The organism is Novosphingobium chloroacetimidivorans, from assembly GCF_014204535.1.
Lineage (GTDB): Bacteria > Pseudomonadota > Alphaproteobacteria > Sphingomonadales > Sphingomonadaceae > Novosphingobium > Novosphingobium chloroacetimidivorans.
Window position 1 is genome coordinate 108,857 of sequence record NZ_JACHLR010000005.1, and the last position, 57,671, is coordinate 166,527.

Here is a 57,671-nt window from a genome sequence, read left to right on the forward strand (position 1 = left end):
CTTCATGTCTCGTCTCCCGAGAAGTGGTGGGCGGCGCGAAGGCCGCCCACTCAGATTATCCGGCTTAGAACGTGCCCTTGACCAGGGCAGCCGGGCGCTTCACCGCCATGGCCAAGCGCTCTTCCGCGCGCATGGTGAAGAGGTTCTTTTCGAAGTCGTCGGCGTTCTCCGACGAGATCAACACCTCGACGGTCATGCGGTCGTACAGCGTCGCAGCTCGCTTGAAGTCGCCGGTCAGCCAGGAGCCGGCTGCCATTGAGACTGTGGCAGCGACCGGTCGACCCCAAAGGATAGGCCCAGCCATCTGGAGCGGGTTGGCGAAGATGTAGCCGTTGGCCGCGTCCTTCGTCAGCTCGATGTTGTACCAGTCGATCGGGTTCAAAACGAACGCGGTCGGCGAGTACAGCGCGAGAGTGGCCTGCAGGACACCAGCGCGCAGCTTGTCGATCGAGGTGGTAGGCGTGGTGGCGCCGGTCGGCAGTGCGTAAGGGGTCGCCTGCGGCATCATGCCCAGCAGGTTCTCGCCGGTACCGTCGCCGAGCAGGATCTGCGCGTCCTCGGCCAAAGCGAGGCCATAGCGCATCTCCGAGTCGATCTCACCCTGCAGCTGAGGTGCATCGTCCATCGCCTGCCGGGTGAGCTTCGCCAGGTGCGCAAGCGTGCGGACCGGCGTCGACACGCGCGACCAGCCATAATTGCTGTACGGCTTGGTGTTGCCCTCAGCCACCGGCGCAGCCGCGTTGGTGCGCACCGTCTGCTTGGCGAAGTCGATGCTCGCCGAGGTGGTCGGAACAACCGTGACGAGATCGCGCAGGATTACGTCAGGGCGCTTGGGCATGTCGGTGATGCCGGGATCTCGCTGACTGACGATCAGGCCGCCAGCCGAACCGCTGGCGCTGGTGATCGCCTTCAACTCGATCCGCATTGAGCCCTGCGCGCCGCGGTCGATATAGCCCTTCAGCTGCTCGCTTTCCGCCAGCTGGGCACCATAGGACTTCACCTCAAGGGCGCCGTCATCGCTGCCTCGGCGGGCAAGCTTCTGCTCCAGCTCATCGACACGAGCCTTGGCTTCGTTCATGCCGGTGATTGCCTGGTCGGCGAGTTCCTTGGCGGACTTGGTCAGATCCTCGCCCTTGGCCATCCGGCCCTGCAGATCGGTGGCGATGCCCTTCACTTCGTCGATCTTGGCGTCGAACAGCGCCTTTGCCTCGGCGGCCAGCTCGGGCGCCGTCTTGGTCTCAGTCGTCATGATGTAGTTCCCTGTCTGGGGTGAGATCAGGCGCGGAGTTGCGCCCCAAGTGCCGCCCAAAAGTCGGCTTCGGGTTCATTGCCGGGCTCACCCCGGAGCAATGGCGCCAAGCCCTTCGTCGCGATGAAGGTGCGCTGGCTTTTCGAGAACCCTGCCTCACGCAGGAAGTCCTCAAATTCGGGTAGATCGGGCAGCTCGCCGTCGATCAGCTTGGCTTTCAGGTCTGTGATGCGCGCCAGCTCGTTCGAACCCTCAGGAACGAGTGAGACCTCCGCCAGACCCACGGTCTGAAGCCGGCGCTTGATGTTGCCGGTGCCGCGCACATGCTTGCGCGGCTTGAAGCCGATGGAGAGGCCCGAGAGCGCGCCATCTTCCATCAATGCGTAGTGGAAGCGCCCGCGGTCGGTTTCCATGCCGGAGAGCTTGCCCTCGACATAAAGGCCCTTGCTGTCCTCGCGCATCGCCTTCCACTTGCCGATCGGCAAGTCAGAGCCGGTGAAGGGATTTGCGACTGAGCCGTGCATCATCTTCATGGCGGGGAGGCTGCCCCTGGCGGCCCACTCCCGCAGGGAGTCCTGAAAGGCTCCTGCCTCGATCACGTCACCATGGCTGTCGACGTTACCGAAGATCGCGCCGTACCCAGCGAACTCGCCAGTTTTTGCATCGAGCCCCTCCGGCGCGAACTTGCACTCAAGCCGTTCCATTAGTTTCCTCCTGCCCGGCCTGAGTGATCGGGACGTTCTGCATCTGCATGCGCGGCACATCGCCACCGGCCACTGGCGGCAGGTTCTCCAGGGTGCGAACCTCGTTGATGGTCATTGCGCCCATCTGTGTCATGGACGTGTAGAAGGCCGCGCGCCCGGCGCTGTCGCCGCGCAGCAAGCCTTCGAGGTTGAACTCGATCGTGATGCCGTCGACGCGATCCGCGCTTGTCAGCAGCTGCTTGGATAGCGCCTGCTCGATCCGCTTGACCCGGCGGCGCAGGGTGAACTTGTTGAAGCCGAGCGTCTGCTGCTCAAGGCCCGTACCCCAGCTGGTGCTATTTTCAGTGTGGCCGATCATGTGCGGGGGGACGCCGAACACGCGGCAGATCTCTTCCACCGAAAAGCGCCGGCTCTCCAGCATCTGCGCATCTTCCGGCGAAAGCGTCAGCTGCGTCCACGTCAGCCCGTTGTCGAGCAGCATCGGCCGGCCGGCGTTGATGGCACCGACGAACTTGTCGATGAGCAGCTGCTCAGCTTCCTGCCGCTGCTCCTTTTTCATAGCCTGCGGCGCCGACAGGATACCGGATGGCCTAGCCCCATTGGCGAACATTCCATTTGCGGCCTGCTCGGCATTCAGCGCGCCGGTGAAGATCTGGCGGCAAACCGACAAGGTGGAGGCGCCGCCCAGAGGATTGCCGCCAAAGCCGCGGATATGCAGGATGCGCTCTTGCGTCACACGGCGCTGCTTCCCGTCTTCGTTCCAGCTGTATTCAATGTCGCCGTTGGTAAGGCGGCGCGTGCACATGGCATCAGGGCGGATAGGCGTCAGTGAGTAAATCGAACCGTCGCTACGCTTCTCGATCTCAGCGTAGGAGTTGCCGTGCAATTCGATGCCAGCGCAATTGAACTCCCAGAAGTCGACCGCCGTTTGATCATAGTTCGGGCTATCGTGCAGCACGTAGTAGAGCGGATGGTCGCGCGCTACCAAACGCACCCCTGCACTGTCAGTGCGGTAAACCATCAGCGGCAGCGAGGCGATCGTGCCGGCCAGCAGGTTCACGCACGCCCAGGTGGCGGCTAGGCCTACGGCATTGCCGATGCCGCGATCGGTAAAGTCCGCCAGCGTGACCCGATTGGTGCTGAAGTCATCGCGGTTGTTGAACGCGATGTCCGTGAAGCCGGAGACCGGAATGATCTCCTTCGCCTCGTAACGGGTGATCTGCTTGCGCTGCTCCGCAGCCGCTGCCTCCCGCGACAGCTTATAAGCGCTCATCCGCGAAGGGCCTCAAGCCAGTCTTCCGTGGTTACATTGTCGTTGCTCGCCATCATTGGGGCGGTCGCGTTGATCATGCCGTCTACCCCGTCTATCTTGTTCGGACTGTTCGCGGTTTCCTTCTTAGGAAGGATGCTGCCGTCCGTACGGCGATCGACTACCGCGTTGCCGATCATCCATTTCATGACGGGGTTGCCGTCGTGGCGAAGCCGGGAAGGCCCGGCCTTGACCCGAGCCTCGATCGCCTTGGCCGGGTCGGTCACGTTCTTGGCGTTCTTGGCGAGCTGCACCGCGAAGCCGGTACCGTCGTCGAGATCCTCGTTCAGGCGCGAGGCCATCGCGAGGCCGCTGTTCCACTGGTCGAAGGTGGCCTTTCGAACAGCCAGCGCCTCCTTCAGATCTCGGATCTGCTGCTCGATGACACGGTGATCGATGAAATCGCCAGGGGTCGCGATCAGCGCCCCCTCTGCGACCCATTGCTTGTACAGCGCGGTGACCTGTTTCAGCGAGTTGTCTTGGCTGGCGAGCCGCGCTTCCGGCACATAGAACCAAGTCTTGACCAGCAGTTGCCCGCTCGGAGTCTCAGCCGCGAGCACAATTGCCGAGAGATCGTCCACGTTCGAAAGGTCGGCGCCGATGTAGCAGTCGAGCCCGACGAAGTCGTCGAGGGTCAGCGTGTCGTCGGAGCAGAGCAGCCACTGCGTGACGTTCAGCCAGGCCGAAGCCGCGCCCAGCCAGATATTCAGGTGCTTGGTCTTGAACTCGCCCTCGGCGGCCGGGCTGGCCTTCGCCTCAATCGCTCGCTTGGCGACTTCGTCGCGCAGCGGCCGGGAGGCCTCCATCAGCGGGTTAGCCTTGATCCACTTGCTGGCGTCGTATGGGTCATCACCGACCTTACGGTCGTCCCCGTAGTCCTCGGCGCGGTCGAGCGTGAAGATGATCGCGAAGATATGCTCGGCGGTGACGGTGCCCTCCAGCACCTTGGTCGCCATTGTACGCTGTTCGTAGCAGACGCCGTGCAAATTGAAGCCAGCGGTCGTGATGATCCACATCAGCGGGTTGCGGCGAGCGCCAAAAGCCGAGTTCATGACGTCGAAAAGGCCGCGATCGGAGTGCGCGTGCAGCTCGTCCATCGTCACCAGGTGCGGGTTATGCCCGTCCTGCCTCTTCGCCTTCGCGTGCATCGGCTGCATATAGCCGCCGTTGTCGCCGCAGGTGATCGACTTGGCCCACGGAATGAGCCCGAAAGCCTCCTGTAGAGCCGGCATTTTCTCCACCATGCGCTTGGCCGGGTGGAAAACCTTCTTGGCCTGGTCGAACGTCGTCGCCGCGGTCAGCACCTGAGGCCCGGGCTCGTCCTCACATGCGAGGCAGTAGAGCGAGATCAGCGCCGTCTTGGTCGACTTCGCGTTCTTGCGCGCCACCTCCTCGTAGACCGAGGTAAAGCGCCGGCCGCCGGTGTCATGACGACGCCAGCCGAACACCATGGCCAGCACGAACACCTGGAAGGGCTCGAGCGTGATCGTCGGCGTGTCCCAGACGCCTTCGACGTGCGGCAGCTTCTCGGCGAAGTCGCAAACGTCGTTCGCGTGCCACGGATCGAAGTAGTAGCCCCAGCTTTTGTCCTTGGCGCGCTTCAGATCATCGAGGTGACGCTGCGCAGCGAGGCGGACCCACTTGCAATGACGGTTCTGCTTGCGATCGGCTGCGGCAGTCTTGGCGTACTGCAGCGCGATCGAGGCGTAATCCTTAGCGTGCCCCGTGTCCGTTGCGCTTGAACGGGTTGCCGGACTTCGCGGCATCGGCGGCACCTCCGCTTCCTACGCGGCTCTTCGGGCCGGCGATGCGCAGCAACTCTTCGTACTGGCGCAGGACTGTCAGATATGCGGCTGGCGGCGGCTCTTCGTCGGCCTTGAAGGCTTTGCGCACCAGCGCCTCGAGTGAGCAGTACCGCGCCAGCAGCGCGCTATCGACCTCGCTCACGCCTGCGGCCATCACCCGGCCTAGTACCTCCTGCCACACGTCGATCGCGTCAGCTGTGAGGTAGTCCGGGCGCATCGGCGGATCACCAGGAACGATGATCTCGGTCTTGCCGGCATCGCGGAACGGCCGGAGCGTGCCAGCCGCCGCCTTTTCAGTCGGCGTCTTTGGCTTGCGGCCACGCTCCATGACGATCTCCGAAATCTATATCGGCCCAGAAGTTTATATCGGGCGCGTGAAAAAAGAGGCTGGCGGCGGTCCCGGGGCGCGGGGTGCTGTCACTTTCGACCCGCCTCCCCCTGTTCAGCTTTACCCACCGATTTGATGAATGATCAGCGCTGGCTGTTCCGGCGCGCCGCTCGCGCCGACTCCTCGGCAGTCTTGGCCACATGGCAGGGGTGGCAGATGCCCTGATAGTTCTCGCGGTCGTCAGTGCCGCCTTCAGCCTTGGGCTTGATGTGATCAGCGATCGTTGCCTGCGTCACTCGGCCCTGCTTGGCGCATGGCCTGCACAGCGGTTCCTCGCGCAGCACCTGTTCCCGCGTCAGCTCGTGCGCTCTGCCATAGCCACGTGCTTGCCTGCTCTTGCGTGTGGTGGCCCAAGCCTTGGCTCGTGGCCGCTGCTTAAGCGGGGGTGGTCGGCTGGGCATCTAACCGAGCACGACGACGTTCAGCGAAGCGGATGGCCAGCGGTACGGAACTCCTGCCCTCGTAGAGCCACAGAGCCAGCCATCCGGCACGGCCAAGCGGAGTGGCATGGATGTAGTTCCAATGCCAATCAATGAAGGACTTGCCCACCGTCAGCACGGACCACGTGAGCCAGGCATCGAGCGCGAGGTACACCAGCAGTGCGAGCAGCTTGAGGCCGATGTCGCGCATGCTCGTCTCCTATGCTTAGAGGCTCACTGCCCCATTCCGGCACAGCGGACATGGAAGAGTCCAGTGGCTAGAGGCGGCCCGGAACTTTGTAGCAGCAGAGCCTGTTCTGTCCGGACGCGACCCGAAGGCTCACGTTGAGGCTTCGAACCTTTCATGCGGCGGCTCTGCTTGTGCAGGTGCCGCCGTATTCTTTGCGGTCTACCAATTGAGCTACGCCGACGTAGTAGTTCTGTACGGCAGCGTACCGGCGCACTTCACTTATGTGATAGTACTCCGGCTTGATCTGCATTAAGGTCCCTGGTGCGACCCGAAGGACTCGTGAGAGTTCTTACAACTCAGCGGCGGCGACCCTCAGTACCCCGAGACGCCGCCGTTTCTTTGCCTATCGCAGCGCGCTTAACATTTTGCAACCGCATTATCACGAATTGCGCAAAGCGTAATACTCGCTGCTGTCTGCAGCAACATCGACAAAAGTGCGGCACCGCGCGACGAACAACCATTCGCCGGCGGTGCCGGCCGTGTATAGCTGCGGTGCGACCCGAGGGACTCTTGCTGAGTCCTGACAACTAAGCGGCGACCTCCTGATACCCCAGGGGTCGCCGTTTCTTTAACTCGATATCGCGATCACATTGATCGGCAATGACAATGCGCTGAGGCGGTAGGCTCGAACTGCCAGGCGATTAGCTGATCGTTTAATCTGCGGCGCACTGTAAGTCTTTACAGTGCAGTTTGGCCGAGCAATGCGGGGGAGGGGGCCACGCCGCCCAACACCCCTCGACGCGACGCATCTGAGGGGGTGGTGGCGAGGGTTGCTACGCCCAGCTAGGGGCCGGCTATGCCTCTCGTCATGGTCATCATGTGACCGGAGCCTTTTCAGGCTGCGCATCATCTACATGAACTGGGCAGACATCGCAAGTCTCAACAGTAAGCTGCCCCAGCATGCCGCCGAGATCGATCACAAGGGTGCCCTTCTTCTTACTCTCGAGGACCTTGGCAGTGAGCCCCTGGAAGGCTGGACCTTCGACACGAACGGTCTGCCCCAGGATGTAGGAACGTGCTGCATTCAGGCGGCCCTTGACGCGCTTGCGTCCTTTCTTCTTCCTCAGTTTCTCAAGTCGCGCTTGCTCTTCAGCAGCAACAAAGTCGACCCACTCGGCGGCCTTGTCCATCTCGTACTGGCGCAGCGGGTCAAGGCTCGCGTCGGTGACCTTTCCGTAAGTGCCGCGTTGCATCAGCAGCGAGAAGGGCGGGTGCTCCTGAACCGGCGCCTGCACGATTGCAGCCAAGCGGGGCGCATCCCCCAAGCGGGCGAAGGCAACGCCCGACACCAGCGCTACTGGCTCGTCACGGTACTTGCGCGATCGAGGCCGTGCTCGACGCATCATCCCGGTCGGCGCCCAGACGTCGAAACCGGCGGCTCGAAGCGAGCGGGTGACCGCCAGTGTACGGCCGCCGGACATTTGCAGGATGCACCAAATCTCTGCGCTACTCATCACTTGCCCCCAGTTTTTGGAACTGCCCACCCTCGGGGCTCTGATACGATCCGACTGTTCGGCCCGCAGCAGATCGTCTCGACCTGCACGGCGCCAAGACCGGCACAGTAAGCGCACGTGATCTTGGCAACTGAGCGCGTGGCATCGGGCCTGAAGTGGTGACCATTGAAGGTCCAGCCATCACCGAGGCAATTGCTGCATTCCAGCCAAACCTTAGCATCGAGCTTCATGTCGAAGCGGACCCGCTCATTCGATGGTCGCCGAGATGGATCACCGGCCACGGTCAATTCCTCGTCTGGCTCACGCCAAGGACTTCCTTCAGGCGTTCGGTCGATGTGACGCATGCTCCGTCGAAAGCGATCAATGCGAACTCCGCAGGTGTCAGCTGCGAAAGGCACAAGGCGCTCGCGGCTTGGAACAGCAACAGCAAGGCATCGATTGGGTCACCGGTAGCCGCCAAGGCACGTTCGGCAATCGCACCAGCGAGATCGCCGGCTTCGTCCTCCGTCATTTCAGCTTCCTTTTGCCATGGCACTTCTCGGCCAGAAGTTCGGCTTGGCGCCGATCGGCCCAACCGTTCAGCCATTCGGGGTTGATCAGGATGAGCCCGTGCGTGAGCCACGCCTCGCGCGCGGCGCGTCGGGCCTTCGCCGGATCGGGCTCTTGCATCAGGGTCGCAAAGCGTCCGAGCGACCCCCTCATGACACGGCTCCGCTCAATCGGCAGCGCCTTCTACAGCAGCCCCAATCGACCAAGCTGAGTTCTGCGGGTGTTGCGGGTATAGGCGGGTGTTGTTTCAGCCGCTCTTTAGAATTTAGCAGTGCGAAATCGCCCGCGTCGGTTGAAACTATACCCGCAAACACCCGCAACACCCGCAGATCAGAATTGCCGATCATGCTGCCGTTTCCAGTCGTTCGAGCCGCCAAAGCTTTGATTTAGCGTGAAGATCATTGTCGTTGACGAGCTTGAGGCCTTGGATCACGCGCCCCTTGTGCCTCCCGAGGAAGCGGCCAAGATTGCCCGCGTCGATCGTGCCGCCTCGATCGGCCGCAGCATCTCTCAGGGCTTGGTTCAGATCGGGCCGGTTGTATCCGCCATGTGGGTTCGTAGTCTCGGCCGTCCGCTTCAATTCAGCCGCCGACATCCAGTTAGAGCCCGTGGCTTCGTACCAAGAGGTGAACAGTGTCCTGAGTAGCGAAGTAACCGGATCATCTGCCCTTGCCGCTTCCATCGTCGCGACTGGATCTTCGCGCCCGAGCCAGACAAGGGCCGACCGGACGACACGCGACCAGTCCTCAAATGATGCAAGCGGCCGACACTGATCCGGATAGCCGGCCACCGCATAAGCTCGGCACACTGTCAGCGCGGCGGCAATGTATTTGCCGCGGTCTGAGAGCACCATGTCGACTGGTTTCGCCTCAAACTTGCGCAGTTCGGGTCGCTCCATGCCCGGGTCTAACGTGCACAGGACCACGCGCCTCGTCATGTCGCCGACCATTTGGATGTTGTTGCCAGTGGCGAAGACCGTGGCCCTGTTCTCGATATTGACCAGCTTGGAAAAGCCGAGAATTCGAGGCGAGACGACGGGCCGCTCGATCATCTGGCAAAGGAGATCACCGCCGAGCTGCCCGTTTACGTTGTCGATCGGAATGATGGCTTGACCGCTTAGAAGCGCAGCACCGAGCCGCTTCTCTGTCTCCTCGTCCTTCTGAGCAGCTGCGATCACCGGCGCTGGCTGGCCAGTGCCGATGCAGCATGAGATGTCGACGATGTAACTCTTACCGGAGCCCGCCACCGGTGCAGTCGTGGCCTGCAAGGGCACTGCCTTCAGCGCGGCGCGGACTACGGGTGTGATCAGCATCGAGAGGGCTACCGATCGGCTCGGCGCGTCGGCGAAAGGAAACTCGTCTAGCAGGGTGTCGAGGATCAGCAGGCTTTCGAGAGCTTGAGTTTTTGTAGGCCGATCGGGGATAGGCGGGAGCGTCGGAGGGTCTAGAAGCAGGAGCCTGGTGGCTTCATCGTACCCGGCTTCGCACAGGATTGAGCCGTCCTGTCGCATGGTCGGGGTGGTAATTACCCCGGCAATCACCCGCAGCTGCCACTCACCCTCTCGCCCAAGGATCATCTTGGCGACAGCGGGCGGGGGGTCGGTCGGGACTAAACCCTTTTGCCTAGCGTTGTACTTCACCCAATGGGCAACGCGGCACAGGTAGTCCGTGAGATTGTCGGCCCCGACGGAGCAAAGCCTAGCGACCTTGGTGCGGCTGGAGTGGAATGCGTCCACTTCGTCAATGACCGGGCGCACAATGCCGCCCCCACCCGACCTCACGTAAAGCGGAGCGTCTGCCTCGACCAAGGCATCTTCGGCCTCGGTGGCGATCAGGTGGAGCGCGTCTGGCTTGACTTCGATGATGCGGGTGCGCTCATCAGTTGGGCGATGGTCGAACCGTTCGGCGATGCGCGTAACTGTTGCAGCTTCTGTCATCTGCCCTTGCCGTTCAGCTGGTCATTCCAGTCTTTGAAGGATGGTGCGGGGAACACGCTGTCGACACCGAGGCCGTGCGCTCGGTAGGCAGACATCGCGCGTAGAACGGCCTTGTGGCCGGCCTCTCCATTATCGCCGGCGAGCGTCACCGCCGTCACCTCAGGTGGCAACGCGATCTGGTGCAGCATCGCCGTCCCGCACGACACCCACACGCTACGGTCGGGCATCTCTTGCGCCAGCGTCAGGCCATCCTCCGGTCCTTCGCAGAGCGTGATGCGATCACAGGCAGGGCCAAGGCGAAGGGCCGATCCAGGTAGCACTCCCCAAGTCAATTTTGCTGGGACAGCCTGACCCTCTCGGATGCGCCGATACTTCTCGCGGCCACCATGCTGGAGGTACACACATTGAACGGCTGTGATGGCGCCGGCCGCGTCCTGCAGCGCACACACCATCGCAGGATAGTCGCGCCCTGCTTCCCCGCTTTCGGGATCGTACCACCGCGGCGTCATCGCGAAGCGGATCGTGTCTGGAAGCGGCATGGTTATACCGCGCGAGCGGGCGTAGACCTCTGCCGGCGTTCGACCCGGTGGGCCGGCTCCGTTCCAGATGGCCCGGGCGAGCGCGATGCGACCAGCACGACGTTGCTCATCCTCGGCCTTGCGCCTAGCCCGCTCTTCAGGTGAAACCCGGGGAAGCTCAGCACCAAGCAGCCATTCCACGGCCTCGCGCCAGCGAATGCCTTTGATGTTCATCAGGAAGTGGATGGCGTCGCCGCCAGCCTTGCAGCCCCAGCAGTGATAGGTGCCCTTGTCGTCGTTTACCTCGAAGCTTGGCGTGCGCTCGTTGTGGAACGGGCACAGTCCGACTTTCTCAGATCGGCTTGCGCCGCGGGGTTCCAGCTTCGTGTACGGGCCGATTACGTCAGACAGATCGTAGCGGTCGCGCGCTTCGCGCGCCAACTCGCCACGCTCGGTCTGAGTCATCTCCGACAGCGGCTTGTCGGGGATCTCCATCAGGTGACTGCCTCCTCGCTGGCGGCAGGCTGTGGCAAGGGGGCCAGATCCTTGGTGGCGTGAGGCGGTGGCAGCTTCTGTCGTGGCATGTTGCGCACGTGATTGGCGGCGCGGTGGAGCATTCGGACTGCTCGCCCAGCTTTGACGCCTGCCATTCGCGCGTCTTCCGGCCGCCAATCTTCGCTCTCGGCAACCACAAGGATCACCTTGGCCGCTTGCTCTCGCGCCGCCTTGAAGCCTTCGGCGAACCATCTTTCACGTTGGCTCTGCACCCATCGATCTAGTCGCGCGCTGCGGTTGCTCATGCCCGGGCGAGCCTCGTGTCTTCGTAGGCCAGCAGAAGCACTTCACGGAGACGTTGCGCGCGGGTGTCTCCACCCTTGATCGCGGCGAGGAAGCTCGACCACCCCGCCATGTCGAACGCCTGCAACGCCTTGGCCAAGCAAGCCTGATCAAGATCCCGCGGCGGGTTGACAATGATGCGGCAGATCGCGGTGAAGATGGACGAGCCGGCGCTCAGTCGCTGGCCCGGGAAGGCTTGCGCCATCATTTCGAGCGCGACCCTGCAGACGCGCTCGCCGTGTTTTCGCCGGATAGAATTGATTGCGGAGGTGAAGGCGACTTCGCCGGGAGCCCAGGCTGCGGACCCGGTTTTGCGCGAGATGGTGAAGCCGGCCGCCTCAACCATCTGCGCCACGATGAGTGCATCGTTGTCACCACCAGCGATAGCAGCGTGGAAGTCGTCCAGGCGATTGATAGCGCGTCTGGCGCGGTTCATGGCGACGAACATCGAAGCCTCGGCCTGGATGCCGCCGTAGATGCTTACGCAGCACGGGAGGTAGGGAATGTCGCCCCGGAGCTTGGCGGCGGCGAGGCGGTGCTGGCCGTCCAGTACCCAGAGCGAGCCGTCGTCGCGCTTCGACACGACCAGGGGCAGGCACATCCGCCAGTCCCAGCCCTTGGCGATCTTCTGAATGAGCGCGCGGCTTGGCCCTGTGTCGATGCTGCGCTGATACGCGTCGTCGATGTTCAGCTCATCGGGGCTGCGGTTCTCGATTGACGGCGGCATTCCGAGCGGGCGGTCCCAGCGTTTCGCAGGCGGGGAAGGGGTGAGCGCCGCCTCCAAAACGTCGGCCATCTCTTTCCTGAGCACGTGAACGTCTCCCATGTTAGGCTGCCTTCGCGTGCTGGCGGGAATACTCGGCCTCGACCTGGCCCCACGTCCAATCGGGGTGGCGATCCCAAACAGCGCGGGTCTCAAGTTCTGCATCGCGGAGGCGCTTGAGGTAGGTAAGATCGGCCGTCACCTGATCCTGACGGATGCGGATGATCTCTCTGAACTCGGCGCGCGTCAGTGCCTCGGTGCGCTTGATGAAGCCCTCGCTGTCGCCAATCGGGTGCGCGTCCATCAGGCCGAAGAGATTGTTCTGCTCCAGCGTGGTCTTCCCGCGTTCACGCCGACGCTTCTTAACGTTGCTCGCGATCACCTTGGACAGGTGACTCCGCACGCACATCTCTGTGAGTTCTTCGTCGGCCAGTATTTGCGGCATCGCGGCATTGATGGCGTTGTGCCGGTCGATGACGCCTGCGGCTTCGTTCGCCTCGATGGCGTCGGCGACGATCTTGTTAAGCGACATGGCGTTCGGTCTCCTGGGAAAGCCGTGCAATTCGGGTGTTTCGTTGAGCGGCCAGCGCCGGCCAGCGCGCGGCGAAGTCGGCGAGCCAATCGGCAGCGCGGGCGACGGCTTGTTCGTCCAGCGCTCCCCCTAGGGATGAAGCCCAAGTCGCAAGGGCGCGGTCCACCGACGGCCAAGATGTGATCGTGTCGATCGTGTCGACCATGGCGAGGCGAAGTTCGCCTGCTTCGTGATCGTAAACCATCGGCGCTGGTGGCGGGGTCGTGGCGGGCGCTGGCTCGTCGGAACGGCTCGTCTCCACCAACTGCACAAGCGAGGCAGTCGGCATCACCCAAGAGCCGCCGTCTTTGACCGCGCCGTCGATCTCGCCAGCGCGAGCAAGCTCGGTGATGTTGCGTGTGCTGAGTCCGGTGATCCGCGCAGCGGTCGGCACGCAGGCTTCATCGCAGGTCGCGAACGCGAGATCTGGCTTCTTTTCGGCGCGCCGACCCGCAATGAGCGGCAGGTTCGGCTTTGACTTGCCAATCGCGGCGACCTGCATCTGCGCTTCGGTGCCATCGGGTTTGCGGAAGGTCCGAACGTCGCCAGCACGAGGGTTTACTTCGTCGGCTTCGGGCCGAAGGCTTGCCACCAGCGGTGCGCTAACCCCGCATCGGCGAGCAATTTCGCGGTCGCTCCACGCAGACCACTCGGGGTCATTCAGCAGCCTTAGTGCACTCCGACGCTTGTCGGCATTTGTGCGCCGGTATCCATGGCTCGCGTTGGCGCCGACGGAATACAGGACCGCATCGCGCTGCGTCCCTTGGCGAACGTCCGCCAAGATCGTCGATGCGCCGATCAATCGATGCGCTTCGGTCCGGTGGAAGCCGTCAGCGAGCCAGTAGCTGGTGCCGTCGAAGTAGACGATCACCGGAGGCATCACCGCGCCGTCGGCCAGGGCCTCGGCATAGTCTTCAGCGACGGCATCGTTGAAGTGGTCGCGGGGCTGCGTCCCGCCATCGAGCCGCAGGTTGATGAGCGCGAGTGGCGCTACGCCGTCGGCCGCAGTCACGCGGCAGTGCTTTCAGAAGTGCTGACAACCGAGCGGGCGCTCAGCCATTCCTCAAGGTCCGCTTCACGGTAGCGGACCGCGCGGCCAAGCTTCAGAAAGCGGGGGCCAGCGCCGGTGAGACGCAGCTTGCGCAGCGTCGATGATGCAAGGCCGGTGCGGATCGCGGCCTGGTGGGTATCTAGGGCAACGCCCATGTTTCCTCCGGTCGATACGAGCAGGAACTGCTAGCTACGACCGGGAACATGGCGTGAACGGAGGCTACTTCGCTAGGACGCGCAATTGGCGCAAAGGCCTAAATATGTGGCGCATTTCACGCCGAAAGTTACGCTGGCGGTTTGCGCCAATTGCGCGCTATTCCTCAGACTTTTGCGCCATTCCCGCAATCCAAGCGTCAAGCGCATCCCGGGCGTCTGATGAAGCATTGCGCAGACTGGGGCCTTTGCCGGGCACAACGTGGTTATATTCCTCCAAAAGCCAGCGGCCGAGTTCCTCGTTCTTCTCGGCGGTCGCTGCTTCAATCCCAAATGCGATCACCCGATGAAGAAAGCGCGCAATTGCCGCGCCATTAGGATGCGGGCGCCGGCCTCTGCGCTCGCTCATCGTTTGCGCCTGGGGCGGCATACTGCGACCGACCGCCGTCTCGCTTGTTAAATTGGCCCTGCGCAATGACTGAAGCGAGCTATCGCTCACAGTGATACTGAGCGGCCTCGTGTGCTTTCTCAAGCAAGATAGATCTTCCCAAAATAGAAGAAACTCTTCCAAGACGAAGTAGTCCGCGTCGTCGTCCCACTCTTCACTCCACGGTGAACCGTCCTCCTTGGGGGGCGTAAGATACAGTGCGAGCCCATCATCGGACGATAGATGGAACCGCCAGTTGGACAGCTTTTCGAAGTCTAACGCCACAAGCCGGTTAGCTCTGAAATTCAAACCTTCGACCCGTGTGCCAAGGTTGTCTACTTGCGCTATGCGGATGCGACCGGTCTCGATAGCATGGCCGAGCATTTCCTCGGCTAGCTCCAATCGTCCTTCTTCGCGCTCCATCTCAGAGGCGTCATAATCGCAGAATTGCCACCAGCTTCGCACCGGGAACTCAGGGCCAGAGTAAAATCGTCCAGTCGCAATCCAAAGAACAGCGTCTTGAGGGTGTACCAGCTTGTGATCGGGCCAATCGGCTCCGTTAGGATTGCCGGCGTCTATAAGGACCTCGAATGGGAGATCATTGTTCGGCAGGATCATGCTTCCACCCTCCGCTTCAGCGGCAGGACGTTGTTCACTGCCTCATCGTTTATCAGACCCGCGAGATGACGCGCCCAAGCCTCTAGCGCTGTCTGCTTCTCTGCTTTCCAGTCGTGACGCTGGTACACGCCTGCGACACCGCCGCGCGCGCCGCTGACGTGGTTCAAGATCGCCTCGGTGACTTCAAAGCGGATGCCCAGGCGCTGGAACCCGGTTGCGGCAGTCCGTCTGAGATCATGAATGCGCCAGGATGCGATCTCAGCTGGCTTCTCTTCCGCCTTGGCGGCCCGCTCGTACTCAAGAGCCGTCATCGCGGCATCTAGTCGCTGCTTGCCACGGGAGTGGCCGGACACGGGGGTCTTGCCCGTGGTCGTGAATACAAGCCCCGTCTTCGGCCAGGAGACGGGCCGCAGCGGCGGCGCGTCGGGATCTAGCTCTAGGGTGCGGGCGACTTCATCCAGAATAGCCACCGCCTCGTCTGCGAGAGGCACGATGTGCGCTTGGTTGTTCTTCGCCCGATCCGAGGGAAGGGTCCATTCGCCGGTTTTCTGATCAAGCTCGGACCACCGCAGCTCGGCGACCTCGTCCCGTCGAGCCGCCGTGATCATGAGCAACTGATAAATCGGGCCGAATGGATAGCCCAGGGTGCCCGCCGCGCGCCACGCAAGCGCCAGCTCCTCGTCACTCAGGACTCGGCTCCGAGCCGGGACAGCTTTCGGTGCCGGGAATTCCGCACCAATCGGCGAACGATCGATCTCGCCGCGGCCCTCGGCCCATGCAAACATTTTGCGGAGGGTCGAGAACGCCAAGCGAGCGACGGCCGGCCTTCCCGCGAACTGATCCAGCACCGCCACTATATCAGCTTTCGTGATCGTGGGCATGGGCTTGTGCTGCAGCACCTTGAGCGGTTCGCGGCGCAGCAAGCGCTCGGCGTCCGACCAGCCCTTCCAATGAGCCTTGAGGTAGCCGTCCGTGAAGGTTTTGATGTAGGCCGAGAAGGCCAGATCCACGGCCTGGCGCCGCCGTTCAAGATCCGTCGCGGATGGATCAATGCCTTGAGCTACCAGCAGGGACAGCCTCTTGCACTCGGCACGCGCGCTGTCTGGGGTCCAGGGCGAGCCATGACGACCAATCGTGTAGCGCTTCTTCAGCGACTCTCGACCGCCCAGCCGGTACTGGTATATGTAGCTCTTGGCCCCGGTGGCGGTAATCTGCAAGCCGAAGCCACGCAGCTGATCGTCCCACAGGAAGTGCTTCGTGCCGGTAGCGCTTTCAGCATCCACCGCGCGCTTCGTTATTCGTCCAGTCGCCAAGACCACCAACTCCAAGGTTCCGGCACCCACCGTGCACCCACCATAGCGGAACAACGGGGAACAAGTAAGAACAAAAGCGATACGGGACTTGGAGCTTTCGGCGCAGTTTTCAGCGGCAAGAGGAACAACTGGGAACTACGGGAGCGCATAGACGCTCAAATTTGTAATCAGGGGGCCACGGGTTCGAATCCTGTAGCCGGCACCATGGTCCTTCACGATCCCGCCGCTGACGCGATGTACGGCCACAGACTAGACAACCGTCTAGACAAGCGCGGTGCATGGGAGCAGAGCCATCCATCCGATCCGCCGTCAGGGCGTGGCGACTTCCACAAGGAAGCGCCGGGATCGGTTCAGGGGAGGACACCACTTGCGCAAAGCCATATTCGCTGCCGCCGCCGTTTGCGCCAGCCACGCGACCATCGCCGCTGCGCAAGTCGCGCCGGGACAGGCTGGATCGGCCACCGAGGACAGCGGCGAGATCGTCGTCACCGCGCAGAAGCGCAACGAGCGGCTGCTCGACGTGCCGATGTCGGTCGCCGCGATCTCGGGCGAGCAGCTCACGACCTCGGGCGTATTCTCGACGGTGAACCTGCAGCAGACCACGCCGGGGATCGTCACCGTCAACAACGGCTTTGGCTTCCTGCCGATCATCCGCGGCATCCAGTCGACCGGCACTTCGCCTGGCGACGAGACCAACGTCGCGGTCTACCTCGACGACATCTCGCTCGGCACGCCGATCTCCGGCTTCTTCGATCTCGCCGATGTCGAGCGGATCGAGGTGCTGAAAGGTCCGCAGGGCACGCTCTACGGCCGCAACGCGACGGGCGGCGCGATCAAGATCGTCACCCGCAAGCCTTCGTTCGATACCCAGGGCTCGCTCGCGCTGGACTATGGCTTCCGCTACCGCGAACTACGCGCCAACGCCTATCTTACCGGCAAGATCGCAGAGGGCGTCGCCGGCTCGCTCAGCGGCGCGGTGCGGCGCGGGCGCGGGTTCATCAAGGGCATCGCGGGGAACGACGGCGAGTATTACGGCGCGCCCCGGAACTACATGGTGCGCGGCAAGCTGCTGGTGGAGCCGACCAGCAACTTCTCCGCCGTGCTCGCCGCGGACACCTGGAAGCAGCAGAACGATTCGGTGTTCATCTCGATGGTGAAGGGTGGGCTGAACCCCTTCCCCGGACCGGGCTCGGTGGCGAACGCGCCGTTCCGATACGCCAGCGTCACCCAGCCCAGGGCGGACCTGAAGGGCTACGGCTTCAGCCTAGACGCGAACTGGGGCCTGAGCGACGAGATCAACTTGCGCTCGCTCACCGGCTATCGCCATGTCGAGGTGCAGTCCCAGTCGGACACCGACCGCACCAACCTGCCGACGGGCTCGAACCAGCTGAGCCAGTACCAGAACGGCTTCAGCCAGGAGTTCAACCTCTCCGGCGGGGCCGATCGCACGATTTCATGGCTGGTGGGCGCGTTCTACTGGCACTCGGACGCCGGCAACCCCTACTTCCGCACCGTCAGCGGCGATTCGCCAGGCGGCACGATCGTGTCGAACTTCACCAACAAGATGAAGAGCGACGCCTATGCCGGGTTCGCCGACGTCACCGCGAACCTGGGCCAGTTCCACCTGACCGGCGGGCTGCGCTACAACTCCGAGACCAAGAAGTTCCGCTGGCAGAACCTGGTCAACCTCGCCGCGCCGCAAGTCGATCGCAAGCGGACCTGGAACAGCACGACCTGGCGGGCGGTGGCGCGCTACGACTTCTCGGACGACGCGAACGTCTACGCCTCGGCCAGCACCGGGTTCAAGAGCGGTGTCTACAACGCCTACTCGCCGCTGGGCATCCCGGTCGATCCGGAGAAGGTCACCGCGTTCGAGGTCGGCGCGAAGGCGCGGGTGAGCGGGATCAACCTGACCGCCGCCGCCTACGCCTACAAGTACACCGACATCCAGGTGAGCGCCTATTCGTTCGTCGGCACGCCGCCGGCGCTCCAGCTGACACTCAGCAACGCGGCGAGCGCCAAAATGCGCGGGCTGGAGTTCAACGCCGATGGGCGGCTGGGCGGCGGCTTCTCGTTCAACGCCGGCATCGGCTGGGAGCCGACGGCCAAGTACAGCCGCTTCACCACCTCGCAGGTGGTCGCCCCGATCCCGGGCGCGACCGGGCCGGTGGTGTCGCAAGTGATCGTGCCGTTCGATTCTTCTGGCAGCCGGCTGGTGCGCACGCCCAAGGTTACCGCCAACCTTCGCCTCGCCTACGAGGGCGACCTGGCGGGCGGACGGCTGAACGGTTCGGTCTCCTCCTCCTACGCCTCGGCCAAGTACTGGCAGCCGGGCAACTTCTCGCGAGAGGGCGACTTCGTGCTGGTCAACACCAGCCTGGGCTGGACGGAGCCGAGCGGCCGCTTCACCTTCTCGGTCTGGAGCAACAACCTGACCAACACCGAATACTTCACCGACTACGTGCCCAACGTGCGCGGCGACAGCGTCAAGTACGCGCCCAAGCGCGAGGTCGGCGTTGGCGTGAACTATACGTTCTGACCTGAGCGCAAAAGAAAACCCCCGGCGGGAGAGAGACGCCGGGGGTTTTCGCGATGTGCCGATGAGGAGGCGTTCCCCCGCCTTGGGTCCTCAGTCGAAGCGCACTCGCAAGTTCACGCCGGCATAGCGGTCCGCGTCGCGCGGGATCATCAGGCGCTGGCCGGCGGTGGTGTTCAGCAGCACGTAGCTGTCGTCCAGGATATTGCGGACGAGCACGGTCAGGCGGTACTTGTCCTCCGGGTCCGACACACCGACGCTGGCGTTCCAGATGCCGTAGGGGTCGATCGGGCCGCTCTCGCCCAGGTCCGAGAACTGGCGGCTGACGTGGTGCCAGTCGCTCGACAGGTACAGCTTCACCGGGCCGGCATCGACGTCGTAGTCGGCACCGACGGTGTAGCTGAACTTGGGCGCCAGCGGCAGGCGAGTGCCGTCACGCGCGTCGGGCGCATTGGTCAGCGGGTTCGGGTTGAACTTGCGCACCTTGGCGTCGGCATAGGCGAAGTTCGCGCGCAGGCTCAGGCCCTCGAGCGGCGCCAGCGTCGCATCGACCTCGAAGCCCTTGGAGCGGACCGAGCCGGCGTTGGTCAGGTTGGTCACCACCGCGCCGTTCAGCAGCACGAAGTTGTTGGCCTGGAAGCCCTTGTAGTCGACCAGGAACGCGGTGGCGTTCAATTGCAGCATGCGGTCGAACAACTGGCTCTTCAGACCCACTTCGTAGCTGTTCGACTTCTCGGGATCGATCGGCGTCGAGTTGGTCGGCGCGACGTGGTTGAAGAACACGTTGAACGCCGGGCCCTTGTAGCCGCGGGTGTAGCTGGCATAGACCATAGCCCGCTCGGCCAGGTCGTACTGCAGCACCGCCTTGCCGGAGAAGTTGTCGGCGTCGGTCTCTCCGCGCGACAGGTTGGTGCCGTTGCCGCCCGTCGCGATCGTGCCGCCCGCCCCCACGGTCGAGAGGCCCGCGCCCGGCGTGATCACGCCATTGGTGAGGTTGCGCGACGGTCCACGCAAGTGCGTGAAGCTGACCTCGTCGTGCGTGTAGCGACCGCCGAGGGTGAAGCGCAGCTCCGGGGTGAACTCGTAGGTCGCCTGGCCGAACACCGCATAGTTGCGGAACGATACGTTGCTCTCGGACGTGGCGCTGGGGAACAACGTGTTGACGGTATCGGCCAGGTTGCACGGTTGCGCGCCGGTTACCGTGTCGATCGGCGAGGTCGACGTGGCGCAAGTCACGTCGCTGCGGTTGAAGTCCTGCCGGTTCTTCGAATACCAGATGAAGCCGCCGACTTGATAGGTGAGCGCCTGGTTCTGAGGGCTGGCAAGGCGCACTTCGGCGCTGACCTGGTCGGTCTCCACCGTGCCACGGTCATGCAACTGCGGAGCGCTGACGAGCACCCCGTTCTCGACGAACGGAACAAGTGGACGCGGCAGGAAGTCGCCGTCGCGGATCTCGGTGTTCTTCCAGTTGCGATAGCCGGTGATCACGCTGAAGGTGTGATCGGCGAAAGTGTCGATGTCGGCGTTGAGCGTCACGCTCCACTGCCGGTCGAGCGAGCGCGTGATCAGGTTCTGGTTGACGCGGCGCGTGTCCTCACCCTCGGGCACAATGCCGAGCTCACGGTCGAGCACGGTGCCGCGCGAGACGCCGGTCACTTCCGCGCAGCAATCGTCATCGGCCCTGAAGTAATCGGCGATCACGCGGACCTTGGCGCCGTCGCCTTCCCAATCGAGCAGGCCGCGCGCGCCGTAGTGCTCGTAGCCGTTAACCGTCTTGTCGTAGAAGGTGTTCTTGATGTTGCCGTCGAAGTTTCCGTAGAAGCCTGTCAGACGGCCGGTCAGGTTCTCGGCGATCGGACCCGAGACGGTCAGGCGGCCACGGTATTCGTCGTCGGTGGTGCCGGAGACCAGCGCCTCTGCCTGGAACGTATCGGTGCCGCCTTTCGACACGATGTTGACCAGACCGGCGGACGCGTTCTTGCCGAACAGCGTGCCCTGCGGTCCACGCAGCACTTCGATGCGATCAAAGTCCACCAGGTCGAGGAACGACTGGCCCGAACGGCTGAGAACAATACCGTCGACAACGGTGGACACACTGGGCTCGGCCGCGATCGAGAAGCTGATCGTCCCGACGCCGCGCATGACGATCGCGCTGTTGGCGTTGGTGGTCCCCTTACGGAACGTCACCGAGGGGACGATGCTGGTGAGATCTTCCAGGCTCTTGGCGCCGGCGCGCTCCAAAGCATCGCCGGTGACCGCGCTGATCGCGATCGGTACATCCTGGATATTCTGCTCAACCTTCTGAGCTGTAACCACAATCTCGTCGACTTGCGCATGCGCGGGGCTTGCCGCGACGATGGCCGCTGCGGACGCGGAAAGCGCGAAAGCGACCCGGCGGGCCGCGGTGTTGCGTAGTGTATGAACCATGAGTTTTCCCTCCCTGGCAACGAGCCCGAGCCTCGTGGCTTAGGGTCTCTGAACTCTTCGCCTCTTGATCGTCGTCGCGATTTCTGTCAAGCGTTGTCATAGAAGGCTCGCTACACGAAGCCCTCGGGTCGCATGAACGCAAGGGAGCCGGATCGTTGCCTCTGACCATCGCCACCGGTTACGATTGGCTCTCTTGCCACCATGCAGGGCGCGAGGTGCTGCGTAGCACTCCCGCAGCCCCGGCGATCTTCGTGGCGAAGGGCCAGCCGATTGTCACGATGGTGCGCGGCAACTTCGACATCACCGACACGCCGCAGGAACGCACCGCCCTTGCCTTCGCGCAGATGGACGGCGAAAGCGCCTTGCTCTCCGCTGCGCCCGGCGCACCGCCCATGCTGCGTCTCAGCGCGGCTGGCGACAGCCTGCGCATCGAAACGCTGCAGCCCGGCTTCGACCGCGTCTGGATCAACCTCGTAGCGCAGCCTGGCGAGCATGTCTGGGGCGGTGGCGAGCAGATGAGCTACCTCGACCTCTCGGGTCGCCGGTTCCCGATCTGGACGAGCGAACCCGGCGTCGGCCGCGACAAGTCGACCGAGCTGACCCGCCTGATGGACGCGCAGGGCATGGCCGGCGGCGACTACTGGTGGACCAACTATCCCCAGCCGACGTTCCTCACCTCCAGCCTCATCGCCTGCCACCTGGACAGCAGCGCCTACAGCGTGCTCGATTTCTCCGATCCGGCGCGGCACCGCATCGAGGTTTGGGAAGGCGCGTTCAGCCTGGAGTTCTTCGCGGACGACACGATCGCCGGCCTCGTCGGCCAGCTCAGCACCCGTTTCGGCCGCCAGCCGCCGCTCCCCGACTGGGCGATCGGCGGCGCCATCGTCGGCCTCAAGCATGGCGAGGCAAGCTTCACGCGGCTGGAGCGCATCCTGGAAGCGGGCGCGCAGGTCAGCGGCCTGTGGTGCGAGGACTGGATCGGCATTCGCCAGACCACCTTCGGCCGTCGCCTGTTCTGGGACTGGTCGTGGAACCCCGCTCGCTACCCCGCCCTGCCCGACCGCATCGCCGAACTAGCCGCGAAGGGCATCCGTTTCCTGGGCTACGTGAACCCCTACCTCGCCGATGACGGTGCGCAGTACCAGGAGGCCCTGTCCGCCGGTTACCTGGCGCTGCGGCAGGACAGCGACGCGCCGTACCTGGTCGACTTCGGCGAGTTCGACTGCGGCGTGGTCGACTTCACCAATCCGGCCGCGCTGGACTGGTTCGCGGAACGCGTGATCGGGCGCGAGATGCTGGACTTCGGGCTGTCCGGCTGGATGGCCGACTTCGGCGAGTACCTGCCGGTCGATCTGCGCCTGCACGACGGCAGCGACCCGATGCTGATGCACAACCGCTGGCCAGTGCTCTGGGCCGAGTGCAACGCCAAAGCCATCGCCTCGCGCGGCAAAACGGGCGACGCGATGTTCTTCATGCGCGCCGGCTTCTCGGGCGTGCAGGCGCATTGTCCCCTGCTGTGGGCGGGCGACCAGTCGGTCGACTTCACTCGTCATGACGGCATCGGCACCGTCCTCACCGCCGCCTTGTCCGCAGGCCTGGTCGGCAACGCCTGCTCGCACAGCGACGTGGGCGGCTACACCAGCCTGCACGGCAACGTGCGCACCGCCGACTTGCTGATGCGGTGGTGCGAATTGGGAGCCTTCTCACCCGTGATGCGCAGCCACGAGGGCAACCGCCCCGACGATAACCTCCAGATCGACAGCTCGGACGCCATCCTGGCGCAGTTCGCGGCGATGTCGAAAGTCCACGCGATCCTCGCCCCCTACGTGCGCCACCTGAGCGATGAGGCGGTGGCGACCGGGCTGCCGGTGCAGCGCCCACTGTTCCTCCACTACTTCGAGGAGCCGCTGTTCGCAGTGCAGGACCAGTATCTTTACGGGGCCGACATGCTGGTGGCGCCCATCGTTCAGGCCAAGGTCACCGGCCGCTCGGTCATCCTGCCCGGCGAGCAGCCCTGGCGTCATCTGTGGTCGGGCAAGGACTTCGCGCCCGGCACCCACTTCGTCGACAGCCCCTATGGCCAGCCGCCGGTGTTCTACCGCCCGGAAAGCCGGTTCGCGCCGCTGTTCGCCACGCTCGAGACGGTGCAGTGAGCGACCGCTCCAACATCAAGGACGTGTCCGCCCTCGCCGGCGTGTCGGTGAAGACGGTCAGCCGCGTGCTGAACGGCCACCGCTATGTCAGCCAGGACACGAAGGAGCGCGTCGAAAAGGCGATGCGCGAGCTGGAGTTCCGGCCGAGTGTCGCCGCGCGCATCCTCGCCGGCAACAAGTCGGGCCAGGTCGCGCTGATCTACGACAATCACAGCCCCTACTACATGAACCAGGTGCAGATGGGCTGCTGGGAGGCCTGCCAGGGCGCCAATTCGCGCCTGCTCGCCCAGCCCGTAGACGTGACCGACGCGCTGGTGGGCGAGCAGGTGCGCGGGCTCGTCACCGAAACGCATGTCGATGGCGTGATCCTGTCCTCGCCGGTGACCGATTGCCAGGCGGTGCTCAAAGCGCTCGAAGGCATGGACATCCCGTTCGTGCGCATCTCCCCCGGCACCAATCACGCCCTGACCTCCTCGGTGTTCATGGATGATGCGCAAGCCGCCGACGACATGACCAGCTACCTGATCGCCAAGGGTCACCGGCAGATCGGCTTCATCCGGGGCGACACCAACCACATGGCATCGGAGGAGCGGCTGTTCGGCTACCGCCGCGCGCTCGATCGCGCGGGCCTGCCATTCGAGCCGGCGCTGGTCCTGCCCGGCGAGTTCGATTTCGACAGCGGCGTCGACGCCGCCCGGCAATTTCTGAAGCGGCCCGACCGCCCCACCGCGATCTTCGCCAGCAATGACGACATGGCTGCCGGCGTGCTTTCGGTGGCGCACGACATGGGCCTGTCGGTGCCGGAAGACCTCTCGGTCGCCGGGTTCGACAACACCACGATCGCCCGCATGGTCTGGCCACAGCTGACCACCATCAACCAGCCCACCCGCGAACTTGCCTTTGCCGCCACGCAGCTGCTGCTGAGCGGCGCGCAGCTCACCCACCGCCGCCTGCCGCACGACCTGGTCGAGCGCGCTTCGGTGGCCGCGATCAATCCCGATCTCATCGCCTGACAGGAACCTTCATGACCTTTCTTCCTCCCCCGGAAAGCCGCCGTCCGCTCGGCAAGAGCGGCCTGACGGTCTCCGCCCTCGCCTGGGGCAACTGGCGCCTGTGCGGCGACGATGTGAACGCCGTCGTCAAGCTGCTGCACGCCGCGCTCGAAGCCGGGATCGACCTGATCGACACCGCCGACATCTACGGCCCCGACAACAGCGAGCCCTTCGGCGCGTCCGAAGCGCTGCTGGGCCGGGCGCTCGCCACCGATCCTGCGCTGCGGGACAAGTTCACGATCGCCACCAAGGGCGGCATCTCCATGGGCGTGCCCTACGATTCAAGCGCCGGATACCTGACCAGCGCAATCGACGCCTCGCTCCAGCGGCTCGGCACCGATCGGGTCGAGCTGTGGCAGATCCACCGTCCCGACATCCTCACGCACCCGAGCGAGATCGCCGAGGCGGTCACGCTGGCGCACAAGGCAGGCAAGATCCGCAGCTTCGGTGTCTCCAACTTCACCGTCAGCCAGATCGCGACGCTGCAGCAGTTCCTCGACCTGCCGATCGTATCGACGCAGCCCGAGTTCTCGCCGCTGAAGCTCGCGCCCATCGACAACGGCGAGCTGGACCAGGCGATCGCCATGGACATGGCCGTGCTCGCCTGGTCGCCGCTCGGCGGTGGTCGCATCGCCAACCCGTCTGACGAGCGCGCAACGGCCGCTGCCGCCGCGCTGGACGAGGTGGCCGAGGAGTTCGGCGTGTCGCGCACCGCGGCCGCCTACAGCTGGATCATGGCGCACCCCGCGCGCCCGATCCCCATCGTCGGATCACAAAAGGCGGACCGGATCGCCGAAGCCGCCGACGCGCTCAAGGTCCGCTGGACCCGGGCGCGCTGGTATGGCGTGCTGGTCGCCGCCAAGGGAGAGCCTCTGCCATGAGTGAAGATAAGACGTGCGAGGTCAGCTGGTTCTCGGCGCTGTGCGACGATGACTACGAGTTCCTCGGGGTACCCGACCCGATGTTGGCGTCCAGCTGGGAGCATTGCCGCAACATCGTGCTGCAGGCGGAGAAAGGCGGGTTCGACAACATCCTGCTGCCATCCGGCTACCAACTCGGCATCGACACGACGATGTTCGCGGGCGCCATCGCCCCGCTGACCAGGACCATCCGCCTGCTCTGGGCGCTGCGCATGGGCGAGGACTGGCCGCCGCAGCTGGCGCGCCGCATCGCCACGCTGGACCGCATCCTCGGCGGTCGGCTGACGGTCAACATCATCTCCTCCGACCTTCCCGGCGAGAAGCTGGAGAGCCGCCCGCGCTACCAGCGCACGCTGGAGATCATGCAGATCCTCAAGATCATGCTCTCGGGCGAGCACCTGAAGTACAAGGGCGAATTCTTCGATCTCGACCTCGCCCCGGCGCGGATCGGCACGGTTTCGGGCAAGTGCCCGCCGCTCTACTTCGGCGGCCTCTCGGAAGACGCGCGCGAGGCGGCAGCGCAAGGCTGCGACGTCTACCTGATGTGGCCCGACACCATGGACAAGGTGCGCGAGACGATCGCCGACATGACCGCCCGCGCCACCAGGCACGGCCGCACGCTCAAGTTCGGCTACCGCGCCCACGTCATCGTGCGCGAGACCGAGGATGAGGCGCGGGCCTATGCCGATCGCCTGCTCTCCAAGCTGGACGACCAGGCCGGCGAGGCCATCCGCCAGAAGTCGCTCGATAGCGCGTCTGTCGGCGTGACCCGGCAGGCTGAGCTACGTTCGGCGGCGGGCGGTGACGGCTTCGTCGAGGACAACCTGTGGACCGGCATCGGCCGCGCCCGCTCGGGCTGCGGCGCGGCGATCGTCGGCAACCCCGACCAGGTCCTCGCCAAGCTGCGCGCCTACCAGGCCGAGGGCATCGATGCCTTCATCCTGTCGGGCTACCCTCACGCGGCCGAAGCGGACCTGTTCGCGCGGCACGTGCTGCCGCAGCTGAACCATGGGCCGTTGGTGATGTGAGATGACGGGCGGCCCGCCTCTTGTCACCCCCACGCACCTCTCCTCTTCCTTCGTCATTCCCGCGCAGGCGGGAATCCATCTCCTGGACTAGCCTGTTACGCAGCGGTGATTGTCGCACAGCCTTGGCGGTTCACCCGCTCCTGCACGCGCGGCCGCGTAGAATGCGAACTCAGGAGATGGATTCCCGCCTGCGCGGGAATGACGAAGGAGAGAGTGGCTGGCGATAGTCTACTTACCCGGTTAAGAAGAGACCATCATGGACCGTCTAGACCCTCTCCTCGCCCGCACGCTCGCACGGCGTCGCCTGCTCGCCACTGGGGCGCTCGGGCTTGCCGCTGGCGGCACCGCTCTCGCCCAAAGCGGCAAGGTCGCGCAGCTGCTGATGGCTGGCGGACCGGAGCAACGCCCCCTCACCAGCGTCTTTCCCGGCAAGGGCGAGATGATCCTCCAGCGTAATCGCCCGCCGCTGCTGGAGACGCCGATGAGCGTGTTCGATCAAGGCGTGTTCACCCCCAATGATCGCTTCTTCGTGCGCTGGCATTGGTCCGACATCCCGCTCGATGTCGATGCTGAGGCGTTCCGCCTGACGATCACCGGCGGCAAGCAGCCGGTGTCCCTGTCGCTTCCAGAAATCCTGAAGCTGCCGCGCATATCCTATGCGGCCGTCAACCAATGCTCGGGTAACAGCCGCGGCCTGTTCGATCCGCGCGTGCCCGGCGCGCAGTGGGCCCATGGGGCGATGGGCAACGCGATTTGGGAAGGCGTGGCGCTCAAGACGCTGCTCGATAAGGCGGGCATCGATCCGAAGGCAGCCGCCGTGCGCTTCGGCGGGTTGGACAAGCCGCTGACGCAAGTGGACGCGTTCGAGAAGTCGCTTGCGCTTGACCACGCGATGGACGGCGAGGTGATGGTCGCTTTCGCCATGAACGGCGAGCAGCTGCCGCTCCTCAATGGCTTCCCCTTGCGGCTGATCGTGCCGGGCTGGTACTCGACATACTGGGTCAAGTCGCTCAACCACATCGACCTGCTCGCCGGCAAGGACACCAACTACTGGATGGCCAAGGCCTACCAGATCCCCGACACGCCGAACGCCGACGTTCCGCCAGGCACGACCGAGTTCCCCAAGACGCCGATCAGCGCGATGAACGTGCGCTCGTGGATCACCAGCACAGAGCCGGGCGCGAAAGTGCCGATCGCCGCCAGCCTGCCGGTGCGCGGCGTCGCCATGGGCGGTGACACCGGCGTGAAGCGCGTCGAGGTCTCGGCCGACGGCGGCAAGTCCTGGCACGACGCCAAGCTCGGCCCGGACCAGGGCCGCTACGGGTTCCGGCGTTTCGAGACCCAGGTCGCCATCGCGGCTCGCGGACCGGTCAGGCTGATGAGCCGCTGCACCAGCAGCTCGGGCCAGGTCCAGCCAATGAAGGCCAACTGGAACCCCGGCGGATACATGCGCAACTGCGTCGAGCCCTGCCCGATCGAGATCGTCTGATGAGCCGCGTTTCCCTTACCGTCACCGCCCTGCTGCTGCTCACCGGCTGTCAGGCGCAACCGTCCGCCGAGCAACCCGCTTCGGAGCCGCAAAGCTTCGCCGCCCTGACGCGGATCGAAACGTCCAGGATCGAGCTTCCGGCGGATGAGGAGACCTTCGGACAAGGTACGCACGCGGATCTGCTGAACCGGTCGTGCCTGGCATGCCACTCGACCTCGATGGTCCGCTACCAGCCGCCCCTCACGCGCAAGCAGTGGACCGCAACGGTCACGAAAATGCGCGATGCGTACGGGGCGCCGTTCGAGGCCGAGGAGACGGAAGCGATCGTCGACGCGCTGATGGCGACGGCACCGGCGAAGAAGTGATGGCGATCGCCCCGGTGCATAGGGGAACGTCGTCCTGGACTTGATCCGGGCCCGGTTCCGCCAGTGACGAACCCGCCATAGAGGAACCTGATTCACCAAGCCGGAACAGCTGCGGCACGACAGGAGCAGATCGGACCCTGGCCGCGCTCGAACGCTCTCGAGATGCCGGAAACGCGGCGCGCCCGGGTCGACGCATGCCAGTCGCCGCTCAACTCAACGCACGTAGCTGGCACCGTTCGCATCGAGCACCGCACCGGTCATGGAAGCCGGAGCATCCAGCGCCAGGAACGTCGCGATCAGGCCGATCTCCTCGGGTTGAGCGACCCGCCCGAGTGGAATATCGGCCAGCAGCTTGTCCCCGCCCCGGCTGGCGAGATAGTCGTCCGCCATGCCTGTCATCGTGAAGCCAGGGCAGATCGCAAAAGCGAGGATACCCTGCGCCGCATAACCACGCGCGATCGTCTTGGTCATGCCGACCATCCCCGCCTTCGATGCCGCATAGTGCCAGTGCGCCGGACTGTCGCCACGATAGGCCGCGCGGCTCGCCACGTTGACGATGCGGCCTCCCGTTCCGGAGGCCTGCCAGGCGAGGATGGCCGCACGGGAGAGCCTTGCGGATGCTTCGAGGTTGATCGTCATCGTGCGCCGCCACTGCGCGATCCACGCTTCCTCCTCCGCATCGAGAGGAGAAGCCTCGAAGACGCCGGCGTTGTTGATCAGCACATCGACGCGGCCGTCCAGCCGGTCGAGCGCAACCTGCCAGAGGCGATCCGGTCCGTCCTCGGCCGAGAGATCGGCATCGGCGCTCGACGCCGCGAACAGCAGCACATCGCGGGCCCGCAGGGCATCGGCGATGGCGGCGCCGATGCCACGGCTCGCGCCGGTCAGGAGGACGTGCGTGCTCAGGACCGGACGCTCACCGGAAACCGGGTCAGAGGTTACCCGGGCCGCGCTTGTAGCTGGCATTGCCCGGAGTCACCCGGCGGCGTTCGTTGTAGCGCTTCAAGGCATAGCCGCCCGCGGCAGCTGCAATCATGCCCGGCAGACCGAAGCGGCGCGCGAGGGCGACGGCGGCAACACCCATGATCGCTCCGCCCGGCTCATCCACTCCACGAGTACCACGGGCCGCGCGTGCGCCGATAATCCCGCCGATGATCTTTCCCAACATGGCAATCTCCTGTGTTTGAGGCAGAAGCGAACAGGACGCCCGAGGGTTCCATGATCCGTGCGTGGGCACTCTCGATCACCCTCGCGTAGTGCAGATGAGCCACGCGCATACCCATGCTGCCGGATGTCTGGACCATCGCTCCGCACGCATATGAGGGGCGCGACACGGGTCCGCCACGCAGGACCCGTTCGGATGGCGTAATTCGCGCCGCCGACCAGTTCAGATCCGGCGCCGGGTCTCGCGCCCCTGTCTGTCGATTATCGTCCAGCAGCGTAAGTTCGGGTGCGGCCGATTGCTGCCGCCGCCACCAATGCAATTCCAGCCTGTCGGCATGACCTCTATTGACGCCCGAATTGCCCCAACTTTTGGATTTATCGCCTTGCCACGCGACCTGTGCGTTATGCCGGCGACCTTCTCGTGAAAGTCCTAGGCGCCCAGCCCGACCGAAGCCAGAGGCGAGTTGGTCATCCGTCCGCTGGGATCGAGCGGCGCGGAGAAGATCACCCGCAGACCAGGCCGATTGTCATCATCCTCGATGACGCCGTCGAGCCGCTGCACGAGCGTCTTCAGCATGCGTGAGCCGAAACCTTCGCGATTGCCAATCCGCCCCTGCCCCTGGTCCGCCACGATCAGCCGGAAGCGCGCGCGATGCTGCTCCAGCGAGATCGCGATCGGCCCCGGTCGCCCGCTGTAGGCGTACTTCTGCGCGTTGATCACCAGTTCGACCAGGATCAGCCCGACATGGACGGCATTGTCCGCCAGGATCATGATCGGCGCGAAGCTGGTGGAGATGTAGTCGCGCCATTCCGCCCCCATCGACATGCGCAAGTCGTCCACCAGCTCTTGCAGGTAGCGAGAGAGATCGACGCTCTCGACATTGTCGTCGGTGTAGAGGCGCCGGTGCACCAGCCCGACCGCGGACAGGCGACGCTGCGCCTCTTCCAGGCTGCGCACCGTGGCCTCGTCGCCGGCAGAAGCGCGCGCCTGCAGGTTCAGGAACGCCATGACCAGTTGGATGCTGTTCTGCACCCGGTGATTGACCTCCTTGATCAGGGTGTCCTTCTGCTCGATCAGCCGGTCCTTGTCGGACAGCGCGATCTGCAGGCTCTCGGAGAGTTCGCGCTGGCGGATGTTCTGGCGGATCTCGTAGAGCTTGGCGATAAGCCGGTGCGCCCCTTCCACCTCGCCTGCGGTCCAGGTGCGCGACTTGCCGTGGACGATCTGTGACCAGGCTTCGAAGGACGCGCGCGGCGTCAGCATCTCGCCGGGCGTCATCGCCTTGCCCTCGTGCGGGTTGCCCGCCCACTTCACGAGCTGTTCTTCCTCGGCGCGGAACCACAACAGGATCGTGGGCACCTGCGTCGAGATGGTCACCGCCAGCAAGCCGGACGCGTGATCGGCGTAAGCAGTCGCGGGCGCAAAGACCTTGCCGAGCTCGTTGGTGTAGAACGGCACTGCGCTCTTGTCGCGCACCCAGCGGGCGACTTCGCGAACGTCGTCCCGGTCCGGGCAGCGGCCATCGAGATGCAGCTTGGTGCCATGGATGATCGCCAGCCCGTCCGCGCCGAATACGCGCCTCAGGGCATCGGAGGAACCGGACAGCATGCGATACAGATCGCCGTCTTCGCTCAGCTGGCTGAGCAGCGCATCCTCTTCGGCGCGGACGCGAATGCGATCGCGATACGCCTCGGCCTCCTCCTTCGCGCCGATCTGGCGCGCGAGCCCGGCGGCGACCAGCTGCGCCGCGCGGCGCTGCGCCATGTCGAGGTTGCGCGGGGTGGTGTTGTGGCAAGCGACCAGGCCCCACAACAACCCGTCGCGCACGATAGACATGGAGGCGGAGGCGCTCACCCCCATGTTCTTCAGATACTGGATATGGATCGGCGAGACGCTGCGCGAGTCGATGTCGGACAAGTCGAGCCCCGCGAACTCCGCCGGGCGGATCGGCTGGGGCTGGTAATGCACGTCGGGGATAACCCGCACGCGATTGCGCACGTAGAGTCCCCGCGCCTGCTGCGGAATATCGGAACCGGGAAAGCGGTGGTTGCGGAAGCCGGAAATGCCCGAAGCATTGCACTCCGCGATCACCTCGCCGGCATCGTCGTCGAGAAAGCGGTAGATCATCACGCGGTCGTAACCGGTCAGGTCGCTGAAGCTCTTGGCCGCGCGCTCGCACAGTTCGACGAGGTTGCCGGCCCGCTCGAACTGCAAGCCGGTCTCGTCCATCCAACCCAGGACATCGACGGCACGCATGTCCGCCGACGCCGGCTCGAGCTGGATCAGCCAGTGCGCGCCCTGTCGCACGGCAGCGCCATCGACACCCGCCTGGCTCAGCCAGCCAAGCTGGCAGCGCTGCTCCTCGCTCTGCTCGAGACGTTGCGCGACCTCGATGCCCAGCAAGTCCGCTACGGATCGTCCGAGCCAGTCGCCACCGAAGCGTTCCTCCAGATTGCCGGCGCCACCGACGATCGCGCCACTGGTACCGTCGGCCACAAGCAAGAGCCCATGCGGCTGGATTGCGCCAGGCATGTGGATCGGCTCCCGATCGCAAGCCGTCAAATTCATCAAACCACTCCCGTGCAAAGGCCTACAAACGCAGGCCTAATGCCGCAATGTTCTCGATAGGGGCGGTCATGCCCAGTGCAAAGCACGATTGTGCTACCCTTGCGGGCACCTGCGAGCGACAAGGCAGCCACCTTGCGATGAAACGTTGTAACATAGCCTTGATACAACATATCATTTGCGATATCGGCGCTGACATCAGCCGAGGAGCTTACCCCCGATGAGTCGCCTTCTTGCCAGCGCCAGCCTGCTGGCACTCAGCCTTGCCCGACCGGCCTTTGCCGACGATGCGGCCGCCGACGCTCCAGCGGGATCCGCACAGCACGAGATCATCGTCACCGCTCCTTATACGCAGAGCGAAGCCGACATCCTGCAAGGCACCTCGGTCGTCAAAGGCGAGGAACTGACACGCCAGCTGCGCCCCACCATCGGCGAGACGCTGGCTCGCCAGCCGGGCGTGTCGGCCACCTCGTTCGGGCCCTCGGCATCGCGTCCGGTGCTACGCGGCTTGCAGGGAGATCGCGTGCGCGTGCTGACCGATGGCATCGGCTCGATCGACGTCAGCAACACCTCGGTCGACCATGCGGTGGTCATCGATCCGCTGTTGGCCGAGCGCGTGGAAGTGCTGCGCGGGCCGGCCGCCCTGCTGTTCGGATCCTCTGCGATCGGCGGCGTCGTCAATGTCATCGACAACCGCATCCCGCGCACGATCCCGGAGAACGGCTACCGGCTGAGCGGCATCGGCACCTATGGTTCGGCCGCCAACGAGCGCTCCGGCTCAGCAGCTGCCGATGTCGCGGTGGGCAAGCTGGTGCTCCACGCCGACGGCTCCTACGCCAAGACCGACGATCTGGAAATCGGCGGTCACGTGCTCTCCGCCCGCGCCCGCGCCGCCAGCCTCAGCCAGGTTGGCCTGCCGCAGTCGCCCGAGCCGAACGAGGACGGCACCCCGGGCGAGCCGATCGACTTCGCCGGCAATGCCGCGCTGCGCGGTCGCCTGCCGAACAGCGCCTCCAAGACCTGGACGGCAGGCGTCGGCGCGGCGGTTATCACCGAAGGCGGCAGCCTCGGCGTCTCGTACAGCCACTACGACAGCTTCTATGGCGTGCCGGTGCGCTTTGCGACGCAAGTCGGGCAGGAACAGGAAGGCCCGCGCCTCGATCTGGCGCAGGACCGCTTCGATCTGCGCGGCGAAGTTGAAACCGGCGGGTCCTGGCTCGACAAGATCCGGGTCCGTGCCGGCCAGGCGACTTACCGCCACTACGAGGTGGAGGAGAACGGCGACATCGGCACAACCTTCCGCAACAATGGCCTGGAAGGCCGCGTGGAGCTGGTGCAGGCAAAACGCGGGGGCTGGCAGGGCGCCAGCGGCGTGCAGTTCTACAACCGCCAGTTCGACGTCGAGGGGGAGGAAGCGTTCCTGCCCCGCAACGAGACCAGCCAGACCGGCCTGTTCACGTTGCAGCAGCTCGATTTCGGCAGCTTCAAGGCAGAGGGCGGCCTGCGCTACGAGTGGACGCGGCAGCAGGCGAAGACCGCCGAAGACGACTTGCGCTACTTCCGTGGCACGCAGAAGTTCGGCACGCTGTCTGGCTCGCTGGGTGTTTCCACCTCCCCGGTCGAGGGTGTCCGGGTGGGCCTGAATGCCTCGCACACCGCGCGCGCACCCTCGGCGGAGGAACTGTTCGCCAACGGTGCCCACGCCGGGACGCAGGCGTACGAGCTGGGCAGCCCCGACTTCCGGGTGGAAAAGTCCTGGGGCCTGGAGGCGACGCTGCACGCCCATGGCGACGGCTTCAGCTTCGATGCATCCGCCTATCACAACTGGTTCCGCAACTTCATCTACGAAAGCCAGGTCGATCAGGGCGTGTGCGAGGCCGCGGCGGCGCCGTCGGGCCGCGAGGTGGATCTTCCCTGCTTCCAGTACCAGCAAGCCAGCGCGCGGCTCTACGGCTTTGAGGCCGATGCCTCCGCGCGCCTGGCGAAGATCGGCAGCTATACGATCAATGCGGACGCCGTTGCCGACTACGTCCGCGCCACGGTCAAGGGCGGTGGACCGGTTCCGCGCATTCCGCCGCTCCGCGTGCTGGGTGGTCTGGAAGCCCAGGGCGATCTGCTCACCGCGCGCGCCGAATTCGAGCACGTCTTCGAGCAGGACCGCACCGCCGACTTCGAAACTCCGACGGACAGCTACACGCTGGTGAATGCCAGCGTATCGCTTCGTCCGTTCGGCAAGGATAACTCGACCACCCTGCTCCTGAGCGCCAACAACCTGTTCGACGTCACGGCGCGGCGACACGCCAGCTTCCTGAAGGATTTTGCCCCCCTCGCCGGCCGCGACTTGCGCGCGACGATCCGGTTCAGCATCTAACTCTTGATCGTCATTCCCGCGAAGGCGGGAATCCATCTCCGGGTGGTTCCTCTGACGCAAGCTAAGAAGATGGATCCCCGCTTGCGCGGGGATGACGATTTTAAGGGGAGTACGCGGCCTGGTACGGCATTATCACGGAAAGAAGAGCACCGGGTCACCTGGCTGCCATGGCTTGGGCCGCACCATGATCGCGGCGAACAGCTCTGACGCGAGGTGACCATCGAGCCACGCTTGTAAGTGCGATAGCGGCTGCGCGGCGAACCACTCCGCGTCGACGGCCGCGAACTGGCGCACGAAGGGCATGACAGCGGCGTCGGCGATCCCTCGCTCCGCCCCGGCGAGATGGGGGCTTGAAGCCAGGCGCGCCTCGAGATCGCGCAGGAACGCCATCCCCGCCTCGCGGTACGCCCGCGCATCGCCATCGTGCCGTTCGTGGTATTTGTATCCGTCGAGGTCCCGCTTGAACCGACCATCATTGACGGCGATCAGATCGGCATCGTCACGCTCCAGCCAACCCTCGGGATCGTTCTGGACCAAGGCCCAGCGCATGATGTCGAGGCTCTGGTCGATGACCCTGCCATCGGCCAGCACCAGCACCGGAACCGTGCCCTTGGGCGAAGCTTCGAGCATGGCCTGCGGCTTGGCGCCCAGCTTCACCTCGCGCAGCTCGCAGCGCAGGCCGCTGACCGCCAGGGCCAGCCTCGCGCGCATGGCGTAGGGGCAGCGGCGGAAACTGTAGAGGACCGGTTCAGCCATCCCGCGCATCGTCTCGCTCATGATGGACCGCGCCGACGTGCGCCTCTCCGCGCTCGGCGGCGAGCCGCTCCTGGCGGTGGCGCTCGCGATAGGACGCGCGCTGGGAGTCGGTCCGCTCTGGGTAACAGGCCGGGCAGCTGACACCCTCCTCGTAGTGCGGCGCGGCAAGGTCGTCCGCGCGCACCGGGCGGCGGCAGGCGTGGCAGAGCGTGTGCGTGCCTTGTGCAAGGCCATGGCCGATCGTCACGCGCTGATCGAACACGAAGCACTCGCCCTGCCACATGCTCTCTGTCTCGGGCACCGTTTCCAGGTACTTCAGGATGCCGCCCTTGAGGTGGTAGACCTCGTCCACGCCTTCCTGCTTGAGGAAGGCGGTCGACTTCTCGCAGCGGATGCCGCCAGTGCAGAACATCGCGACCCTGGGCGGCTTGCCCTCGCCCAGCAGCCGCTCGCGCTCGTTGCGGAACCACGCGGGGAAGTCGCGGAAGCTCGGGGTCTTGGGATCGATGGCGCCCGCGAAAGTTCCGACCGCGACTTCGTAGTCGTTGCGCGTATCGATGACGATCGTGTCGGGATCGGCGATGAGCGCGTTCCAGTCGTGCGGCTCGACATACGTGCCGACACTGGCGCGCGGGTCGATGTCCGGCTCGCCCATCGTCACGATCTCGCGCTTGATGCGCACCTTCATGCGGTGGAACGGCATGGTGGCCGCGCTCGACAGCTTGATGTCGAGATCGGCGCAACCGGGCAGCGCACGGATGTGGGCAAGCACGGCATCGATGTCTTCTGGCGTCCCGGCGATCGTGCCGTTGATCCCTTCAGGCGCCAGCAGCAGAGTACCCTTTACACCCTTGTCACGGCACACTTTCTGCAAGGGCACCTGCAGCCTGGCGCAGTCTTCGAAGTGCGTGAAGCGGTAGAGCGCGGCAACGGTCAGGGGCTGGGCGGAAGATGCAGTCATTGGGCGCGCCATAGCGTTTCGCACGCCTTGCGTCAGCAGGCAGCGCACAGGCGGTACATGGACTGTCACGCAAGTGGCACGAAGTCGCAATGATAATGCCACGAGGCCGCCCTACCCGCGCCTTCGCAGCCACCGCATAGGTGGACTTAGTGGGGGCAAATTACCGTGATCATCCAGAGAACTGGCTTTAGCGCACGTGCAGCATTGTTGCTCGGCGCGATCGTTCCGACCGTGGCCGCCGCGCCGGCGCTGGCGCAGGACGCGACCACCGCGGATGCAAGCGCAGGTCCGGTCGACAGCACCGACGACGTCAACGGCCAGATCATCGTCACCGGCAGCCGCTCGCGCTCCGCGACCGCGATTACCGGGGTCGAGATCCAGAACATCCTGCCCGGCGTCAGCCCGCTGCGCGCGATCCAGACCCTGCCCGGCGTCACCTACATCACCGCCGATCCGTGGGGCAACAACGAGCAGAACGCCTCACTGTTCATCCACGGCTTCAACTCCGCGCAGCTCGGCTACACGCTCGACAGCGTGCCGCTCGGCGACCAGAACTATGGCAACTACAATGGCTTGTCGGTCTCTCGTGCCGTCATTTCGGAAAACGTGGGCCGCGTGACTGTCAGCACCGGCGCGGGCGAACTGCGCGTCGCCTCGACCAGCAACCTGGGCGGCGCGATCGAGACCGTCACCAGCGATCCGCGCGAGACGGTCGGCCTGGAAGTGAACCAGACGATCGGTAGCTACGATACCTCGCGAACTTTCGTCCGCTTCGACAGCGGCGAGATGGGCGGCGGCAACAGCTTCTACGTCTCGGCCGTGCGCCAGAAGGCCCGCGCCTGGGACTTCAACGGCAAGCAGGGCGGCTGGCAGGGCAACTTCAAGTTCGTCCATGACGACAGCGCCCGCCGCGTCACCGCCTACGTCGCCTATTCGGACAAGACCGAGCCGAACGAGGACTCGACCACGATCTACCGGACGCCGGCCAACGCGGCGCAGGCCTACCAGCCCTATACCCGCCCGTTCCTCTATCCCGACTTCAACGCGGCGATCCGCTACCTCAACGCGGCCGGCGCGGTTCCGGCGCTGGAGAACGTCAACTACCGCAACTTCTACAGCGCGGCGCAGCGCACCGACTGGCTGGTCTACCTCAAGGACGAGGAGCGCCTGAGCGACACCGCGACCTTGTCGGTCCAGGGCTACTACCACAACAACGACGGCGCCGGCATCGTCGCCGGGCCGATCACCGTGGCCTCGCTGCCGACCCTGTTCGCGCTCTACTTCCCGGGCCAGAACCTCAAGGCGTCGACCGGCGGCTCGGGCTACGCGATCCGCACCACCGAGTACCGCATCGACCGCAAGGGCGTGCTCTCGGAGCTGAACCTCCAGCTGGGCAACCACGCGATCGCGGCGGGCGTCTGGTACGAGAACAACAGCTCGGCCGCCTATCGCCGATGGTATCCGCTGAACGTCAACACGCCCGACCGCTACAGCCCCTATGCGCGTCCTGCCGGTCCGCTGTTTACCCAGTACGGCAGCGAGATGCGCACCGAAGTGCTGCAGCTCCACCTGCAGGACACTTGGGAGGTGACGCCGCGCTTCACGCTCGAAGCGGGCGTGAAGACCAGCCTTCAGGACGCGACCGGGCGCTTTCCCGTCCAGCCGATCGCCGGCTCGCTTCCGGGCGCCGCGGGCGCGCTGCCCGAAGGCCGGATCAAGACCGACAACTGGTTCCTTCCCACGATCGGCGCCAAGTGGCGATTCACGGACACCGAAGAACTCTACGGCAACGTCCAGAAGAACCTGCGCCAGTACCAGGCCTATGGTGCCGGCGGCAGCGCCGCGCCGTGGTCGACCGGCAGCCAGGCCGCGTTCGACTTCATCAAGGACAATGGCGAGCCCGAAACCTCGTGGACGTACGAGATCGGCCTGCGCAGCCGGCACAGCTGGCCGGGCTCGTTCCTCAGCGGCTTCGAGGCGCAGGTAAACGCCTACCACGTGGACTTCAGCAACCGCCTGCTGCCGATCACCGCGGCGGTCGGCGGCATCGCCGGCGGCTCGATCGCCGGTGGCACGCCGTCGCTGTTCAACGTCGGCGACGTGAAGACCAACGGCATCGACGCGGCCTTTACGCTGCGCTTCGGCGAGCACTTCACGCTCTACAACGCGACATCGTACAACAGCTCGAAGTATCAGAGCGACTACAGCAGCACGACCGGCGAGGCCACCGGCACCAAGATCGGTGGCTTCACCGTGGTGGGCGGAGTGGTCCCGACCGGCGGCAAGCAGGTCCCCGGCAGCCCGCAGTGGCTGAACAAGACCGTCGCCACGCTCGACATCGACCCGGTCCAGTTCCAGCTGTTCGGCGACTACATCGGCAAGCGCTATGCGACCTACACCAACGATGCGAGCGTCCCCAGCATCTTCCTGCTCAACGGCCGCGCGGCGATCCAGCTGAGCCAGTGGATCGGGCTCGCCAACGCGGAGCTGAGCGTGAACGTGACCAACATCACCGACAAGAAGGGCTGGCTTTCGGTCGTGGTCGGATCGGCGACAAACACCTACAACGTCTACCCGATCCCGCCGCGCCAGTGGTTCGGCACGCTGAAGCTGCGCTACTGATGACGGCGGACCTGACGCGCCGCGCGGTGCTCGGCGCCGGGGCGGGCCTCGCGCTCGCCTCGGCCCTGCCCTTGCACGCTGCGCAAGGCGGCAGGGGCGCGGCGCGCAGGCCCGCCAAGCCGCTGGTGATGGCGCATCGCGGCGCGTCGGCGCTGCGGCCGGAGCACACGCTTGCCGCCTATGCCAAGGCGATCGCGGATGGCGCGGACTTCATCGAGCCCGATCTTGTCGCCACCAAGGATGGCGTGCTGGTCGCGCGCCACGAGAACGACATCTCCGGGACGACGGACATCGCGACACGCCGCGAGTTCGCCGCACGGCGCACCACCAAGACGATCGACGGCGTGGCCGTCACCGGCTGGTTCACCGAGGACTTCACTCTTGCCGAGCTAAAGACCCTGCGCGCGCGCGAACGGCTCGGCGCGGTGCGTCCCGAGAGCCAGGGCTACGACGGGGTGTTCCAGATCGTCACGCTGGAGGAAGTCGCCGACTTCGTCGCGGCCGAGGCGGCAGCGCACGGGCGGACCATCGGCCTGATCCCGGAACTGAAGCACTCCACGTACTTCGCCGGGATCGGCCTTCCGCTGGAGCCGCGGCTGATCGCAGGCTTGTCGGCCAGCACATACCTGCGCCGGGCGCCGGTGATCGTGCAATCGTTCGAGGTGAGCAATCTCAAGGCTTTGCGCGGCAAACTTGGCAGCTTCTCGAACGTCCAGCTGATGCAGCTGATCGAGGACCCGCGCAACGCGCCCTACGACACGATCGCTGCCGGGCAGCGCCGAGCGTATGTGCAGATGCTCACGCCCGCAGGCCTTGCCGAGATCGCCAGCTATGCCGACTGGGTCGCCCCCGCCACCCGGGTGATCATTCCGCTCGGCCCGGACGGCAAGCTTGCCGCCCCCACCGGCCTCGTCGCGGCCGCGCATGCCGCCGGACTGCTGGTAGGCACCTGGACCTTCCGGCCCGAAAACCGCTTCCTCGCCGCCGACTTCCGCAACGCTGCGGGCGAGGACGCGCGCAACGCGGAAGGCAGCGTGGCCGAGATCCGCCGCTACCTGGCCGAGGGCCTCGATGGCTTCTTCACCGACGACCCGGCGCTCGGCCGAACGGCGCTCGGCTGACCTCAGCTTGGCGTTCGAAACCTCCCTTCGAGACTAAGCAACTACGCCTGCAGACAAAATCGCGCTGTTCGTCGAACACCGAACGCCGCGTTGTGTCTTTGCGGCCACGCAGGTGACGGGCATAAGACACGTATGTTGCCGGGGCATGGTGACGGCGTCAGAAGGGCAACGATGGGGTTCCGAACACATGCGGCGTTGCTGGCGACAGCAGCGCTCACCTACACGTTGCCGGCCGTGGCACAGGATGCGCCTCCACCGGAGACGGCCACCGACGTGCCTGTCAGCGCGAGCAGCAATGCCAGTCGCAGCGTCTACCTGCCTGCCGACTTCCAGCGCTTCGCCCCGCGCAATGCCTGGGACATGCTGATCCGCGTGCCCGGTTTCTCGATCAAGGAGAGCCAGGAGCGGCGCGGCTTGGGCCAGGCGACCGGCAACGTGCTGTTCAACGGCACCCGCCCGTCGAACAAGTCGGACGATCTCTATACCCAGCTGACCCGGATCCCGGCGGGCACGATCGAGCGCATCGAGGTGCTCGACGGCGCCACGCTCGACATCCCCGGCCTCAATGGCCAGGTCGCCAACGTGGTCTACAAGGCCAAGGGCTCGACCGGCCAGTTCGAGTGGGAGCCGGCAGCGCGGGCGCACTATGCCGACGCGCTCTACACCCGCGGCAACGTCTCGGTGAGCGGCAGCCGTGGCACTGTCGGCTACGAGTTCAGCGTGAACAACCAGGGCGCCGGTCGCAGCGCGGCGGGCGGACCGACGCTGATCCGGGACGGCCTGGGCGTGGTGACCGAGCGGCGCCACGATGTCTGGACCTCGAACCACGACGAGCCCAAGCTCTCGGCCAGGTTCACCTGGGATGGACCGGGCAGTTCGGTCGGCCACCTCAACGGCAACTACCAGAAGATCTGGCACCATTATCGCGAAGCCAGCGACCGGTTCGACTCCCCGGTGCTGCCCGATCGTCGCCGCACGATCCGCGAGAACAACGATACCTGGAACTTCGAGATCAGCGGCGACTACGAGTTCGCGCTCGGCCCCGGCCGGCTGAAGCTCGTCGGCCTTGAGAACCGCAGCCACGAGCCGTTCTCGTCCGAAGTCATCGACACGCCCTTCGGCGCGCCGGCCAGCCCCAGCGGCGACCGCTTCGCCCAGGTCGGCGAGCTTGAGGAAACGATCGCGCGCGTCGAATACACCTGGAAGATGCTGGGCGGCGACTGGCAGCTTTCGGGCGAGGCGGCGTACAACACGCTCGACAACGTGGCGACGCTCGGCACCTTCGATCCGGTCGCCGGCGAATTCGTCCTGCGCCCCTTCGCCGAGGCGACCGGCGGCGTGAAGGAAGACCGCTACGAAAGCCTGCTGAGTGTCGGCTTCCCGCTCAGCCGCACCCTGTCGGTGCAGATGGTTGCCGGCGGCGAACACTCGAAGATCAGCCAGACCGGGCCCGGCGGCATCACCCGCACCTTCGACCGACCCAAGGGCTCGGTGTCGCTGGCCTGGAAGCCTTCGACCGACTTCGACTTGTCGGTGAAGCTCGAGCGGCGGGTGCTGCAGCTGGACTTCTACGATTTCCTGGCCCGCTCGTTCCTCAACGATAACAACCAGAACGCCAGCAACACCGACTTGCGCCCGCAGCAGGACTGGTCGTGGACGGCGGAGCTGAACAAGAAGCTGGGCCCTTGGGGCTCGACCAAGCTGGAGCTGATTCACAGGAGCGTGACGGACCGCGTCGACATCATCCCCGTCGGCGAGAGCGGCGAGGCCGTGGGCAACATCGACAAGGCGCGGGCGTGGGCGGTGGTATCCACCAGTACCATCAACTTCGATCCGATCGGCTGGAAAGGCGCGCGGCTCGATGCGTCGATCGTCTACCAGCGATCGAGCCTCAAGGACCCGTTCACCGGCCGCAGGCGCAACTGGAACGATTTCGTCGACCAGCAGGTGGAGCTGAATTTCCGGCACGACATACCCTCGTCCAACTGGGCCTGGGGCTCGGACGTGACCTACAATCACCAGCAGGCGGGCTACCGTCGCAGCCAGTCAGACCGTGTCTGGGAAGGCCCGGTGTTCGCCGCGCTGTTCGTCGAGAACAAGAACGTCATGGGCCTGACCATGCGCTTCACCGTCGACAACCTGGTCAACGCGCGCTCCCGGCGTGAACGGGCGATCTATCAGGGCGTGCGCGATCTTTCGCCCGTGGCGTCGACCGAGAGCCGAAACCGGTTGATCGGGCCGATCTTCATCTTCCTGGTCAAGGGTTCCTTCTGAGGATCGCGCTTTCGTCGCCCTCGCACAGGCGCGAGCCTCGCTTCTTCCGAGCGAGTGCTGCTGAAGAAGGAAAAAGCGGGGCCCCCGCCTGCGCGGGGGCGACGGGTAAAGCGCAAGCGGCGACGCTTGGACTGGCGCAATCCAATACACTTCGTCATCCCCGCGAAGGCGGGGATCCATCTCCTGGGCTCGCACCGACGGAACCACCTTGAGGTGAAGCCCCACTCTCTCGAAATTGGCGAAGCAATGAAGATGGCCGCACGATTACCCCCAACTTTAGAGGTTCGCCTTTTCATCCTGCGAGAGGTCGGCGTCGGGCGGATAGTAGAGCTTGGCGCACTCCTCACGCAAGCAGCCGCCTTCGATTGCGATATCGTCGCGATAGGCGTCGGCGATGAAGGTCAGCGTGTCGATGTGCCTGGCTTCGAAGTACATTTCGTGCACGTCCGCGCGCCCGGCGCCGTAGACGACGCGCCCGACCTTGGACCAGATCGAGGCCATGGTGCACATGCCGCAAGGCTGCAGCGTGGAGTAGAGCGTCGCGCCGCGCAGCTCCATCTCACCGATGCCCTCGCAAGCGCGGCGGATCGCCATCATCTCGGCATGCGCGGTGGCGTCCGGCAGCTCCTGGGTCTGGTTGCGCTCCGCCGCGATGACCTTGCCGTCATGCACGATCACGCAGCCGAGCGGCGAGCTCGCCGGATCGCTGCCCTTGGATCGCGCCACCTCGATGGCCATGCGCATCCACCGCTCGTCTGTTTCGGTGGTCATCAAGCGGCCAGCGCATAGCGACGGCAGTGCTCGAGATAGCCCGCCTCGTGACTGCCCGCGAGCGAGACTACACTCTCCCACAGCCAGGTCGGCGCATCGATCTGCCCGCAACGGTCCGCCTCGATCATCTTGCTCCACTCCATCCGCGCTGTCGCATCCATCTGTCGACCGTGCGCCTTGCCTACCACGAAAGCGAGGTACCGCGCCGCCCTGGTCGCCTCGCTCTGGCTGAACTGCTCGACTTCCAACTTGAGGTCCTGCGGCGCGAGCTCCCTGACGAAGAGCGTGCGCCCGTCCATGCGGACCGGGATCATCCGTTCCCCCAGATGCGGCGAGAGCGCGCGTGCCGCGGCGACGACGCGCTCCGCATTGTCCGCCGGCATCACTGCGCCGGGCGCGGCGGGAGCAATCGGGGCCACGGCCTCCTTGATGTCGACCAGCGCGTAGTCGGACCGCTCCTTGGCATCATTCAGACCCAGCAGCACGGCATAGCGATGGAGCCCCAGCGAACTGCAGCCCTTCATCCAGTAAGCCGCATCGATCATGCCGACGGTGCGATGGGCATCCTTGCCGGCGAGTGCTAGCACCTGGCGTACCACCTTGGGCTCGGCGAAGACCGCTTTCAGGCCTGCGCGTTCCTCGTCGGCCAGAGCCCAGAACCTCTTGCCGAGCGGAATGCGCGGTTCGATCGCCTCCAGCCGCTCGCGCGCCAGGTGCCGCCAGCGTCGACTGCGCGCCTTGCGGCGTACGCTGCGCACCACCTCGGGCTCGACCCCGGCGTCGCCGCCATGCGGGTCCTGAAGCGCAGCGTCATAGCCGACGACCATCGCTTCGATCATGCGCGCAGTGGCCACGCCCGGCAGATCCGACCCGCGAGCGGCGGTCGCCAATGACAGACCGAGCCTGATGAGATCGTGTGCGGGGTTACCGATGACCGCCTGATCAAGGTCGCGGATCTGGATTTCGACACCGCCCTCGCCATTGGCGAGCGGCCCAAGGTTGCCCAGGTGGCAATCGCCGCAGATCCATACCGACGGCCCTTGCGGCACTCGGGCGGCGCCGGGCGATCCATCGAGCCACTCGTAGAACTTGGCGGTGTTGCCACGAACATAGGCATGGGCCGAGCGCGCCATCTTGCGCGAGCGGCTAGCATCGAGGACTCGGCGGCGATCCGCGGCGTTGGGTGGTACCATGGATGCACGAACGCAGAACCTCGCGTTTCGTGTCAGAAGATGGCTGCATGATTGCGAAGCTTGCCTTAGAGGGCAGAGCAGGCGCGGGGTGCGCGGGGCGACCTGGCCCGCGAATGACGAAACCGGGCCGCCCGCGCCGATGCTGACGGTCGCCCCTCCGCTGCGCTGCCGCAGGTGCTTCGCCGCGACCAGCGAGCCATACAGGGTGCCGACGTAGTCGACGTCGAGCACCCGGCGATGGTCCTCCGTCAGGACTTGCTCGAGCGTGCCGTAGATGCCCGAAGCCGCGTTGTTCAGCCAGCTGTCGAAGCCGCCGAACGCCTCGATGGCCTGCTCGGCAATCGCCTCGACCTGAACGCGTGGTCGCGTGACGGGCTTACTGGTACCCGCCCTCGTCCTCGCGCTCTGCTGCGGCTTCTTCCTGCGCCTCTTCCAGTTGCTGGCTATCCTGCTGGGGCTGTTCTTTCTCGTCGCTCTTCTCGGGCGTCTTGGGCGCGTCGATCATGGTGAGGTCCTTCTCCATTACCTAGGATCAACAGGCCGGCCGGCGGCGCGGTTCCGTCGCACCGAAGGGCAATGCGGCGGATGGCGCCTGTGGCAGTGCCAGCCGTGCCTGGCCTCATCGCCAGAAGCGCTTGGCGTCGACCAGACCCTCGTGCGCCTCCGCCGCGGCCTTGATCAGGTGAGGCTTCGTATCATGACCCAGCAGCGCCTGCGCCTCGGGCACATCCTCCAGTCCGAGCTTGCGGATCTCCTCGGGCGCGGTCGCGAGATCGTTCAGCAGCCCGAGCTGGTCCTGCAGGTCCTCCAGCGCGGCGATGAACCGCTTGTGGCGACGCCGGCTCCGCTTCCTGTCGTACAGGCCGGCGAAGAACTCGCTGTCGTAGCGCAGCTTCTTGGCATCCTTGCGGAGCTCGTGGCGGGCATGGTCGTCGAGCCGGGCGAGGTGCCGTCCGCCCTTCTTCACCTTGCGGCGCGCGCGATCGAGCGCTCGGGCGGCGAAGTCGCGCACGGGTTCGTCGCGGGCATCCTGCGTGCTCGCCTCCTTCAGCCAGCCGCCGTCGGTCAGCCACTCCATGAGGTCGAGCATCAGGGACCGGCTCCAGGGCGCATCCAACGCGTCCTCGACGTGAGAATACGCCTCTTCGCGCGCGATCTGCAGGCGCGCGCGAAGGTCGCCTTGCGACGCCCGCCCCAGCAGCACGTCGAGATTGCGGGCCTCGCCCAGCGTTCCGGCGAGCGCGCGCAAGTCCTCTCGCAGGGCGGCAGCGCGCGCATCTTGCGCATAGAGGCCCTTGAACAGCGAGAACGCCGACCGCAGACGCCGCAGCGCGACGCGCGCCTGGTGCAACGGCTTGGCATGGCGATGCTCCACCAGCAGCGCCTCGTTCAGGCGGAACTGCCGCAGGCACGACTGCGCGATGGCCTGGAACGCGGCAGCCGCGCTCGCTTCGGGATCGAGCTTCACCGCCTCCGCCTTGTAGGACGACTGCGACGGCCTGGTCAGCCGATAGCCCCGCTCCGATTTCGAGAGCACGCCGATGCGGACAGGCGCCAGCGTGTCGAGCTTGCGCGCGAAGGCGAACAAGGCGGCGGGTTCGCCGGATTTCAGCTCCAGTTCGAGCTCGCAGATCAGCTCGCCCCTGCCACCGGCGTGTACCTGGCCGCGATCCAGGACCACCTCGATCTCGGCATCGTCTTCGTGCAGCATCCAGGTGCAGCGCTCGACGTCGACTTCGAAGACGGGGGCGACCTGCTCGGCCCGGTCACCCAGCAGCGCGGCGAGCGGCGTGGCGTGATCCAGCACCGGCACCGTGTCGTTGACCGGCATTTCCCATTCGGAGCGCATGAACAGCCCCACTGAAGCAGGCCCGTCCGCCTTGATCGTCTGCGTTCGCTGCTCGCCCTTGGAGCGGATGCGAAGGGAAAAACCGGCGTCCACGACGGCCCGGTCGGGGGTGTCGAAGTAGATCGCGCGCAAGGCGCTGCAATCATGTTCGCCGGCAAGGAGCGGCGATGCCTTCAGCTGCTCCGCGGCAGCTTCGCTCACTTCCAGCTTCAGTTCGACTTCGAGCACGACACGCCCTCTTCTGCTTGCAAGGTCGAGCCACCCGCCCCTGGAGCAAGCACAACGATCCTCCGCTCGGTTGGCTGCCTCGCTCAGGCGACCCAGGCGCGCGGGTCGTCCTGTTGTGCCACCAGCGCGAGCCCGTGCGCGATCGAGGTCATTTCCCCGCCCGACATGATCCGCTCGCTGCCGAAGCGCTGCGTGAACAACGCGCGCACAGCCGGCACCAGCGAGGTGCCCCCGGTGAGGAAGACGCGATCGATGCCTCCTTCAGCCAGCCCTGCCTGCGCCAGCGCGCGGCTCACGGCGTCGGCCATCGCGCCGACATCGTCCGCGATCCAGGCCACGAACTGCGCGCGATCCACCCGTTCCTCGATCACCATGCCACCACCGCTAAAGCGGAACGTCGCGCTCTCGGAACCGCTCAGATCGCGCTTCAGGCGGCCCACCGCTTCGTAGAGCGGGAAACCGAGCTCGTTCTCGATCATCGCGATCATGCGCCCGATCGCATCGGGGTCGACGGCGCTGCGCCGCAGGCGTTCCAGTTCGTCGAGCGTGCGCCGGTTGCGCATCAGTCCCAGCTTCGACCAGTCGGAGAAGTCGGCGAAGTAGCCCGGCGAGATGTCGAGCACCTTGTCGAACGACCGGTACTTTCCACCCTTGCCCAGGTGCGGCAGGACCAGCTTGTCGACGATGCGCTGGTCGAAGCGATCGCCAGCCACGCCGACGCCGGCATGACCCAGGGGAACGCAGCGCTGGGCAGCCTCGGGTGCTTCCACTCGCACGACCGAGAAGTCGCTCGTACCGCCGCCGAAGTCGGCGACCAGCACGGTAGCGGGCTCGTCCAGCCTCAAGGCATAGCTGAACGCGGCGGCCAGGGGCTCGTAGACATAGTGGATCTCACGCGCGAAGCCGGAGAACATCGCATCGTAGCGTTGCCGCGCCAGCACCTCGTCGGGGCGGGCTCCGGCGAAGTGGACCGGGCGGCCGATCACCAGCCGGTCGATTTGGTCCAGCTCGCCCCCGGCATGGGCCGCCAGCTTGTCGAGGAACATGCGTCCCAGCTCCTCGAACCGGTAGCGGCGATTGAACACCGTCGCGGTGTCGAAGGAAGCGCTGGCCGCCACCGACTTGAACGATTGCAGGAAGCGGCTGTCGGTCGGATACTCGAGGTATTCGTGGATTGCCGAGGGACCGGCCTCCACGGCGACCCCGCCGGGCACGCCGTCCTCGTGCCAGAAGCACAAGGCCGATCGGAACAAGTCGGTCGGGCCATCGGGCCCGGCCAACGGCAGCAGCTGCGGCGCCTCGCCGCTCGGTGCGAACGCCGCGACGCTGTTCGTGGTGCCGAAGTCCAGACCGACGTGGCGGTTAGATGGAATCGCTTGCATGGCTCGTCGACGCTGAGAGTGGGATCGGCGCCTTTGGCAGACTTCGCGCCCACCTGCCACAACGACGATCCCTCACCCGCTGCCGGCACCGCGGATGTGACAGGCCCGGCGCGGATGAGCTCAGACGATGGGTGCCGCCGCTTCCCTGAGGTCGAGGCCGCCCGAGCCCGCTCCTGCGGCGGTCGGGCCTGCGTCGCCGTTCGCGAAGTGAAGCTGTGCCTTGCCGCGCGCCTTGGAACGGTAGAGCGCGGCGTCCGCGCTGGCGACAAGGTCGTCGAGATCACACTCGAACGAAGCGGCCAACGCGATTCCGACGCTCACCGATATGCGCATGTCCTGACCATCGATGACGTAGGGCTCGCTCAGGTGCTTGATGACTCGCCGGGCGAGCAGCTCCGCCTCATCGCGATGGGCGACTGCCGCTTGCATCAGCAGGAACTCGTCGCCGCCGAGACGGAAGGCGACATCGTCGGACCGGATCGTCCCCTGCAATCGCAATGCGACTTCGCGCAACATGCGATCGCCCGCGGGATGACCGGACTGGTCGTTCACCGCCTTGAATCCGTCCAGGTCGAGGTAGTGGATCGCCAGCTGCGAGCCGGTGCGCTGTGCCGCCTCCAGTCGCGTCTGGTAGGCCTCGCGCAGCATCAGCCGGTTCGGCAGGCCGGTCAGCGCATCGACGCGGGCGAGCTTGGCGAGGTCGTGCCTGGTGACCAGCTGCTCCAGCGTGGCGGCATAAAGGTGCCGCACGGAGTCCAGGCTCATGCCCAGGACCGCGAGGAGCAGAAAGGCGAGCATGAGGAAGAACTCGCCGTGCAGCGCCTGCTCGTCGGGCTCGGCGGCATGCCACAGCATGGCGAGCGCCGTGGGCAGTACGGCGATCAGCAAGCTTCCCGTACACAGACGCGGGCGACAGGCCGTCCGCGATACGACGCCGGCTCCGAAGGTATACACGAGGCTGATGGTTCCGGTCAGCATCAGCGGGTCGTGCACCATCAGCACGCGCACGTTCAGTCCCGCCAGCAAGGCGGCGAAGACGAACGTCAGGGCCGTATAGACCGTTTCCCAGCGAACGAGACCGGCCATGGGCTGGTTGCTGCCACCCGCCTGGTAGAAGCGAGAGATGACGATCAGCCGGACCACGGTGACGATTGCCGCGCTCGCACCCAAGGCAAAGATGATCGGATCGCGCCAGCGCAGGAAGATCAGGCCGCTGACGATGGCGAACAGCATGCCGAATCCCACGATCGGCATGCGCATGGTGAACAGCGGCGCGACCAGGTCGCGGTATACGGCAGGCGCCAGGCCGATTGTCGGCCACACGCGCAACGGTGCTCGCTTTGGCCGAGAAGCAATGCTGACGCGACGCCGATCCATCCCGCATCATCGCACTTGCAGGTTAACTCTTTGTTGTGGTTATGCTGCGTGCCGCCCGAGGGGCTCGCACGCGAAGTCCTGCATGGACGAAGCACACGGACAAAGCACACCGGAGACGATCGCGTTCCGGTGCGCCCTCCCCGCCTACTTCTTGCCGCGGATCGCCTCGGCCTGCTTGTCGAGGGTTTCGGCGGACTGTTTCCCTGCGTCACGGATCGCGTCGGCCTGCTTCTCGAGCGCGTCGGCCTTCTGCTCGGCGGTTTCCCGGGCCTGGTCCGCCTTCGCTTCGGCAGCGTCGGCGCGAGCGTCGACCGCGCGTGCCTGATCCTCCTCGACGCGATCCTGCGCTTCGCCGATGCTTTCGCTGGGTCCGGAATCGAAAGGCCCCTGCTGTGCGCCCGCGGCCGCGTCCGCCTTCTCGCCCGCTTGCTCATGCGGTCCGTCGCATGCCGCCAGCAGCGCGGTGCATGCGATCAACGTGCTTTTGAAGAATGTCCTGCTCATCAACACCTTGCTCCTTCCCAACTCAGACGAAAACCGACGCAAGCTCCGCGTCTTGTCGAACGTGCGTCGGCGTCTTGACTGTGCATGAACTCGCGAGAGCCGATCCGGTGCGCATCCAGATCGAAATGGCGGCGGTCTCCGACCATGCGCCCTGCGGGTGGCGTTGTCGGCGCAAGGCCCCTAAAGGGGGCGCTCAGCCAAGGATCGGAGACGCTCGACGCATGCAGGATGACTTCCGCCGCGAGGCGCTCGACTACCATCGCTATCCGACGCCGGGTAAGCTTTCGGTCGAGCCGACGAAGCGCATGGCGACACAGCGCGACCTGGCGCTGGCCTATTCGCCGGGCGTCGCCGCCGCCTGCGAGGCGATCGCCGCGGACCCCGATGCCGCGCTCGACTATACCGCGCGCGGCAATCTCGTCGCGGTGATCTCCAACGGCACCGCCGTGCTGGGACTGGGGAACATCGGCGCGCTCGCGGGCAAGCCGGTGATGGAAGGCAAGGCCGTCCTGTTCAAGAAGTTCGCCGGCGTCGACGTCTTCGACATCGAGGTCGATACGACCGACCCCGACAAGTTCGTCGAGGCCGTCGCGCTGCTCGAGCCCACGTTCGGTGGCATCAACCTGGAAGACATCAAGGCGCCCGAGTGCTTCGCCATCGAGCAGCGCCTGCGCGAGCGGATGAACATCCCGGTCTTCCACGATGACCAGCACGGCACCGCCATCGTCGTCGCCGCAGGCGTGACAAACGCCCTGCTGCTCCAGGGCAAGTCGCTGAACGAGGCGCGGCTCGTCACCTCCGGAGCGGGTGCGGCGGCGCTGGCCTGCGTCGACCTGCTCGTCTCGATGGGCCTGCCGATCGAGAACGTGACCCTGACCGACAAGGACGGCGTGATCCATGCCGGGCGCGAAGGGATGCTGCCCAACATGGCCCGCTACGCCCGTGTGACCGACGCGCGCACCCTGCCCGACGTGCTGGGCGGCGCCGACCTGTTCCTGGGCCTCTCCGCCCCGCGCGTGCTCAAGCCCGAATGGCTGGCCTCCATGGCCGAGCGGCCGGTGATCTTCGCGCTCGCCAATCCCGAGCCGGAGATCCTGCCCGAACTGGCCAAGGCGACCCGGCCCGACGCGATCATCGCCACCGGACGCTCCGACTATCCCAACCAGGTCAACAACGTCCTGTGCTTCCCTTACATCTTCCGGGGAGCGCTGGACGCAGGTGCCGCCGAGATCAACGAGGAGATGAAGCTGGCCGCGGCCCAGGCCATCGCGGCGCTCGCCCGCATACCCCCCGACGAGTCGGTTGCCGAGGCCTATGCCGGCCAGTCGCTGAGCTTCGGGCCCGACTACATCATCCCCACGCCATTCGATCCGCGCCTCATCCTGCAGATCGCGCCCGCCGTGGCCGAGGCCGCCGCGCGGACCGGCGTGGCCAAGCGGCCGATCGCCGATATCGCCGCCTACGCGCGCACGCTGGAGCGCCAGTCGTGGCGCTCGGGCAGCCTCATGCTGCCGGTCTTCGCCGCCGCGCGCGGGACCGAGCGGCGCATCGCCTATGCCGAGGGCGAGGACGAGCGCGTGCTTCGCGCGATCCAGACGGTGCTAGACGAGCGCCTGGGCCGCCCGGTCATCATCGCCCGGCGCCGCATCGTCGAGCGGCGGATCGAGGCGCTGGGCCTGCGCTGGCGGCTCGATCAGGATGTCGAACTGGTCGACCCCGAGGAGGTCGATGGCGTCCTCCCGACGCTGGTCCCCGCCTATCAGGCCAAGGTCGCGCGCCTCGGCATGGCGCTGGAGGAATCGCGCCGCCTCCTGTTCCGCCGCCCGTCGGTGGCGGCAGCCATGCTGCTCAGCGCCGGCCACGTCGATGCCGCGCTGGTCGGCGGCAACTCGGAGTGGTGGGGCCAGGTCAAGCTGATCCTGCCGCTGATCGCGCGCCGGCCCGAGGTCAAGCGCGTGCATGCGATGACCGCGCTGATCCTCAGCGAGGGCGCGCTGTTCCTGACCGACACGCACATGGTGCCCGATCCTTCCGCCGAGGAAGTCGCGCGCATGACGATGCTTTCGGCCGAGGCGATCCGCAGGTTCGGGATAGAGCCTCAGGCCGCGCTGGTCTCGCACTCGAACTTCGGGTCCTCGCGTTCGCCCAGCGCGCGCAAGATGCGCGACGCCCTCAAGCTGCTGCAAGCCGCGGCGCCGAGCCTCATCGTCGATGGCGAGATGCATGCCGATGCGGCGCTGTCCGAAGCGCTGCGCACCAAGCTCGTGCCCTCCTCACCGCTGAGAGGGTCGGCCAACCTGCTGGTGATGCCGGGTCTGGACGCGGCCAACATCGCCCTCACCGCGCTGCAAGCCGCGGCCGGCGCGCAGATCGTCGGGCCCATGCTCCTGGGCCTGGAGCAACCGCTTCACGTGCTGAGCCAAAGCGTGACCGCGCGCGGGATCGTCAACCTGACGGCGATCGCCTCGGCCGAACTGCGCCAGCAATCGCGCGGGGAGGCAGGCTGAACTAACGAGGGCTTGATGATTTCCTCTCCCCTCCTCGGCGGGGAGGGATCTTATCCTGCTCTCCCCTCCCCGGCGGGGAGGGGTGGGGGAGCGATGCCGTAAGGCGGCGCGTCCACGCTGGCGGCGGTACACCCACCTCCCGACCTCCTCCCTCCAGGGAGGAGGAGCGACTTGAACACGTTGAGAGGAGCAGACTCAGTTCGGTACCATCCGTGCCTTGAACAGCTGCCCGCCCTCGATGACGAGCACGATCGCGAGTACGCCCACGCCGATGCAAAGGTAGCCGATCGCCAGCGGCAGCGTCGTGCCGGCGTAGGACTGGCCGATCGCCGACCCTACGAGCACTGCGCCGATGCTGGTGATGAACCCCTGCACCGATGAAGCGGTGCCGGCGATGTGCCCGACGGGGTCCATCGCCATCGAGCCGAAGTTCGCCCCGCACAAGCCGATGCAGGTCATGCTGAGCGCCTGCAGGATTATGTAGCTGACCAGCGTCTCGGCCCCGGCGAAGATCACGATGAGGTGCAACAGCGACAGCGCGATCAGGCCCAGCACTGCCGATTGCGAGATCATCCGGGTGCCCAGTCGCTCGACCAGTCGGCTGTTGGCGAACGAGGCGAAGCCCATGGCCCCGGCGCAGATCGCGAAGAGGATGGTGAAGCGCTCGCCCGCGCCGAACTCGTCGACGAAGATCTGCTGCGCGGACGAGACGAAGGCGATGATCCCGCCGAACGTCAGCGATGCCGCCAGGGCGTAACCGATCGAATAGCGATTAGTCAGCGTCAGCGCGTAGCTGCGCCGCAGGTTCGCGATCGAGATCGGCACGCGCCGCTCGACCGGCAGCGTCTCGGGCACGCGCAACAGCGTCCAGGCAAGCACGAAGGCCGCGAAGGCGCCGAGCGCATAGAAGATGAAGCGCCAGGGGCCGAACTGCAGCAGCACCTGGCCCAGCGATGGCGCCAGGATCGGCACCAGGAAGAAGATCATCTGCGCCACCGACATCGTGCGCGCCATCTGTCGCCCGGACGTGCCATCGCGCACGATCGCGACGGAGAGCACGCGGGTCGACGCCGACATCAATCCTTGTAGCAGCCGTGCGCCGAGCAGCGCCGGGAACGTGGCAGAACTGGCGGCAAAAATACTCGCCCCGACGAACCCCAGCAAGGTGGCGATCAGCACCGGACGGCGACCGAAGCGATCGGCAAGCGGGCCATAGACGAGCTGCCCCGCGCCGAAGCCTACCACGTAGACCGTCACCACCCACTGACGATGGTTCGCCGCCGTGACGGAAAGCTCCCGGCCGATGTCGGCAAGCGCGGGGAGCATCAGGTCCACGCCCAGCGCGTTTACCGCCATCAGCGCGGCGATGAACGCGATGAACTCGCGCGGGTGCATGCCCGGCGGTGCGTATTGCGGCTTCATCGTGATCCTAACAGAAGCGAGTGGCCCCGCAGCCGAGGGGGGCCGACTGGTTGGCGATTATGAAAAACCGACCACGGCGTGCGGTACATAGGCGGCTTCGAGCTGGTCGATCTCGGCATCGCTCAGCGCGATCGCAAGGGCCGACACCGCATCTTCGATGTGGCCGGGCTTGGACGCGCCGACGATCGGGGCGGACACGACATCCTTGGACAGCACCCAGGCCAGCGCAATCTGCGCGCGCGGCACTCCCCGCTGTGCGGCGACGGTGGCCACGGCCTCGACGACCTTGCGATCGGCCTCTGCGGTCTGCTGGTAAAGCGTCTTGCCGAACACGTCGGTGCGCGAGCGTTCGGTCGCCTCGTCCCAGTCGCGGGTGAGACGCCCGCGCGCCAGAGGGCTCCACGGGATGACGCCGATCCCTTCCGCCTCGCAGAGCGGCAGCATCTCGCGCTCCTCCTCGCGGTAGAGCAGGTTCAGGTAGTTCTGCATGGTGGCGAAGCGCGTCCATCCGTTCGCATCGGCGATGTGCAGCATCGTCGCGAATTGCCAGGCGTACATGGAGGACGCACCGATGTAGCGCGCCTTGCCTGCCTTGACGACATCGTGGAGCGCTTCCAGCGTCTCCTCTATCGGCGTATCGTAGTCGAAGCGGTGGATCTGGTAGAGGTCGACATAGTCGGTGCCGAGCCGGGTGAGGCTGGCGTCGATCTCCTGCATGATTGCCTTGCGGCTCAGCCCCGCGCCGTTCGGCCCCGGCCGCATCCGTCCGTGCACCTTGGTGGCGATCACGACCTCGTCGCGGCGGGTGAACTCCTTCAGGGCGCGGCCGACGATCTCCTCCGAACTGCCGTCCGAGTAGACGTTGGCGGTGTCGAAGAAGTTGATGCCGGCTTCCACGGCCTGGCGCAGCAAAGGCCTGCTGCTCGCTTCGTCCAGCGTCCATTCGTGGCGGCCGCGCTGCGGGTCGCCGTACGTCATGCAGCCCAGGCACAAGCGCGACACGTCGAGGCCCGTCGTGCCGAGTTTCACGTATTCCATTGCCGTTCCCTTGCACAAGTCGCGTCAACGCGTCGGTCGCCATGGGGGTTCCGCTCGCGCTTCGCGCGCCCTAGCGGCTCCGCGCCGCCCTGTCGCCCCGGTGGCCGAGATGAATTTCGGCATCGTCATCGCGCGCTTGGCACGGGGCGGGACGGCGCGCTAATCAGTGCCATTATGGGGAGTGGTCGATGACGAAGCGGTGGCTCTTGGCAGGAACGGCAGCGCTGGCCGCAGCGGCAGCCTGGCCCGGTACGGCCGGCGCCAGCGGGGACTATGGCTGCACGCCGCGCTGGTCGCTGGCGATCTCCTACTACGAGTGCGCCGGCACCGCCTTGATCAGCCCGCGCAACGACACGCGCGTGAACCTGGCCCTCCTGCTGCGTGACAAGGGGGCAGCGCGAGGCGGCCAAAGCTATCCCGAGCGGGACTGGGACAACGCCGATTTCGGCCACGTCTTCGTCAGCTGGGATGTGCTGCAATCGGCCTACTGGCCCAAGCCGCAATCCACTGCCGCGGTCGACACCGACGAACCCAGCTACGCCGGCTCGCGCTGCCAGACCCTCGCCAGCGGTTCGCAGGCGTTCCGCGAGGCACTGGCGCGCGGCAAGGGCCTGTCTTCCGCTGAACGCGAGGCGCTCGCCGGCGCGCGCGACCTGGTCAAGCCGGCCTGCGACGGCAACAGGACGCCCGCGACCTGGCCGACGGTGGAAAGCGAGGCGGCGCGTGGCTGGCTGACCTACCTGCAAGGCGCCTGGGCGTTCTACGCCGACGACTTCGCCACGGCCCGCACGCGCTACGCCGATCTTGCCAAGGCGAACGACCCATGGCTTGCCGAAACGGCGCGCTACATGATCGCACGCAACGAACTGGCCGCGGCGCAGGCCGGCGCCATTGATGAATGGGGTGGTTTCGCCGGCGTCGACAAGGTCGACAAGGCGGCGGCCGAGCGGGCACGGGCGGCGTCGCAGGACTACCTGTCCGCATATCCGCGCGGCCGCTACGCCGCCTCCGCGGATGGACTTACGCGTCGCGCCACCTGGCTGCTGGGCGAGCGTCCGGCCCTGGCGCGCAGCTATTCGCTGCTGCTTGCCGATCCGGCCCGCTCACCCGCCATGCTGGAAGAGGTCGAGAGCAAGCTTCTGTTCGGCATCGGCATGGAGAACCAGGCCGAAGCGCCCCTGCTCATGGCGACCTGGGACTTGCTGCGCATGCGCCAGCCCGATCCCGCGTTCCCGGAAAGCGAAGCGCCAGCAAGACTGACGCAGGCTGAACTGACCGCACAGGCTCCCGCGTTCGCGCGCCAGCCGGATCTCTACGGGTTCCTGCAGGCGAGCTTTGCGTATCACGTCGACAAGGATAACCGCCGCGTCCTGCAACTGATCCCCGATGCGCCGGCCAACGGCTATACCGCGCTTGCCTTCAGCCGGCAGTTGCTGCGCGGCCTGGCGCTGGACGCACTGGCCGACGGCACGACGGCACGCTTCCTCACGCGGCTGACGCAAGGTGCGCGCGACCTCTACCAGCAGCCGGCCGCACAGCTTGCTCTCGCGATGCACCAGGAGCGTGGCGGCGCGCTCGACCAGGTCTTCGCACCCGGCAGCCGGGTCACGGAGCCGGAGATCCGCACCATCCTCCTCGCCCGGGTCGCCCCGCCGGCGCTGCTGCGGCGACAGGCGGGCGCGAGCGCTGTCGCCCGGACGGAGCGCGATGTCGCGCTGTTCGCCTTGCTTGCCAAGGATCTGTCGCGTGGCCGCTATCGCGAGTTCGGCACCGACCTTGCGCAAGTACCGGCGACCGCGCCTTCCGCAGGCTACGTCGGCGAAGGCTGGTCGAGCGGATGGATGGGCAGCGATCCTCAGTACCAGGCACCGCTCGGCCTGTTCCGCCAGGGCAAGTGGCAGGAGGAGTACCCCTGCCCCACCCTGGCGAGCACCGCCGCCACGCTCGCCACCAACCCGCGCGACGTGCACGCGCGGCTCTGCCTTGCCGAATTCTGGCGGCTCAACGGCTTCGACGAGTACCTCGCAGCCACGCGGCCATCGGCCGACCAGCTCGGCGGCTCGCCCGACCTGTTCCCCGGCAAGGCCGCGCCGCGCGCTGCGCTTTATGCGTCGGTGCTGGCCGACCGATCCGCGGTGCCGGCCGATGCGGCCTATGCGCTGTACCGGTCCGTCATGTGCTATAGCCCCAGCGGCAACAATGCGTGCGGCGGCGAAGACGTGCCGGTGGCGCAGCGCAAGGCCTGGTTCCAGCAGCTCAAGCGCGACCACCCGACGAGCCGATGGGCGATCGACCTCAAGTACTACTGGTAAGCCGCCGCGCGCTTCTGTGCGGTTCGGCGGCGAGCCTGCTGGTCGCCGGCTGCGAGACGCGGAAGGCTTCGCAGACCGTCGACCCGCGCGCCTACCAGGCGTTCTTCCTCTGGCCGGGCGTGCCCGCGCCACCGTGGCTGAAGCAGGCGCGCGAGGTCTATCTCCTCGCCGGAGAGGTGCGCCATCAAGCGGGCAGCCGGTTCGAGCCCTTGCGCGCGACGCCCAGGGTGCCCGGTCCGGCCCTGTGGCTGGTCGTGCGCGTGGAGCGGCTCGACTGGAGCGAAGCGATCCACCGCGACGTGCAGCATGCCCTGGCGCTCTGGCGCGCGGCGGGCAACCGCGTTGCCGGGCTGCAGATCGACTTCGACGCGGCGACACGCGGGCTAGCCGGCTACGCGCGGTTCCTGGCCGATCTACGCCGTCGCCTGCCGCCCGGAATCCAGCTGTCGATCACCGGCCTCATGGACTGGAGCGCCGGGGGCGATCCGCGCGCCCTGCGGCAGCTTGGCGGGATCGTCGACGAGATCGTGGTGCAGACGTACCAGGGCCGTCGCACAATCCCGGGCTACGAAGCCTACCTGCGCGGCCTGGCGAAGCTGGGCATGCCGTACCGCATCGGCCTCGTCGAAGATGGAAGCTGGAACCCGCCAGCACACCTCGCCCAGGATCCGAACATGCGCGGCTATGTGGTGTTCCTGCTGGGCAACGGGTCCTGAGGCACGCCCAGCCGTTCGAACGGACCGGCGCGCCGCTCGCTCTCCCGCCATCGAAACCGCGCCGCTGCACGTTCCCATCGCAAGCAGCACAGGACAACTCCATGCCCTCACCTCAGAAGATCGCCGATGGCGCCTACGGGCAGGCGATCGACGAGGAAGTCCGCCGGATCGCTAGGAAGCCAGGCGCCCATCCCGAAACCTGAAGACTGAGCGACCTGCGGGGGTGGGTCGCGAGCGAGGTCGGTGCTAGGGGC

The 57,671-nt window shown here is 65.8% G+C and carries 49 protein-coding genes and 1 pseudogene (1 of these 50 cut by a window edge); 14 read left to right on the forward strand and 36 right to left on the reverse strand.

Annotated elements, in window-relative coordinates:
• The 20 genes from HNO88_RS07765 to HNO88_RS07860 all read right to left on the reverse strand — a co-directional run.
• Window positions 1-6: the 5' end (the start) of a hypothetical protein gene (locus tag HNO88_RS07765; RefSeq protein ID WP_184243786.1), read on the reverse strand. The gene continues 294 nt to the left of window position 1, outside the view; only the first 6 of its 300 coding nucleotides appear in the window; its start codon is at window positions 4-6; its stop codon lies off the left edge, out of view.
• 58 nt (window positions 7-64) lie between these two features.
• Window positions 65-1,249: a phage major capsid protein gene (locus HNO88_RS07770; RefSeq protein WP_184243788.1), complete on the reverse strand. Its 1,185-nt coding sequence runs from the start codon at window positions 1,247-1,249 to the stop codon at window positions 65-67.
• Window positions 1,250-1,275: 26 nt separating this feature from the next.
• Complete coding sequence (locus tag HNO88_RS07775) at window positions 1,276-1,953, reverse strand: HK97 family phage prohead protease (protein ID WP_184243790.1); 678 nt, start codon at window positions 1,951-1,953, stop codon at window positions 1,276-1,278.
• On the reverse strand, window positions 1,940-3,226 hold the full coding sequence (locus tag HNO88_RS07780) for a phage portal protein (RefSeq protein WP_184243792.1): 1,287 nt from the start codon (window positions 3,224-3,226) through the stop codon (window positions 1,940-1,942). Before HNO88_RS07780 ends, HNO88_RS07775 begins: the two co-directional genes overlap by 14 nt.
• Entirely contained in the window at window positions 3,223-5,028 is a 1,806-nt protein-coding gene (locus HNO88_RS07785) for a terminase large subunit (protein WP_184243794.1), read from the reverse strand. The genes HNO88_RS07780 and HNO88_RS07785 overlap by 4 nt, the downstream gene beginning before the upstream one ends.
• Complete coding sequence (locus tag HNO88_RS07790; protein ID WP_184243796.1) at window positions 4,976-5,395, reverse strand: hypothetical protein; 420 nt, start codon at window positions 5,393-5,395, stop codon at window positions 4,976-4,978. Before HNO88_RS07790 ends, HNO88_RS07785 begins: the two co-directional genes overlap by 53 nt.
• Window positions 5,396-5,538: 143 nt before the next feature.
• Window positions 5,539-5,856 carry an HNH endonuclease gene (locus HNO88_RS07795; protein ID WP_184243798.1) on the reverse strand — a complete coding sequence of 106 codons (318 nt, stop codon included), beginning with the start codon at window positions 5,854-5,856 and terminating at the stop codon, window positions 5,539-5,541.
• Window positions 5,831-6,085 (reverse strand): hypothetical protein, encoded by a 255-nt coding sequence (locus HNO88_RS07800; RefSeq protein ID WP_184243800.1) that lies wholly within the window; start codon window positions 6,083-6,085, stop codon window positions 5,831-5,833. Before HNO88_RS07800 ends, HNO88_RS07795 begins: the two co-directional genes overlap by 26 nt.
• Before the next feature lie 854 nt (window positions 6,086-6,939).
• Entirely contained in the window at window positions 6,940-7,578 is a 639-nt protein-coding gene (locus tag HNO88_RS07805) for a hypothetical protein (RefSeq protein WP_184243801.1), read from the reverse strand.
• 283 nt (window positions 7,579-7,861) lie between these two features.
• Window positions 7,862-8,089: a hypothetical protein gene (locus tag HNO88_RS07810; RefSeq protein ID WP_184243803.1), complete on the reverse strand. Its 228-nt coding sequence runs from the start codon at window positions 8,087-8,089 to the stop codon at window positions 7,862-7,864.
• Window positions 8,086-8,247, reverse strand: a complete 162-nt coding sequence (locus tag HNO88_RS07815; RefSeq protein ID WP_246381331.1) for a hypothetical protein — start codon at window positions 8,245-8,247, stop codon at window positions 8,086-8,088. The genes HNO88_RS07810 and HNO88_RS07815 overlap by 4 nt, the downstream gene beginning before the upstream one ends.
• Before the next feature lie 223 nt (window positions 8,248-8,470).
• Window positions 8,471-10,063, reverse strand: coding sequence for a hypothetical protein (locus tag HNO88_RS07820; protein ID WP_184243807.1), 1,593 nt, complete (start codon window positions 10,061-10,063; stop codon window positions 8,471-8,473).
• Complete coding sequence (locus HNO88_RS07825; RefSeq protein ID WP_246381333.1) at window positions 10,060-11,022, reverse strand: CHC2 zinc finger domain-containing protein; 963 nt, start codon at window positions 11,020-11,022, stop codon at window positions 10,060-10,062. Before HNO88_RS07825 ends, HNO88_RS07820 begins: the two co-directional genes overlap by 4 nt.
• Before the next feature lie 53 nt (window positions 11,023-11,075).
• Entirely contained in the window at window positions 11,076-11,381 is a 306-nt protein-coding gene (locus tag HNO88_RS07830) for a hypothetical protein (RefSeq protein WP_184243809.1), read from the reverse strand.
• The gene (locus HNO88_RS07835; protein WP_221419888.1) at window positions 11,378-12,244 is read right to left on the reverse strand and encodes a DUF6551 family protein; all 867 of its coding nucleotides are present in this window, start codon (window positions 12,242-12,244) and stop codon (window positions 11,378-11,380) included. Before HNO88_RS07835 ends, HNO88_RS07830 begins: the two co-directional genes overlap by 4 nt.
• A gap of 1 nt (window position 12,245) precedes the next feature.
• Window positions 12,246-12,743: a hypothetical protein gene (locus HNO88_RS07840; RefSeq protein ID WP_184243813.1), complete on the reverse strand. Its 498-nt coding sequence runs from the start codon at window positions 12,741-12,743 to the stop codon at window positions 12,246-12,248.
• Complete coding sequence (locus HNO88_RS07845) at window positions 12,703-13,764, reverse strand: ParB/RepB/Spo0J family partition protein (protein WP_184243815.1); 1,062 nt, start codon at window positions 13,762-13,764, stop codon at window positions 12,703-12,705. The genes HNO88_RS07840 and HNO88_RS07845 overlap by 41 nt, the downstream gene beginning before the upstream one ends.
• Window positions 13,761-13,958 (reverse strand): helix-turn-helix transcriptional regulator, encoded by a 198-nt coding sequence (locus tag HNO88_RS07850; protein ID WP_184243817.1) that lies wholly within the window; start codon window positions 13,956-13,958, stop codon window positions 13,761-13,763. Before HNO88_RS07850 ends, HNO88_RS07845 begins: the two co-directional genes overlap by 4 nt.
• Window positions 13,959-14,115: 157 nt before the next feature.
• A complete protein-coding gene (locus HNO88_RS07855; protein WP_184243819.1) occupies window positions 14,116-15,000 on the reverse strand; it encodes a hypothetical protein in 885 nt (294 codons plus the stop codon).
• Window positions 14,997-16,343, reverse strand: coding sequence for a tyrosine-type recombinase/integrase (locus HNO88_RS07860; RefSeq protein WP_312857016.1), 1,347 nt, complete (start codon window positions 16,341-16,343; stop codon window positions 14,997-14,999). Before HNO88_RS07860 ends, HNO88_RS07855 begins: the two co-directional genes overlap by 4 nt.
• 337 nt (window positions 16,344-16,680) lie before the next feature.
• On the opposite strand from HNO88_RS07860, the gene HNO88_RS07865 reads away from it, so the two are divergent.
• Complete coding sequence (locus HNO88_RS07865; protein WP_184243823.1) at window positions 16,681-18,852, forward strand: TonB-dependent receptor; 2,172 nt, start codon at window positions 16,681-16,683, stop codon at window positions 18,850-18,852.
• Between the two features lie 90 nt (window positions 18,853-18,942).
• On the opposite strand, the gene HNO88_RS07870 is transcribed toward HNO88_RS07865, so the two are convergent.
• Window positions 18,943-21,276, reverse strand: a complete 2,334-nt coding sequence (locus HNO88_RS07870; RefSeq protein ID WP_184243825.1) for a TonB-dependent receptor — start codon at window positions 21,274-21,276, stop codon at window positions 18,943-18,945.
• A gap of 155 nt (window positions 21,277-21,431) precedes the next feature.
• Here HNO88_RS07870 and HNO88_RS07875 point away from each other — a divergent pair, with 155 nt between their 5' ends.
• The 6 genes from HNO88_RS07875 (at window position 21,432) to HNO88_RS07900 (ending at window position 28,283) form a co-directional block, all read left to right on the forward strand.
• Complete coding sequence (locus HNO88_RS07875) at window positions 21,432-23,429, forward strand: alpha-glucosidase (protein ID WP_246381335.1); 1,998 nt, start codon at window positions 21,432-21,434, stop codon at window positions 23,427-23,429.
• Window positions 23,426-24,442 (forward strand): LacI family DNA-binding transcriptional regulator, encoded by a 1,017-nt coding sequence (locus HNO88_RS07880; RefSeq protein ID WP_184243827.1) that lies wholly within the window; start codon window positions 23,426-23,428, stop codon window positions 24,440-24,442. Before HNO88_RS07875 ends, HNO88_RS07880 begins: the two co-directional genes overlap by 4 nt.
• An 11-nt stretch (window positions 24,443-24,453) precedes the next feature.
• The gene (locus HNO88_RS07885) at window positions 24,454-25,362 is read left to right on the forward strand and encodes an aldo/keto reductase (protein ID WP_184243829.1); all 909 of its coding nucleotides are present in this window, start codon (window positions 24,454-24,456) and stop codon (window positions 25,360-25,362) included.
• Complete coding sequence (locus tag HNO88_RS07890) at window positions 25,359-26,429, forward strand: LLM class flavin-dependent oxidoreductase (protein WP_184243831.1); 1,071 nt, start codon at window positions 25,359-25,361, stop codon at window positions 26,427-26,429. Before HNO88_RS07885 ends, HNO88_RS07890 begins: the two co-directional genes overlap by 4 nt.
• A 256-nt stretch (window positions 26,430-26,685) precedes the next feature.
• Window positions 26,686-27,918 carry a molybdopterin-dependent oxidoreductase gene (locus tag HNO88_RS07895; protein ID WP_184243833.1) on the forward strand — a complete coding sequence of 411 codons (1,233 nt, stop codon included), beginning with the start codon at window positions 26,686-26,688 and terminating at the stop codon, window positions 27,916-27,918.
• The gene (locus HNO88_RS07900; protein ID WP_184243835.1) at window positions 27,918-28,283 is read left to right on the forward strand and encodes a cytochrome c; all 366 of its coding nucleotides are present in this window, start codon (window positions 27,918-27,920) and stop codon (window positions 28,281-28,283) included. Before HNO88_RS07895 ends, HNO88_RS07900 begins: the two co-directional genes overlap by 1 nt.
• Window positions 28,284-28,496: 213 nt before the next feature.
• On the opposite strand, the gene HNO88_RS07905 is transcribed toward HNO88_RS07900, so the two are convergent.
• The 3 genes from HNO88_RS07905 to HNO88_RS07915 all read right to left on the reverse strand — a co-directional run bounded on the left by HNO88_RS07905 (window position 28,497) and on the right by HNO88_RS07915 (window position 32,016).
• Entirely contained in the window at window positions 28,497-29,189 is a 693-nt protein-coding gene (locus tag HNO88_RS07905; RefSeq protein ID WP_246381372.1) for an SDR family NAD(P)-dependent oxidoreductase, read from the reverse strand.
• Window positions 29,190-29,214: 25 nt separating this feature from the next.
• Entirely contained in the window at window positions 29,215-29,451 is a 237-nt protein-coding gene (locus tag HNO88_RS07910; protein ID WP_184243838.1) for a hypothetical protein, read from the reverse strand.
• Between the two features lie 426 nt (window positions 29,452-29,877).
• Entirely contained in the window at window positions 29,878-32,016 is a 2,139-nt protein-coding gene (locus HNO88_RS07915) for a histidine kinase dimerization/phosphoacceptor domain -containing protein (RefSeq protein ID WP_184243840.1), read from the reverse strand.
• A 217-nt stretch (window positions 32,017-32,233) separates the two neighbouring features.
• Between HNO88_RS07915 and HNO88_RS07920 the strand changes: the two genes are divergently transcribed.
• Entirely contained in the window at window positions 32,234-34,384 is a 2,151-nt protein-coding gene (locus tag HNO88_RS07920) for a TonB-dependent receptor (RefSeq protein ID WP_184243842.1), read from the forward strand.
• A gap of 132 nt (window positions 34,385-34,516) precedes the next feature.
• Here HNO88_RS07920 and HNO88_RS07925 read toward each other — a convergent pair whose 3' ends face one another.
• Together HNO88_RS07925 and trhO are read right to left on the reverse strand one after the other, a co-directional pair.
• On the reverse strand, window positions 34,517-35,140 hold the full coding sequence (locus tag HNO88_RS07925; RefSeq protein ID WP_184243844.1) for a glutathione S-transferase: 624 nt from the start codon (window positions 35,138-35,140) through the stop codon (window positions 34,517-34,519).
• Entirely contained in the window at window positions 35,133-36,101 is a 969-nt protein-coding gene (gene trhO / locus HNO88_RS07930; RefSeq protein ID WP_184243846.1) for an oxygen-dependent tRNA uridine(34) hydroxylase TrhO, read from the reverse strand. The genes HNO88_RS07925 and trhO overlap by 8 nt, the downstream gene beginning before the upstream one ends.
• Before the next feature lie 165 nt (window positions 36,102-36,266).
• Between trhO and HNO88_RS07935 the strand changes: the two genes are divergently transcribed.
• From HNO88_RS07935 to HNO88_RS07945, 3 genes are all read left to right on the forward strand, one after another.
• Window positions 36,267-38,723, forward strand: coding sequence for a TonB-dependent receptor (locus HNO88_RS07935; RefSeq protein WP_312857017.1), 2,457 nt, complete (start codon window positions 36,267-36,269; stop codon window positions 38,721-38,723).
• Window positions 38,723-39,844 (forward strand): glycerophosphodiester phosphodiesterase, encoded by a 1,122-nt coding sequence (locus HNO88_RS07940; RefSeq protein ID WP_184243848.1) that lies wholly within the window; start codon window positions 38,723-38,725, stop codon window positions 39,842-39,844. Before HNO88_RS07935 ends, HNO88_RS07940 begins: the two co-directional genes overlap by 1 nt.
• 171 nt (window positions 39,845-40,015) lie before the next feature.
• Complete coding sequence (locus HNO88_RS07945) at window positions 40,016-42,118, forward strand: TonB-dependent receptor plug domain-containing protein (RefSeq protein ID WP_184243850.1); 2,103 nt, start codon at window positions 40,016-40,018, stop codon at window positions 42,116-42,118.
• A gap of 276 nt (window positions 42,119-42,394) precedes the next feature.
• Here the strand turns inward: HNO88_RS07945 and HNO88_RS07950 are convergent, their stop codons facing one another.
• The 8 genes and pseudogenes from HNO88_RS07950 to HNO88_RS07985 all read right to left on the reverse strand — a co-directional run bounded on the left by HNO88_RS07950 (window position 42,395) and on the right by HNO88_RS07985 (window position 49,464).
• Complete coding sequence (locus HNO88_RS07950; RefSeq protein ID WP_184243851.1) at window positions 42,395-42,889, reverse strand: nucleoside deaminase; 495 nt, start codon at window positions 42,887-42,889, stop codon at window positions 42,395-42,397.
• Window positions 42,889-44,022 (reverse strand): DUF2252 family protein, encoded by a 1,134-nt coding sequence (locus HNO88_RS07955; RefSeq protein ID WP_246381341.1) that lies wholly within the window; start codon window positions 44,020-44,022, stop codon window positions 42,889-42,891. Before HNO88_RS07955 ends, HNO88_RS07950 begins: the two co-directional genes overlap by 1 nt.
• A 201-nt stretch (window positions 44,023-44,223) precedes the next feature.
• Window positions 44,224-44,436: pseudogene (locus HNO88_RS22985) on the reverse strand (SDR family NAD(P)-dependent oxidoreductase); the annotation flags it as partial.
• A 22-nt stretch (window positions 44,437-44,458) separates the two neighbouring features.
• On the reverse strand, window positions 44,459-44,587 hold the full coding sequence (locus HNO88_RS22675) for a hypothetical protein (protein WP_281383994.1): 129 nt from the start codon (window positions 44,585-44,587) through the stop codon (window positions 44,459-44,461).
• 114 nt (window positions 44,588-44,701) lie between these two features.
• Window positions 44,702-46,159 carry a CYTH and CHAD domain-containing protein gene (locus tag HNO88_RS07970; protein ID WP_184243856.1) on the reverse strand — a complete coding sequence of 486 codons (1,458 nt, stop codon included), beginning with the start codon at window positions 46,157-46,159 and terminating at the stop codon, window positions 44,702-44,704.
• A gap of 83 nt (window positions 46,160-46,242) precedes the next feature.
• Window positions 46,243-47,541, reverse strand: coding sequence for an Hsp70 family protein (locus HNO88_RS07975; RefSeq protein WP_184243857.1), 1,299 nt, complete (start codon window positions 47,539-47,541; stop codon window positions 46,243-46,245).
• A 120-nt stretch (window positions 47,542-47,661) separates the two neighbouring features.
• Window positions 47,662-48,864, reverse strand: coding sequence for a diguanylate cyclase domain-containing protein (locus HNO88_RS22840; RefSeq protein WP_312857018.1), 1,203 nt, complete (start codon window positions 48,862-48,864; stop codon window positions 47,662-47,664).
• A gap of 198 nt (window positions 48,865-49,062) precedes the next feature.
• Window positions 49,063-49,464, reverse strand: a complete 402-nt coding sequence (locus tag HNO88_RS07985; RefSeq protein ID WP_184243859.1) for a hypothetical protein — start codon at window positions 49,462-49,464, stop codon at window positions 49,063-49,065.
• Between the two features lie 179 nt (window positions 49,465-49,643).
• Here HNO88_RS07985 and HNO88_RS07990 point away from each other — a divergent pair, with 179 nt between their 5' ends.
• Complete coding sequence (locus tag HNO88_RS07990; RefSeq protein ID WP_184243861.1) at window positions 49,644-51,929, forward strand: NADP-dependent malic enzyme; 2,286 nt, start codon at window positions 49,644-49,646, stop codon at window positions 51,927-51,929.
• 195 nt (window positions 51,930-52,124) lie between these two features.
• Here HNO88_RS07990 and HNO88_RS07995 read toward each other — a convergent pair whose 3' ends face one another.
• Both HNO88_RS07995 and HNO88_RS08000 read right to left on the reverse strand, forming a co-directional pair.
• Entirely contained in the window at window positions 52,125-53,324 is a 1,200-nt protein-coding gene (locus HNO88_RS07995) for a multidrug effflux MFS transporter (RefSeq protein ID WP_184244054.1), read from the reverse strand.
• Window positions 53,325-53,408: 84 nt separating this feature from the next.
• Window positions 53,409-54,389, reverse strand: a complete 981-nt coding sequence (locus HNO88_RS08000; protein WP_184243863.1) for an aldo/keto reductase — start codon at window positions 54,387-54,389, stop codon at window positions 53,409-53,411.
• 188 nt (window positions 54,390-54,577) lie between these two features.
• Here HNO88_RS08000 and HNO88_RS08005 point away from each other — a divergent pair, with 188 nt between their 5' ends.
• Together HNO88_RS08005 and HNO88_RS08010 are read left to right on the forward strand one after the other, a co-directional pair.
• A complete protein-coding gene (locus tag HNO88_RS08005) occupies window positions 54,578-56,701 on the forward strand; it encodes a PA5441 family protein (protein WP_184243865.1) in 2,124 nt (707 codons plus the stop codon).
• Window positions 56,671-57,417, forward strand: coding sequence for a DUF3142 domain-containing protein (locus HNO88_RS08010; RefSeq protein ID WP_184243866.1), 747 nt, complete (start codon window positions 56,671-56,673; stop codon window positions 57,415-57,417). The genes HNO88_RS08005 and HNO88_RS08010 overlap by 31 nt, the downstream gene beginning before the upstream one ends.
• The last annotated feature ends 254 nt before the right edge of the window (window positions 57,418-57,671 follow it).

Bases quoted from the DNA above. Each gene is read 5' to 3' on its own strand.
- HNO88_RS07975 (WP_184243857.1), bottom strand. From the start codon at position 47,541: ATGCAAGCGATTCCATCTAACCGCCACGTCGGTCTGGACTTCGGCACC.
- HNO88_RS08010 (WP_184243866.1), top strand. From the start codon at position 56,671: ATGGGCGATCGACCTCAAGTACTACTGGTAAGCCGCCGCGCGCTTCTG.
- HNO88_RS07870 (WP_184243825.1), bottom strand. From the start codon at position 21,276: ATGGTTCATACACTACGCAACACCGCGGCCCGCCGGGTCGCTTTCGCG.
- HNO88_RS07955 (WP_246381341.1), bottom strand. From the start codon at position 44,022: ATGGCGCGCTCGGCCCATGCCTATGTTCGTGGCAACACCGCCAAGTTC.
- HNO88_RS07835 (WP_221419888.1), bottom strand. From the start codon at position 12,244: ATGGGAGACGTTCACGTGCTCAGGAAAGAGATGGCCGACGTTTTGGAG.
- HNO88_RS07800 (WP_184243800.1), bottom strand. From the start codon at position 6,085: ATGCGCGACATCGGCCTCAAGCTGCTCGCACTGCTGGTGTACCTCGCG.
- HNO88_RS07790 (WP_184243796.1), bottom strand. From the start codon at position 5,395: ATGGAGCGTGGCCGCAAGCCAAAGACGCCGACTGAAAAGGCGGCGGCT.
- HNO88_RS07850 (WP_184243817.1), bottom strand. From the start codon at position 13,958: ATGGGCGTTGCCCTAGATACCCACCAGGCCGCGATCCGCACCGGCCTT.
- HNO88_RS07885 (WP_184243829.1), top strand. From the start codon at position 24,454: ATGACCTTTCTTCCTCCCCCGGAAAGCCGCCGTCCGCTCGGCAAGAGC.
- HNO88_RS07900 (WP_184243835.1), top strand. From the start codon at position 27,918: ATGAGCCGCGTTTCCCTTACCGTCACCGCCCTGCTGCTGCTCACCGGC.
- HNO88_RS07770 (WP_184243788.1), bottom strand. From the start codon at position 1,249: ATGACGACTGAGACCAAGACGGCGCCCGAGCTGGCCGCCGAGGCAAAG.
- HNO88_RS07780 (WP_184243792.1), bottom strand. From the start codon at position 3,226: ATGAGCGCTTATAAGCTGTCGCGGGAGGCAGCGGCTGCGGAGCAGCGC.
- HNO88_RS07895 (WP_184243833.1), top strand. From the start codon at position 26,686: ATGGACCGTCTAGACCCTCTCCTCGCCCGCACGCTCGCACGGCGTCGC.
- HNO88_RS08000 (WP_184243863.1), bottom strand. From the start codon at position 54,389: ATGGAATACGTGAAACTCGGCACGACGGGCCTCGACGTGTCGCGCTTG.
- HNO88_RS07795 (WP_184243798.1), bottom strand. From the start codon at position 5,856: ATGCCCAGCCGACCACCCCCGCTTAAGCAGCGGCCACGAGCCAAGGCT.
- HNO88_RS07805 (WP_184243801.1), bottom strand. From the start codon at position 7,578: ATGAGTAGCGCAGAGATTTGGTGCATCCTGCAAATGTCCGGCGGCCGT.
- HNO88_RS07925 (WP_184243844.1), bottom strand. From the start codon at position 35,140: ATGGCTGAACCGGTCCTCTACAGTTTCCGCCGCTGCCCCTACGCCATG.
- HNO88_RS07920 (WP_184243842.1), top strand. From the start codon at position 32,234: ATGAGTCGCCTTCTTGCCAGCGCCAGCCTGCTGGCACTCAGCCTTGCC.
- HNO88_RS07830 (WP_184243809.1), bottom strand. From the start codon at position 11,381: ATGAGCAACCGCAGCGCGCGACTAGATCGATGGGTGCAGAGCCAACGT.
- HNO88_RS07995 (WP_184244054.1), bottom strand. From the start codon at position 53,324: ATGCACCCGCGCGAGTTCATCGCGTTCATCGCCGCGCTGATGGCGGTA.
- HNO88_RS07940 (WP_184243848.1), top strand. From the start codon at position 38,723: ATGACGGCGGACCTGACGCGCCGCGCGGTGCTCGGCGCCGGGGCGGGC.
- HNO88_RS07915 (WP_184243840.1), bottom strand. From the start codon at position 32,016: ATGAATTTGACGGCTTGCGATCGGGAGCCGATCCACATGCCTGGCGCA.
- HNO88_RS07855 (WP_184243819.1), bottom strand. From the start codon at position 15,000: ATGATCCTGCCGAACAATGATCTCCCATTCGAGGTCCTTATAGACGCC.
- HNO88_RS22675 (WP_281383994.1), bottom strand. From the start codon at position 44,587: ATGATCGACGCGCCCAAGACGCCCGAGAAGAGCGACGAGAAAGAACAG.
- trhO (WP_184243846.1), bottom strand. From the start codon at position 36,101: ATGACTGCATCTTCCGCCCAGCCCCTGACCGTTGCCGCGCTCTACCGC.
- HNO88_RS07810 (WP_184243803.1), bottom strand. From the start codon at position 8,089: ATGACGGAGGACGAAGCCGGCGATCTCGCTGGTGCGATTGCCGAACGT.
- HNO88_RS07910 (WP_184243838.1), bottom strand. From the start codon at position 29,451: ATGTTGGGAAAGATCATCGGCGGGATTATCGGCGCACGCGCGGCCCGT.
- HNO88_RS07820 (WP_184243807.1), bottom strand. From the start codon at position 10,063: ATGACAGAAGCTGCAACAGTTACGCGCATCGCCGAACGGTTCGACCAT.
- HNO88_RS08005 (WP_184243865.1), top strand. From the start codon at position 54,578: ATGACGAAGCGGTGGCTCTTGGCAGGAACGGCAGCGCTGGCCGCAGCG.
- HNO88_RS07990 (WP_184243861.1), top strand. From the start codon at position 49,644: ATGCAGGATGACTTCCGCCGCGAGGCGCTCGACTACCATCGCTATCCG.
- HNO88_RS07775 (WP_184243790.1), bottom strand. From the start codon at position 1,953: ATGGAACGGCTTGAGTGCAAGTTCGCGCCGGAGGGGCTCGATGCAAAA.
- HNO88_RS07945 (WP_184243850.1), top strand. From the start codon at position 40,016: ATGGGGTTCCGAACACATGCGGCGTTGCTGGCGACAGCAGCGCTCACC.
- HNO88_RS07950 (WP_184243851.1), bottom strand. From the start codon at position 42,889: ATGACCACCGAAACAGACGAGCGGTGGATGCGCATGGCCATCGAGGTG.
- HNO88_RS07890 (WP_184243831.1), top strand. From the start codon at position 25,359: ATGAGTGAAGATAAGACGTGCGAGGTCAGCTGGTTCTCGGCGCTGTGC.
- HNO88_RS07815 (WP_246381331.1), bottom strand. From the start codon at position 8,247: ATGCAAGAGCCCGATCCGGCGAAGGCCCGACGCGCCGCGCGCGAGGCG.
- HNO88_RS07785 (WP_184243794.1), bottom strand. From the start codon at position 5,028: ATGCCGCGAAGTCCGGCAACCCGTTCAAGCGCAACGGACACGGGGCAC.